Source organism: Enterococcus sp. S53 (genome assembly GCF_016516865.1).
Taxonomy (GTDB): Bacteria; Bacillota; Bacilli; order Lactobacillales; family Enterococcaceae; genus Enterococcus_D; species Enterococcus_D innesii.
Window position 1 is genome coordinate 402,095 of record NZ_JACVUH010000002.1, and the last position, 57,671, is coordinate 459,765.

51 protein-coding genes and 1 tRNA gene (2 of these 52 running past the window's edge) are annotated in these 57,671 nt (G+C 40.8%); 10 read left to right on the plus strand and 42 right to left on the minus strand.

All coding sequences use genetic code 11. The features are described from left to right. From liaF to IAE45_RS04925, 15 genes are all read right to left on the minus strand, one after another. A protein-coding gene (gene liaF, locus IAE45_RS04855; RefSeq protein WP_010749367.1) for a cell wall-active antibiotics response protein LiaF crosses the window boundary here: on the minus strand, positions 1–539 show its 5' portion. 193 nt of this gene lie to the left of the window's left edge; only the first 539 of its 732 coding nucleotides appear in the window; the start codon lies at positions 537–539; its stop codon lies beyond the left edge, outside the window. Between the two features lie 152 nt (positions 540–691). Continuing rightward, a complete protein-coding gene (gene greA / locus IAE45_RS04860) occupies positions 692–1,171 on the minus strand; it encodes a transcription elongation factor GreA (protein ID WP_005229556.1) in 480 nt (159 codons plus the stop codon). A gap of 115 nt (positions 1,172–1,286) precedes the next feature. Beyond that, on the minus strand, positions 1,287–2,630 hold the full coding sequence (gene mltG / locus IAE45_RS04865) for an endolytic transglycosylase MltG (protein ID WP_086292795.1): 1,344 nt from the start codon (positions 2,628–2,630) through the stop codon (positions 1,287–1,289). 101 nt (positions 2,631–2,731) lie between these two features. Then, entirely contained in the window at positions 2,732–5,542 is a 2,811-nt protein-coding gene (locus IAE45_RS04870) for an N-acetylmuramoyl-L-alanine amidase (RefSeq protein ID WP_200125219.1), read from the minus strand. Between the two features lie 88 nt (positions 5,543–5,630). Continuing rightward, on the minus strand, positions 5,631–6,470 hold the full coding sequence (gene rfbD / locus IAE45_RS04875; protein WP_200125221.1) for a dTDP-4-dehydrorhamnose reductase: 840 nt from the start codon (positions 6,468–6,470) through the stop codon (positions 5,631–5,633). A gap of 55 nt (positions 6,471–6,525) precedes the next feature. Then, complete coding sequence (gene rfbB, locus IAE45_RS04880) at positions 6,526–7,554, minus strand: dTDP-glucose 4,6-dehydratase (protein WP_200125223.1); 1,029 nt, start codon at positions 7,552–7,554, stop codon at positions 6,526–6,528. Positions 7,555–7,569: 15 nt separating this feature from the next. Further along, a complete protein-coding gene (rfbC, locus tag IAE45_RS04885; protein WP_200125225.1) occupies positions 7,570–8,151 on the minus strand; it encodes a dTDP-4-dehydrorhamnose 3,5-epimerase in 582 nt (193 codons plus the stop codon). Positions 8,152–8,153: 2 nt separating this feature from the next. Then, the gene (gene rfbA / locus IAE45_RS04890; RefSeq protein ID WP_194195325.1) at positions 8,154–9,023 is read right to left on the minus strand and encodes a glucose-1-phosphate thymidylyltransferase RfbA; all 870 of its coding nucleotides are present in this window, start codon (positions 9,021–9,023) and stop codon (positions 8,154–8,156) included. Position 9,024: 1 nt separating this feature from the next. Further along, positions 9,025–10,497, minus strand: a complete 1,473-nt coding sequence (locus tag IAE45_RS04895; RefSeq protein ID WP_200125227.1) for a glycosyltransferase — start codon at positions 10,495–10,497, stop codon at positions 9,025–9,027. 1 nt (position 10,498) lies between these two features. Next, positions 10,499–11,596: a CDP-glycerol glycerophosphotransferase family protein gene (locus IAE45_RS04900; RefSeq protein WP_194195323.1), complete on the minus strand. Its 1,098-nt coding sequence runs from the start codon at positions 11,594–11,596 to the stop codon at positions 10,499–10,501. A 1-nt stretch (position 11,597) separates the two neighbouring features. After that, complete coding sequence (locus IAE45_RS04905) at positions 11,598–12,626, minus strand: ribitol-5-phosphate dehydrogenase (RefSeq protein ID WP_087627731.1); 1,029 nt, start codon at positions 12,624–12,626, stop codon at positions 11,598–11,600. Beyond that, complete coding sequence (locus IAE45_RS04910) at positions 12,626–13,327, minus strand: IspD/TarI family cytidylyltransferase (protein ID WP_194195322.1); 702 nt, start codon at positions 13,325–13,327, stop codon at positions 12,626–12,628. Before IAE45_RS04910 ends, IAE45_RS04905 begins: the two co-directional genes overlap by 1 nt. A gap of 17 nt (positions 13,328–13,344) precedes the next feature. Next, positions 13,345–15,327, minus strand: coding sequence for a CDP-glycerol glycerophosphotransferase family protein (locus tag IAE45_RS04915; protein WP_200125229.1), 1,983 nt, complete (start codon positions 15,325–15,327; stop codon positions 13,345–13,347). Further along, positions 15,317–16,069 (minus strand): WecB/TagA/CpsF family glycosyltransferase, encoded by a 753-nt coding sequence (locus tag IAE45_RS04920; RefSeq protein WP_200125231.1) that lies wholly within the window; start codon positions 16,067–16,069, stop codon positions 15,317–15,319. The genes IAE45_RS04915 and IAE45_RS04920 overlap by 11 nt, the downstream gene beginning before the upstream one ends. Further along, positions 16,059–17,294 carry a CDP-glycerol glycerophosphotransferase family protein gene (locus tag IAE45_RS04925; RefSeq protein ID WP_233618950.1) on the minus strand — a complete coding sequence of 412 codons (1,236 nt, stop codon included), beginning with the start codon at positions 17,292–17,294 and terminating at the stop codon, positions 16,059–16,061. The genes IAE45_RS04920 and IAE45_RS04925 overlap by 11 nt, the downstream gene beginning before the upstream one ends. 125 nt (positions 17,295–17,419) lie before the next feature. Here IAE45_RS04925 and IAE45_RS04930 point away from each other — a divergent pair, with 125 nt between their 5' ends. Next, positions 17,420–19,165 carry a hypothetical protein gene (locus tag IAE45_RS04930; protein ID WP_200125233.1) on the plus strand — a complete coding sequence of 582 codons (1,746 nt, stop codon included), beginning with the start codon at positions 17,420–17,422 and terminating at the stop codon, positions 19,163–19,165. 243 nt (positions 19,166–19,408) lie between these two features. Here the strand turns inward: IAE45_RS04930 and asnS are convergent, their stop codons facing one another. Genes asnS through IAE45_RS04950 form a run of 4 tightly spaced genes read right to left on the minus strand, consistent with a single transcriptional unit; the run spans position 19,409 to position 25,300 of the window. Further along, entirely contained in the window at positions 19,409–20,707 is a 1,299-nt protein-coding gene (gene asnS / locus IAE45_RS04935) for an asparagine--tRNA ligase (protein ID WP_005236932.1), read from the minus strand. Between the two features lie 43 nt (positions 20,708–20,750). Further along, positions 20,751–21,944 carry a pyridoxal phosphate-dependent aminotransferase gene (locus tag IAE45_RS04940; RefSeq protein ID WP_200125235.1) on the minus strand — a complete coding sequence of 398 codons (1,194 nt, stop codon included), beginning with the start codon at positions 21,942–21,944 and terminating at the stop codon, positions 20,751–20,753. 50 nt (positions 21,945–21,994) lie between these two features. Further along, on the minus strand, positions 21,995–22,495 hold the full coding sequence (locus IAE45_RS04945) for a cell wall elongation regulator TseB-like domain-containing protein (protein WP_081118745.1): 501 nt from the start codon (positions 22,493–22,495) through the stop codon (positions 21,995–21,997). Positions 22,496–22,543: 48 nt separating this feature from the next. After that, positions 22,544–25,300 carry a helicase C-terminal domain-containing protein gene (locus tag IAE45_RS04950; protein ID WP_200125237.1) on the minus strand — a complete coding sequence of 919 codons (2,757 nt, stop codon included), beginning with the start codon at positions 25,298–25,300 and terminating at the stop codon, positions 22,544–22,546. A gap of 212 nt (positions 25,301–25,512) precedes the next feature. On the opposite strand from IAE45_RS04950, the gene IAE45_RS04955 reads away from it, so the two are divergent. Next, complete coding sequence (locus IAE45_RS04955) at positions 25,513–26,283, plus strand: SDR family oxidoreductase (RefSeq protein WP_200125239.1); 771 nt, start codon at positions 25,513–25,515, stop codon at positions 26,281–26,283. A 98-nt stretch (positions 26,284–26,381) separates the two neighbouring features. Here IAE45_RS04955 and IAE45_RS04960 read toward each other — a convergent pair whose 3' ends face one another. The 5 genes from IAE45_RS04960 to IAE45_RS04980 form a co-directional block, all read right to left on the minus strand. After that, positions 26,382–27,014, minus strand: coding sequence for a YfbR-like 5'-deoxynucleotidase (locus IAE45_RS04960; RefSeq protein ID WP_086292805.1), 633 nt, complete (start codon positions 27,012–27,014; stop codon positions 26,382–26,384). Positions 27,015–27,120: 106 nt separating this feature from the next. Further along, positions 27,121–27,321, minus strand: a complete 201-nt coding sequence (locus IAE45_RS04965; RefSeq protein WP_003126918.1) for a cold-shock protein — start codon at positions 27,319–27,321, stop codon at positions 27,121–27,123. Between the two features lie 278 nt (positions 27,322–27,599). Next, positions 27,600–28,724 carry a baeRF6 domain-containing protein gene (locus tag IAE45_RS04970; RefSeq protein ID WP_081118748.1) on the minus strand — a complete coding sequence of 375 codons (1,125 nt, stop codon included), beginning with the start codon at positions 28,722–28,724 and terminating at the stop codon, positions 27,600–27,602. 107 nt (positions 28,725–28,831) lie between these two features. Then, positions 28,832–29,527 (minus strand): ThuA domain-containing protein, encoded by a 696-nt coding sequence (locus IAE45_RS04975; RefSeq protein ID WP_200125241.1) that lies wholly within the window; start codon positions 29,525–29,527, stop codon positions 28,832–28,834. Positions 29,528–29,623: 96 nt separating this feature from the next. Continuing rightward, entirely contained in the window at positions 29,624–30,556 is a 933-nt protein-coding gene (locus IAE45_RS04980) for a DUF7916 family protein (protein WP_200125243.1), read from the minus strand. Positions 30,557–30,625: 69 nt separating this feature from the next. On the opposite strand from IAE45_RS04980, the gene IAE45_RS04985 reads away from it, so the two are divergent. Next, positions 30,626–30,697 (plus strand) — tRNA-Arg (locus IAE45_RS04985). A gap of 76 nt (positions 30,698–30,773) precedes the next feature. Here the strand turns inward: IAE45_RS04985 and IAE45_RS04990 are convergent. The 11 genes from IAE45_RS04990 to sfsA all read right to left on the minus strand — a co-directional run bounded on the left by IAE45_RS04990 (position 30,774) and on the right by sfsA (position 41,107). Beyond that, positions 30,774–31,955 carry a GNAT family N-acetyltransferase gene (locus IAE45_RS04990; protein WP_200125244.1) on the minus strand — a complete coding sequence of 394 codons (1,182 nt, stop codon included), beginning with the start codon at positions 31,953–31,955 and terminating at the stop codon, positions 30,774–30,776. A 60-nt stretch (positions 31,956–32,015) separates the two neighbouring features. Further along, positions 32,016–32,429: a DUF3284 domain-containing protein gene (locus tag IAE45_RS04995; protein WP_086292815.1), complete on the minus strand. Its 414-nt coding sequence runs from the start codon at positions 32,427–32,429 to the stop codon at positions 32,016–32,018. After that, a complete protein-coding gene (locus IAE45_RS05000) occupies positions 32,429–32,614 on the minus strand; it encodes a DUF3188 domain-containing protein (protein ID WP_010749336.1) in 186 nt (61 codons plus the stop codon). Before IAE45_RS05000 ends, IAE45_RS04995 begins: the two co-directional genes overlap by 1 nt. A gap of 42 nt (positions 32,615–32,656) precedes the next feature. Next, positions 32,657–32,878 carry a hypothetical protein gene (locus IAE45_RS05005; RefSeq protein WP_081118753.1) on the minus strand — a complete coding sequence of 74 codons (222 nt, stop codon included), beginning with the start codon at positions 32,876–32,878 and terminating at the stop codon, positions 32,657–32,659. An 87-nt stretch (positions 32,879–32,965) separates the two neighbouring features. After that, on the minus strand, positions 32,966–34,402 hold the full coding sequence (locus tag IAE45_RS05010) for a PTS sugar transporter subunit IIC (protein ID WP_010749334.1): 1,437 nt from the start codon (positions 34,400–34,402) through the stop codon (positions 32,966–32,968). A gap of 81 nt (positions 34,403–34,483) precedes the next feature. Beyond that, positions 34,484–34,801: a PTS lactose/cellobiose transporter subunit IIA gene (locus IAE45_RS05015; RefSeq protein WP_005229473.1), complete on the minus strand. Its 318-nt coding sequence runs from the start codon at positions 34,799–34,801 to the stop codon at positions 34,484–34,486. A gap of 38 nt (positions 34,802–34,839) precedes the next feature. Next, positions 34,840–35,157, minus strand: coding sequence for a PTS sugar transporter subunit IIB (locus IAE45_RS05020; protein WP_005229471.1), 318 nt, complete (start codon positions 35,155–35,157; stop codon positions 34,840–34,842). Between the two features lie 134 nt (positions 35,158–35,291). After that, complete coding sequence (locus IAE45_RS05025; protein WP_077452600.1) at positions 35,292–38,006, minus strand: sigma 54-interacting transcriptional regulator; 2,715 nt, start codon at positions 38,004–38,006, stop codon at positions 35,292–35,294. Positions 38,007–38,072: 66 nt separating this feature from the next. After that, positions 38,073–39,347 carry a DEAD/DEAH box helicase gene (locus IAE45_RS05030; RefSeq protein WP_081118754.1) on the minus strand — a complete coding sequence of 425 codons (1,275 nt, stop codon included), beginning with the start codon at positions 39,345–39,347 and terminating at the stop codon, positions 38,073–38,075. Positions 39,348–39,361: 14 nt separating this feature from the next. Further along, a complete protein-coding gene (locus tag IAE45_RS05035; RefSeq protein ID WP_081118755.1) occupies positions 39,362–40,363 on the minus strand; it encodes a Gfo/Idh/MocA family protein in 1,002 nt (333 codons plus the stop codon). Positions 40,364–40,381: 18 nt separating this feature from the next. Beyond that, positions 40,382–41,107, minus strand: coding sequence for a DNA/RNA nuclease SfsA (gene sfsA / locus IAE45_RS05040; RefSeq protein WP_140965405.1), 726 nt, complete (start codon positions 41,105–41,107; stop codon positions 40,382–40,384). Between the two features lie 182 nt (positions 41,108–41,289). On the opposite strand from sfsA, the gene IAE45_RS05045 reads away from it, so the two are divergent. The 3 genes from IAE45_RS05045 to IAE45_RS05055 all read left to right on the plus strand — a co-directional run bounded on the left by IAE45_RS05045 (position 41,290) and on the right by IAE45_RS05055 (position 43,586). After that, the gene (locus IAE45_RS05045) at positions 41,290–41,634 is read left to right on the plus strand and encodes a DUF4828 domain-containing protein (protein WP_077452604.1); all 345 of its coding nucleotides are present in this window, start codon (positions 41,290–41,292) and stop codon (positions 41,632–41,634) included. Positions 41,635–41,848: 214 nt separating this feature from the next. Continuing rightward, positions 41,849–42,013 (plus strand): hypothetical protein, encoded by a 165-nt coding sequence (locus IAE45_RS05050; protein WP_170920150.1) that lies wholly within the window; start codon positions 41,849–41,851, stop codon positions 42,011–42,013. A 238-nt stretch (positions 42,014–42,251) separates the two neighbouring features. Further along, positions 42,252–43,586: a serine hydrolase gene (locus IAE45_RS05055; protein ID WP_077452605.1), complete on the plus strand. Its 1,335-nt coding sequence runs from the start codon at positions 42,252–42,254 to the stop codon at positions 43,584–43,586. Between the two features lie 57 nt (positions 43,587–43,643). Here IAE45_RS05055 and IAE45_RS05060 read toward each other — a convergent pair whose 3' ends face one another. After that, positions 43,644–44,156, minus strand: a complete 513-nt coding sequence (locus IAE45_RS05060) for a GyrI-like domain-containing protein (RefSeq protein ID WP_008381124.1) — start codon at positions 44,154–44,156, stop codon at positions 43,644–43,646. Between the two features lie 124 nt (positions 44,157–44,280). On the opposite strand from IAE45_RS05060, the gene IAE45_RS05065 reads away from it, so the two are divergent. After that, positions 44,281–45,480, plus strand: a complete 1,200-nt coding sequence (locus IAE45_RS05065; RefSeq protein ID WP_096742451.1) for a YdcF family protein — start codon at positions 44,281–44,283, stop codon at positions 45,478–45,480. 48 nt (positions 45,481–45,528) lie between these two features. On the opposite strand, the gene IAE45_RS05070 is transcribed toward IAE45_RS05065, so the two are convergent. Both IAE45_RS05070 and IAE45_RS05075 read right to left on the minus strand, forming a co-directional pair. Then, a complete protein-coding gene (locus tag IAE45_RS05070) occupies positions 45,529–46,038 on the minus strand; it encodes an HD domain-containing protein (protein ID WP_077452608.1) in 510 nt (169 codons plus the stop codon). 124 nt (positions 46,039–46,162) lie between these two features. Then, positions 46,163–46,924 (minus strand): TrmH family RNA methyltransferase, encoded by a 762-nt coding sequence (locus IAE45_RS05075; RefSeq protein ID WP_200125246.1) that lies wholly within the window; start codon positions 46,922–46,924, stop codon positions 46,163–46,165. Between the two features lie 95 nt (positions 46,925–47,019). Here IAE45_RS05075 and IAE45_RS05080 point away from each other — a divergent pair, with 95 nt between their 5' ends. The 3 genes from IAE45_RS05080 to IAE45_RS05090 all read left to right on the plus strand — a co-directional run bounded on the left by IAE45_RS05080 (position 47,020) and on the right by IAE45_RS05090 (position 49,400). After that, positions 47,020–47,298 carry an acylphosphatase gene (locus IAE45_RS05080; RefSeq protein ID WP_005236969.1) on the plus strand — a complete coding sequence of 93 codons (279 nt, stop codon included), beginning with the start codon at positions 47,020–47,022 and terminating at the stop codon, positions 47,296–47,298. Between the two features lie 124 nt (positions 47,299–47,422). Next, the gene (gene yidC, locus IAE45_RS05085) at positions 47,423–48,352 is read left to right on the plus strand and encodes a membrane protein insertase YidC (RefSeq protein ID WP_200125248.1); all 930 of its coding nucleotides are present in this window, start codon (positions 47,423–47,425) and stop codon (positions 48,350–48,352) included. Positions 48,353–48,458: 106 nt separating this feature from the next. Beyond that, positions 48,459–49,400 (plus strand): AEC family transporter, encoded by a 942-nt coding sequence (locus tag IAE45_RS05090; protein ID WP_200125250.1) that lies wholly within the window; start codon positions 48,459–48,461, stop codon positions 49,398–49,400. 282 nt (positions 49,401–49,682) lie between these two features. On the opposite strand, the gene IAE45_RS05095 is transcribed toward IAE45_RS05090, so the two are convergent. The 4 genes from IAE45_RS05095 to IAE45_RS05110 all read right to left on the minus strand — a co-directional run. Further along, positions 49,683–54,032: a PolC-type DNA polymerase III gene (locus IAE45_RS05095; protein WP_200125252.1), complete on the minus strand. Its 4,350-nt coding sequence runs from the start codon at positions 54,030–54,032 to the stop codon at positions 49,683–49,685. Between the two features lie 108 nt (positions 54,033–54,140). Then, a complete protein-coding gene (locus IAE45_RS05100) occupies positions 54,141–55,850 on the minus strand; it encodes a proline--tRNA ligase (protein WP_081118764.1) in 1,710 nt (569 codons plus the stop codon). Positions 55,851–55,919: 69 nt separating this feature from the next. Further along, complete coding sequence (gene rseP, locus IAE45_RS05105) at positions 55,920–57,188, minus strand: RIP metalloprotease RseP (RefSeq protein WP_081118765.1); 1,269 nt, start codon at positions 57,186–57,188, stop codon at positions 55,920–55,922. Positions 57,189–57,338: 150 nt separating this feature from the next. Continuing rightward, positions 57,339–57,671 carry the final stretch of a phosphatidate cytidylyltransferase gene (locus IAE45_RS05110; RefSeq protein WP_077452615.1) on the minus strand. It continues 474 nt past the right edge of the window, so only the last 333 of its 807 coding nucleotides appear in the window; its start codon lies beyond the right edge, outside the window; the stop codon is at positions 57,339–57,341.

The following is a 57,671-nucleotide window of genomic DNA, read 5'->3' on the forward strand; positions in this document are numbered from 1 at the left end:
ATACGAGTTCTGCCAAAGCCTTTTCGTACGATCACGACGTTTTCTTTCTTAGGCAATAAAGTGTTGCCTAGATCAATGAAAGTGTCTCCCGTCAAAATATCTAAATTGATGTCATCCCATTCATAAACTTGACTGCCGATTCGTTCATTGCCTAACCACTGCTGTTTTTGTTTCAGTGGATGATCAGCTTTTGGTTCTTCGGTTTCAACGATGATCATTTGTTTTTTGCGCCAGAAGGAATTTTTAGTCAAATCGATTCCGGTAATCTCGACTCCTTTTAATCCAATAAATAAAATCGCAAAAATCAGCATCAGCCACAATGCTGGACTATTTAACAAACTGATCAAAATAGCAATGGAACTTGAGACCATCAAGAAATTTTTAAAATTGCTCTTGCGCTCACTTCGGTTCACCAGAACCAAGCACGTCACACCAAGTATTAATAAAAATAATAATGGCGGATTAGATAAAATTTGCCATACCGCAAAAAGCAGTAAGAGCGCTTCAACAATAAAGAAAAAACGCCAAGGACTTTTCATTCAAGCTCCTCCTCCTAGTAATTCTACTCTATCATACCTGAAAAAAAGGGTTTGTCCATCCGTCGCTGGTCCGAAAAAAGACCCTGTATGATCAATTTCCCTAAAGGAGAATGAACAACAGGGTCAACTAGATTGATCGAGTGATCAAGCAATTAGCTTTTCTTTACTTCTGTGATTCTTACTTGCATATCTCCGCCTGGCGTTGAGATCGTCACTTCATCGTTGACTTTTTTCCCGATCAAAGCACGAGCGATTGGTGAATCATTGGAAATTTTACCAGAAAAGGGATCTGCTTCAGCACTACCGACGATCATGTACTCTTCTTCGTCACCATCAGGCAACTCCACAAAAATCACTGTTTTTCCGATGGAAACTTCATCAGAGTCGACACCCTCATTATCAATGATTTCTGCAAATCGAATCATATTTTCTAAAGTAGTGATTCGGCCTTCGACAAACGCTTGTTCATCTTTGGCAGACTCATACTCTGAGTTTTCGGATAAATCGCCAAAACTGCGGGCTACCTTGATACGTTCAATGATTTCACCGCGTTTTACCGTTTTCAATTCTTCTAATTCTTGTTCTAGCTTTTCTTTTCCTTCAAGTGTCATTGGGTAAACTTTTTCTACCATAGTTCTTTTCTCCTTTTAGTAACTTCTAATAAATCGCAAAAGGTAATCTTTTGCGATGAGTCCACAAAAGATTACCATGCTTTTTTTTAAATGTAAACTATAAACCTGTGAAAATTTAATTTGAGGTATTGTTTACGTATTGTTCCACTAATTGCATATGCTGTTCATAGGTTTCTGCAAAGTAAACTTCTTGAGTATGAATATCAGCAACGAAATAATAGTAGTTGTTCGGTGTTGGATCTAAGACCGCTTGGATCGCTGCTTCACTTGGATTGTTGAATGGCCCAGGTCCGTAGCCAGTATGCACATAGAGATTATAAGGAGAGTCAACTTGAGTGTCCTCATAAGTAACTAGCTCTTTATGCTCACCTAACGCGTATAGAATCGAAATATCCGATTGCAGCGGCATATCAATTGCTAAGCGATTGAAGAATACCTGTGCGATATTTTTACGATCTTCTAACTTACTACCTTCTTTTTCAACAAGCGATGCTAAAGTAAGAACTTCTTGGACGGTCATTTCTTTTTGAGCGATTTGATCGAAATATTTCGACATGACCGCATTTGATTTATCCACCATTTGAGTAACGACTTCTTCTAGGGTATTCCCTGTATAGTAGTCATACGTCGCTGGGAACAAGTATCCTTCGAGTCGGTAACGTACACCTTGTGCATCGCCGGCACTTGCTAAAAGATCAGGATAAGTTGCTTTCATTTTTTCAAAGAACTCGTCACTTTCCATCAAAGCTAAGAAATCATCTTTCGAGATATTCGTTGCTTCCGCTAGAGCATCACCGATTTGATCTACATCAAATCCTTCAGGAATGGTGACTTTGGCGTCAGAGGTGACCGATCCTTCGCCATTTTGTAGCATCTTCGCTATTTGATCCAATGTCATACTTGGCGCAAACTGATAATTTCCCGCTTGAAATCCAGTTAAATTATTGAATTTCGTATAATAGTTAAAGATCATACCACTCTTAATGATATTGTCTTCTTCCAATATTTCTCCAATTGCTTTGTTGGACGATCCACTAGGGATCTCAACAGCGACAGTTTCCGTGTCATCAGGATTCAAAGGCTGTAGCCCGGATGATACATAACGATACATTGAAAATCCTAAAACTCCACCGATAACGAGCAAAGCAAGAACTACGATCAAAACGATCCGATTGACAATTCGGTCTTCTTTTTTGCGTTGCTGCTTGCGCAATTGCGTTTCTCCACCTTCAGCTATGGGTAATTCTTCCGCTGCTGCCCTACGACTTGCAGCAGTTTGCTTTGCTTTTTTATTTTTGGTCTTTCCACTTGCAGTTCGCGAACCCACCTCTTCTTGAGGCTGTTGAATAGGACGCTCGTTCAAACCTTGGTCTTCCTGGGTTTGATCTGATTGAGGTTGCTTTAAAGCTCCTAATACTTCGTCTTTAAAGGATTTATCCTCTGGATGTTGTTTACTCAAAACAACTCCTCCTAACTTTCGTAATACTGGCTTGTACCATTATACACGAAAGTTAGGAGGAATGAAATGATTAATAAATTACTCAAACGCTTCTTTTAAAATTATAGTTTTTCACCTGTTGCGTCTTGAATCAATTGTTTCGCTATTGTATCAATATTTCTCCTGATTTTTGCCACATCGTTAGGATTTGAGATAAATCCAAGTTCCGTTAGTCGATAGTCAATTCCTCTATCTTTAAAGACTCTTAAATTCAATAGGTCATTACGCAAGCTCAATCCTCGATTATTTGCATAAGCAGAGTGCCAACCTACATGCTGACGAATAGTCTCAGCCATAGCTATACTCGATAATGAAGGAACAAGATCTTTATGAACAATAACATGTCCACCTGTTGATAAGGTTCCACCAGCATCTAAATGGATTTCGGTAACAGACAAAATTTTTGAACTAACTAAATATGCGCCACCCATGATCTGGGTGTCCTGATACATGTCCTTTGATGTATCATAAAAATTGATTTTACTCGTTTTTAATTTCGCAGCATATTTTCTTAAATACGGTAACAGTTCATTACGTGTGAAATCACGTTCGTTAGTTCCGCTGCCGACTGCCCCTGGATCCCAAACCCCATGCCCCATTACAAAAAGGTACTCACTTTTTTCAACAAAAGGTTTTTCCGTTGAGCCAGGTGCTTTTTGACCTTTAGGAACCAGTTGGATTTCTAATGCTTCAGCACGTTTACCCAAAGAAATAGTTCCAGCTTTCTGGTCATTGACTGCCCAATCAAGCCAACCATATGTTTGTGAGTGAACACGGTAATAAATATCATAGAGTCTCGCTGCTTTTCCTGTCAGTTTTACCTGAAGTGCTTCCAGTCTCTTACCTTGTCCAGTAGTCCCAGATAGCGCCCCATTCGATTGATAAGCTTGCCAGCCAATGCCTTGGACATGTGACCGGTAAGAAATACCACCATCAAATTCACTGTTTTCCAATTTGATCTGTATAGCTTCTAAGCGCAAGCCTCTTCCTGTTGTTCCTCCAGTGACTTTGCTTCCTGTTGTATTTACCCATCCAACTCTTTGAGAGTGAGATGAGAGGTCAATGGTAGTTTTTCCTAACGTATTACTAGAAACAAATGCTTGTCCTGCCTGATTTGGCTCAGATAATCTTCTTGGCTTCACAATGATTTGAATCGCTTCAATTGCTAGATTAAATCCTGTTGTACCTGCTTCAGCACCATTTTTAGTCCAACTTAACCATCCTAGACCTGAAACGTGTACTCTATAATAAATATTTGCATATTTGGCTAAGTCGCCAGTCAGTTCAAGTTTTATAGCTTCCAATGGCGTATCAATCATACCAATTTCTTGTCCGGCATTTACATAAGATGACCAAGATCCATTTTGAGAAAGCCCGCTGTAGCGCACACTTCCAGATATTTTATCATTGATTGTTACCATTGAAAATTTTTGGACAGGTTGTTTTTCACCAACTGTACCTGATGTTGTACCATTGTTTACTGCAGTTTGCCAACTATTTCCCACAAAACTTGTATATGAGCTATTGATTGTTCCAGATTCCATTAGGCTAGGAGTAGATAGATCATCTGGTTCTTCAAAAGTAACTTGAATTGCTTCAATCCGCAAACCCATGCCTGTGGTACCAGCAGTCTCACCATTTTTTGCCCAACCTAGCCAGCCAAGATCTCGGACATGAACTCTATAATAAATATCCTGACTTGTACTATTGATTTGAATAGACTCCATTTGTCGCGTGGAACTAATATCACCAATGACTTCTGAGGTACTACTCCAGTTCCCCCAACCTGTTGATTGAAAGTGACCTCGATAACTGATACTATCAGGATCTTTTAATCCCGTTTTTAAAATTTTGAAACCTGTGATCTTTTTTGATTGTCCTGTTGTACCACTAATTTCTCCATCAGATTTTACACTTTGCCAAGAATCATTCTCCAAATAACTTTGATAAGAAATACTAGGCGTTTCATTGTTCTCTTTGCTCCTAGTCGTCATTTGTTTGGATTCAACAGCTATTTTCAATGTGAAGTGATACGTCTGAACATCTAGGTTTGAGTTAAAATTTTTAACTGCCACTGTAAGGCTTAACGGACTTAATTCCGTAGCAACAAGTTCTTTGGTTGAACCTTCTTGCAAACGCCATTCAGTGTCATTCAACTCATACTCTGGTAGTTCATCAGAAAATATATCTTCTAAATCAACAATATACAGATCGTTTTTTTGGTCAGCACTTATTGAAGTGGTTTGCGTTCCTCCATAAAATTTTGTGAGATTGATATTTTTTGATAAATCAAATGATACAATTTTGTTGTCAGAAATATCTAATTGTTCTAGTTGAACGAATGGGCTTAGATCAATCTCCGCTATAAAATTCTTGCTAACATCAAGAGTAACTAAATTTTTGAAGGTTTCAATGCCGCTTAATGATGAAATTTCTAAATTTGATAAATTTAATTCGGTTATTTTAGATGGATCTTCATCAAAGAAACCATCATGATCACTATCAAAATTTTCTATTAAATAGTTTCGAAAATTTTCGTCAGGAAAAATTGTTTCATCCAATGAAACTTTTTTTTCATCCACTATTGATTCTTCGGTAGATTCTTCAACTATACTACTATCGACAGTTGGATTTGTTTCATTCGTCATCGAAGATGATTCTGAGCTTGTATTAGATTGACTGCCTTCATACGAAGGATTCTCAGTTGTTCTTTCAGTAGTATCTGAAGAAATTCCATTTTCAGAAGAAATACTACCGGTCGTTGCCTCATCTATATTTATGGTTTCAGCTACAGTTGTTAAAGTTGGCACAGCGACATTTAAACTTAATATAAGAACACTAAACAAATATGCTACTTTTTTTTTCAACCCCATTTTTTTCTCCTTTTCCTAAAACCTATTATAACTTTCTAAATTACCTCAGCTGTCATAGAGCCACAACAGATTAATCAGTTTTTACCAACTAGCTAATATTTTGCAACATCATTCTTAATGCCTCTTGCCATGTTGGGATTTCAAATCCCAACTCTTTTGCTTTTGAAAGATCCATTATCGAATATTGTGGGCGTTTTGCCTTTTGTAGAAATTCAGCTGAGGTCACAGGCTTGACGGACACATCTGTGTCCTTCAAGATCTCTTTGGCAAATTCGTACCATGAACAATGATTGTCATTGGATAAATGATAGATTCCTTTAGGGGCATCGTTTGTGATCACATATGTCATAAACTCCGCCAGGGTGCGGGTCCAAGTAGGACGGCCGAACTGATCATTGACCACGGTCAATGTTTCGTGTTCTTTGGCTAAACGCTGCATGGTAAAGACGAAATTATGTCCGTATTGACCAAAGACCCATGAGGTACGGATAATATAGTACTTGCTCATGATCGACTGCACAGCTTCTTCACCTAGTAATTTGGTCCGGCCATATTCATTTTGCGGATTGACTTGGTCGTCCGTCGCATATTCGCCGTCTTTTTTGGTACCATCAAAGACATAGTCGGTACTGATATAAATCAAGGTTGCCCCAACGGCTTCGGCTGCCAATGCAACGTTTTTGGTGCCGTCAACGTTGATTTTTTCGTCTAATTCCTTGCCCTCATCTTCGGCTTTATCCACCGCAGTATAGGCGGCACAATGAAAGATCACCGTTGGTTGTATTGCTTTGATTTTATTCATTGTAGCTTGTGCATCTGTGATATCCATCTCAGCGGAATCTGTCGATAGATAAGCAGCACCTTGTTCATCCAATAGATGACGTAATTCTGTGCCTAATTGGCCGTTTCCTCCTGTAATTAAATACATGTATCTCTTCCTTTCGAAAAAAGCAGGAAATCTCGCTTCCTGCTTTTTTGTTGAATTATTGACCTTGCTTGGCGTAACTTGCTTCAACGCGGGCTTTTTCTGCCTGCCACCATTCGGGGTTATTGCGGTACCATTCGATGGTATCCGCCAACCCATCTTTAAAGTTGGTGAATTGCGGGCTCCACCCCAGCTCTTCTTTTAGTTTTGTTGCATCGATCGCATAACGCAAATCATGGCCTGGTCGATCATTGACATGATCGTAAGCATCCTTGGATTGTCCCATCAATGTTAAAATCATCTCGATTACTGCTTTGTTGTCTTTCTCGCCATCGGCACCGATCAGATACGTTTCTCCGATGCGTCCTTTGGTCAAGATGGCCCAGACAGCAGAAGAATGATCATTGGTATGGATCCAGTCACGGACGTTTTTGCCTTCGCCATATAATTTAGGTCGAATGCCGCTTAATACATTCGTGATTTGACGAGGGATGAATTTCTCGATGTGTTGATACGGTCCATAATTGTTGGAACAATTAGAGAGCGTTGCTTGTAATCCAAAAGAACGTACCCAAGCTTTGACCAAGAGATCGGAGCCTGCTTTGGTGGATGAATATGGACTTGATGGATTGTATGGTGTTTGATCGGTAAACTTCTCCCCCGGCCCCTCACCATGGCCTGGCAGGTCTTCTCTCAGGGGCAGATCCCCATAGACTTCATCTGTCGATACATGATGATATCGGACTTGATGCTTTCGACAAGCTTCAATCAATGTATACGTGCCGATCAGGTTGGTTTGCACAAAAGGAAATGGATCTTTCAATGAATTATCATTATGGGATTCTGCCGCATAATGGACGACCGCATCTGTTTGTTGGACCAGTTCATCAACTAATGCTGCATCGGCGATATCCCCCACCACCAATGAAACACGGTCTTCTGGCAAGCCAGCTAAATTGGCCTTATTCCCTGCATACGTTAATTTGTCCAAAACCGTGATGTGGACATCTGGATGATGCGCCACGACGTAATGAACAAAGTTGGAGCCGATAAATCCAGCACCACCGGTTACAATGATTCGTTTCATAATTAAATACGCTCCTTATATTTCTCCGTAGACGAAGGTATTTTCTGCCTCAAAGGCTTTCAAGGTCGGATGATGCTGATCTTTTTCTGACAGGATTGCCTGTTCTTTGGCGATCGGCCAATCAATTGACAAATCTGGATCATCAAACGCAATCCCGGCATCTGCTTGTGCATTGTAATAATTGTCGCATTTGTACAAGAAATTGACATTGGGTGTCAAAGTCACAAACCCATGGGCGAAGCCTTTTGGCACCAACAATTGTCGGTGATTACTTTCAGATAAAATGTAGCCTTCCCATTGACCATAGGAAGGAGAACCTTTTCGAATGTCGACGATCACATCCAGTACTGCACCGCTTACCACCCGAATCAATTTGGTTTGGGCCGCTTCGCCTTTTTGAAAATGCAGTCCCCGCAAAACGCCAGCTTCTGCTGATAACGAATGATTGTCTTGGACAAAGTCATGGCCAATGCCCGCTTCTTTGAAATCAGCTTGCGAATAGCTTTCGGTAAAAAAACCACGATGATCACCAAAGACAGCCGGTTCAATGATCAAGACATCTGCTAATTTTGTTTTTGTTACTTTTATTTTTCCCATCGTTATGCCTCTTTTGCTAGGTTCAATAAATATTGACCATATTGATTTTTCTTCAGTGGTTGTGCCAAATCGATCAATGCTTCACGATTGATATACCCCATGCGATAAGCAATTTCTTCCAAGCAAGCCACTTTTAAATTTTGTCGTTTTTCAATTGTTTCAATAAACGTTGACGCCTCTAATAATGACTCATGGGTTCCAGTATCTAACCAAGCATACCCGCGTCCCATGACTTCAACGGATAGTTGCCCTAATTCTAGATATTTTTGATTGATATCCGTGATCTCAAGCTCTCCGCGTTCTGAGGGTTTGATTTCTTTCGCGATTTCTACGACTTGTTTATCGTAAAAATACAGCCCAGTAACAGCATAATTTGATTTTGGAGTATCGGGTTTTTCTTCGATCGATACAGCTTGCATCTCATCGTCAAATTCCACGACCCCAAAACGTTCAGGATCAGTGACATGGTAGCCGAACACTGTAGCACCTTGTTCTTTTTGCGCTGCTCGCTGCAACATATTTGACAAACCGCCACCATAATAAATATTGTCACCAAGAATCAAACAAACACTATCATCACCAATGAATTCTTCGCCGATGATGAAGGCTTGCGCTAACCCGTCTGGACTTGGTTGAACGGCATACTCGATGTGGATGCCTAATTCATGACCATCGCCAAATAATTCTTCAAAACGCGGGGTGTCTTGCGGTGTCGAAATAATTAAAATCTCCGTAATTCCCGCCAACATCAACGTCGACATAGGATAATAGATCATCGGTTTGTCATAGATCGGCATTAATTGTTTGGATGTTGCTTTGGTTAAGGGATACAGGCGTGTCCCTGATCCACCTGCTAGAATGATACCTTTCATATTAATTTACCTTTTCTTTCTTAATGGATAAATTGTCAAAGTCTTTCGTTGTATAGGCAGTGAACTGATATTTATTCGTGTCAATACGCATATTGATTTTTTTTAAATTTCGATCTTTACCAAGTCTTCTGCGATGATGTATAGGCTTATGAGATTCAATAAAAAGATCCCATATTAACCCATTTTCCAATTTTTTGATAGGCAAAATAAATACGGCTTCTCCGACTGCATTGATTTCAGCTGCCTTGATTGTAATTTCTTGACCGTCAGTTCTTTCTTTACAAATTAGATACTGATCATTTGCAATGAGGGTGTGGTGTAAACTTGCTCCAATATAGAGTTTCTTTTTAAATGCCGTTACACTGTTTAAATAGATTGACGTTTTGTTTAAGAAGCTGACATTCAATCGCTCTTTGTAGCCATTTGCATACTGCATTTGATAGTATATCTGTCCGTTGTCGATTTCATAATCGGAAGATTGGTTGAGCTTTTTGCTTACTTTTTCGAACTCAATGAGTTCATCCATTTTGTCTTCGCATATTTTTTGAACAAAGATGGCATGTTCTTTTTTTAGCTTAGATATGACAGATTCACCGACATAATGAAGAAAGAAATCTCTTGCTGCCGAAAAGTATTTTTTTCTCAATTGGTACTCATATTTTTCATTTAGAATGGACGCTCTTAGAATACTAAAACTAATCAAGCGGTTGACATAAGCAACCTTAAGATCTAGTTGCTTGGCTTGATCAAACCTGCTCTTTTCGATATAATGCAATACTTTTTTTTGTGCAATAAAATGTAATTCTGGATTCTGAGGTATAGATGCTACACTCAGGTTCTCTCCAGGTCTTCTGACTACATAATAATAATCATAGTCACTAAGAATAGAAATAACTTTAGCATCAAGATAGGCACGCATAACGAATAGTTTATCTTCATCTCCGGGCCTGATTTCCGTTTCAAAACGTATGTCTTGATCAATCAGCATTTTTCTTCTGAACATCTTATGCGGAGCAATCGTATAGATCAGGTTATCTTTAATAATATCTGCATGTGTAATATTTCCTTTTAAAAATTGGCTTTTCGGTACTCCTCTACCATTGATTCCTTTATATTTACCGAAAATTACATCCGAATTATTTTCGGTAGCAAAAGCATACAGCCTTTTTAAAGCATCCTCACCTAAATAATCATCATTATCTAAAAATTGTACGTATTCCCCTTTAGCCATTTCAATTGCATCATTTCGTGGAACCATCGGTCCACCTGAATTTGTTTCTCTTTTTATAATACGCAGGTTGGGTAAATCGGTGCGATATGACTCAAGAATCTCCAAACTGTTGTCTGTTGATAAATCATCAACTGCTAAAATTTCGAAATCAGATTTATCCATTGTCTGATTTTTTAAAGAGTCTAAAGTTGGTTTAATAAAGTTTCCTGCATTATAAACAGGAATAATGACACTAATTTTCATATTACCCCTCTACTTCCTTGGTAAGAAAGTCAAACAATCGTTGAGAATTTTGACCATCATAATAATCAAATATTTTATTTTTCATTTTTAAGATATAATCTGTTGTATTTTTATAATCTCCACTTTTCATATAAAGCATCAAGCTGTCAAGAGAGTCAAAAATTGGTGCTTCAATGTAAGATTTAAAATCAACATAAAACCCAAAATCATCTTTATACGCATTAAAATCAGGTGCGTAAATCAATACCGGCCTCTCAAAATAAAAGAATTCAAGCATAACTGACGAGTAGTCGGTTATTAAAATATCTACTTGCGATAAAATATCATCGATTCTATTGCTATCTTGAAAAATATGGACATTCTCCGATATAGGCCATTCTGGGACTCTCATATATGGATGTAAGGAAACATATAAAATATCATCTTTGAAATCTCGTACAAATTCCTTTATGAACATTTGGACTAACGCAATATTTTCCTCATCCGTACGACGAAAAGTGGGTGCATATAAAACTGTCCTAACGTCTACCTTATCATTATTGATTTTATGATTGATTAGCCGATCAATTTTGGGACTTCCAATTGCTAATATATCTTCAGGTCTCATATCAAAAGCTTCTGCATAAAATGGAATGTCTAACTGACTATTCACAACCGCATAATCATAATTGGTATGAGGTTTTATGATCTGTTTTTTGTTGCTTTCAATAGATAGTCCAAACCTTTTCAAATGACCAATTGCATGCCAAATTTGTACAACGATATTCTTTTTATTCTTCTTTATACAATATATCGGAAAATAATAATCATCTACAATGAAAAATCTAGAAGTTGCCAGTGCATGCATACTGACTATTGAATAATAAAAATAATTGAGCCGGCCGCGCAAACTTCTTTCAAATTTAAAGGCAATCACCTTTATTTGATAATTAGATTGTTCTTCAAATATAGTCTGTAAATTTTTCAATCCGGAAAACAAATCTTGGTTGCGATTTGTAGCTAAAGTAACTTTTTGGGGATTGAATTTACAAAAAATGAGACAATATTGATAAATGATTTGAAAAAAAGATTTTATTACCAGCAATTTTATTTTTTTCACATCAGATATCCCATTTCATCACGGATTTTCCCCAACTGCTGATTAAATCATCTTCAAAGAATTCAACAACATCTGATAAATGGCGAATCGTTTTGCGAATGCCAATTAAATTAACCAAACGTTGTCTTGTCTCTTCGTGTGCGCTTAAAAAGTCAACCGTCTTTTGAAATGCTTCTCTACCGCTACGAGAACTGCCAATCATAGTTAACCCTTTTTCAAGGATCATCCGTGTATTTACTTCGACATAATGTTCAGAAACTCCCATTAAAGCAATCACTCCTTGTGGCTTGATCAAATCAATAATTTGGTTGATTGCATCTTGACTACCCATTCCACCAGTACACTCAATGGCATTTGAAATTTCTAAATTTGCAGGAATATCATCCACTTGATATGTTTCATCCGCAAATGAAAAATAATCCAGCTTTTCTTTATGTTTTCCAAAAACGATCAATTTAGCATCTGGATACATATTTTTCAAAAGAACTGAGGAAATATAGCCAAGATTGCCATCCCCCCAAACGCCAAAAACTTGTTGATTGTCATTCATTTTTTGATCCAAGCGGCTGATTGCGTGCATCGCTACTGAAATCAACTCAATAAAGGCTGCTAATTCAGATTCAATATTATCTGGAAGAGCCACTGCTCGATCACGGCGCAAGTATACATATTCTTGCATATAACCATCATAGCCGCTAGAGCGAAATTTAGTACTTCGCAAATAATTTTCCTCAATGACGGGATCCTCTTCAAATGGTGTGTTAGGTATCATCACAACCCGTTGTTTTTTTTCGAACTCGCCCTTCGGATCAAAAATAACTTCGCCGATTCCTTCATGGATCAATGCCATTGGCAATTTTTGACTCATGACTTTCTTATCTCTACTACCGGTAAAATAGCGTTGATCTGCATGACAGATCGATAGATAGGTTGGGCGGACGACGATACAATCTGATTGCTCGATTTTCTCATCAACGATAACCGTTTCAAATTGACGTGGTGAAACCAATCGATATACTTGGTTTAACATTACTCTCTCTCCTCAATGATTGCTTTAGCAATTTTCAAATCAAATGGTGTAGTCACTTTAATATTGGCAGTTGACCCTTCTACGAGTCCTACTTTTTCTCCTGAGAGCAAGCAAATTTTACATGAATCACTTAAAGTTTTGATATCTTCTTCAGAAAGTTTATTTAGACAATCCAAAAACACATTGATATTGAACGTTTGTGGTGTTTGACCTTGATACATTTCGTCTCGGATTGGTATTTCTGTTACTTCAGAGCCATTGCCCCGGACGATCGTATCGGTAGCAGGGATCACTGTATCAATGGCATTGTACGTTTTAGACAAGCGGATATTGTCCTCAATGATACGGCGAGAAATGAATGGTCGTACAGCATCATGCACAACGATCACATCATCGTCATGTTGTCCAAAAGATTCATGGATAAACGCGATCCCACTTTTCAATGTGTCATTTCTTTCTTTACCGCCAGCAATGATTTTGACCCGGTCATCATGAATATATTTGGCGATGATATCTTTGGCGTGCTGAATCCAGTTTTCTGGACAAGAAACAATAATCGCATCAAAGGCATCATTTAAGACAAATTTCTCTAATGTATGAATAATAATTGGTCGATTGCCTAATTGTAAAAATTGTTTTGGCATACCTACATTACCCATTCGTGTTCCTTTACCGCCCGCTAAAATTTGTGCATATAACATAGTTTGTTCTCCTCACCTTAGTCGATTTCTTCTGTTTTTATTTCTTGTTTCTTTTTGTTTGTGGATTCTCCCCAATTAGGAATAAATTTCCCATCTGCTGTATATCTTGAATCAACTGCTTCTTCTGTCTTATTTTCTTCATAGAAATCATTGATTAGATAATCAACAAAGCGTTCACTTGCTTTGCCATCAAGATCGTCAAAGAAATAATGAACAAAATCATCAATTTTTTTATAATCGATTTTTTCTTCTCTAATTTGCGTGATCAATTCATTGGTATTGGTTGCAAAAGATCCCGGTATAAAGTCCAAGTAGTCATAATAAAAGTTTCTTGAACTCATATAATCCGCTAGGTCGGGACTAAAGAAAATCATTTGCTTATTTAGTAATGCATATTCAAAACATACCGATGAATAGTCGGTGATCAAGATATCTGTCACCAATAACAAATCATTAATTTCACGATACGTTGACACATCATAAAAGAAATCGGTATATTTATAGGGAATATTGGGATCATTTTGAACAAAAGGATGTATTTTCAATAAGAAAACATAATCCTTACCCGAAAATTCTCGATAAATCTTTTTGAAATCAATCATTTCATAGGGATAATAAGCTGATTGCTGTCCATTTCCTCTGAATGTTGGTGCAAATAGAATCACTTTTTTACCTTTTAAAAAAGGTAATTCATTATAAACTTTCTCTACAACGACCGCTTTTTCAACCTCATCAAAGAATAGATCTGTTCTTGGTATACCGATCGGTAAAATATTATCGATAGAGATACCAAATCCCTCAGCATACTTATCCGAGATATTATGAGAACTAACTAATGCCCGGGTATAGTTTTTATGGTTGACACTATCCGGTTTAGGTCCCCCGGGCATCCCAACACGGCTATAGCCGAAAGTTTTAAATGCGCCAACTGCATGCCATACTTGAATCAATTCAGATTTTTCTCTAATCTTCAAAGGATAGATCAGTGGATAAAAGTCATCAACGATGATGTATTTACTTGTTGCAATTGCTTTTGCCAAAAGTCTGATTTCTGAGAAAGACTTCTTTTCTTTAATACTTGATTTTAAGTAAAATCTTATATCCACATCCAAATTTTTTTCCAAAAGTTTGCGATAGATATACTCAAAATTTCCAGAAATATCGATCCTACTATCAGACAAAAAAGAAATCTTCTTCTTGTTTACAGGTTTCAAATGATAATATTTATAGAAAAAGGAGAATAAATACCGTTTGAACACGCGAGATAGCGGGCCGTCTACGATTATTTCTTCTGTAGAATATTCTAACGGGTCAATATCTGAGAGTTTCTTGGACAAGATCGTGATAAAGCTCCCAGCAAAATGATGAACGATCGTCAGACTGAACTTTTTGTTACTGCGGGCTGAAAAGCTGTACATTTTTGTGGAAACTATTATGTCGTTTGTTGCATGTTTAACTTTTCCGACAGTGTCTCTTTTGGTTATCCAGCCACCAGCATCCCGCAGAAATTGTGTAACTTCTATCAACATTTCGTAATTACCGACTTCGATTGGTTTGCCATCACTAAATGTAGAAAAATTGATCGTGCCTCTGTATTTTACCCAACTTTCTCCCTCTTTGGCTTTTTTATTGATCAAGGGTACCGTAAATTCCTGATTGGTCTCTTTGTTGATAATAATCAAATTTTTACGTATCAAATCATCTGAAATAGTCTCATCTGTTTCGAAATAGGCATAGCCATCGATTTTAAAAAATGAATTATTGAATTCGATCTGATCAACGCCTCGTTTAAGAACATACTGATTATTGACACTTTTGCCAGCTGCACTTCCTTTGCTGCTTGCTTTATTGATTACATAGTCGCTTAGAATTTGATCCATTACAATACTACGCAATTCTTTGCTATCAATTTTGGTTTCTTCCGTGTTATTCTTAACAACTACTGTCGAATTTCCTGTAATTTTTCGCTTAACACGCCCTAAAAATGATCTAATCCCCATTTGTCCACCTCATAGTCTTATTTCGATAGTTCCAGTATAAACTTTTCCCCAAAAAAACAGGTAATTGCAACATTCTTCCAATCCTTGCAGGGTTACTCACCGAGCGGTATAACCACTCCAAGTGCCACTTGATAAAAAGGTCAGGCGCGCGCTTCACATGACCACTCAATACATCAAAGCTTCCACCTACATCTTGAAAGATGTGTACGTTGAGATCTTGAAAATGTTTTGCTAAAAATTGCTCTTGTCGTGGAAATCCTAACGCAACAAAAAGAAAATCAGGCGATACTGCATTGATTTGCTTGACGATTTCTTCATCTGTTGATGTTACATACCCGTCAATCATACCAACAATCCGAAGATTAGGATACATTTCTCTCACATGCTTATCTGTATCTTTTAAAACATTCGGCTTGGCGCCGTACAAGAATATCGATTTTTGATGTCTATCAGCATATGCGAGCATTTCCAGCATTAAATCATATCCAGCAACGCGTTCTTTGATCGGACCGCCTGTCAACTTTGAAACCAGCACAATACCAATACCATCCGGAATCCGATGGGTACTTTGTTTAATAAAGGCTACGATTTCAGGATAACCTGCTGCTTCAGTAACAATTTGGGGATTGACACTGATCAGCAACATCTTTTTGTCTTCAGACAAATAATTTGGTACATCCTTTACAATATCTTCCATCGTCAATGCATCTACAGGTATTCCCATCACTATATCAGTTTTCATATTGTTTATCGATCCAATCTATTAATTGTTTGGCAGCATTACCTTGTGGGAATGCATTCCATTTCTTATTAAATTCTGTGCTATCATCATGACTTGTTGTCAATATTTCCCTAGCTAATGCTTCATTTGAGTCAACACTTATTTTGGATGTTTCTTCAACAAAAGATTCTTGCACACCTACTGTTTCAATATACTCATTCAAGTCATAGCAAAAATATATAGTTTTTCCTGCTGAATTCGCTAATGAATATTCAAAGGGTACTGAAGAATAGTCTGTGATCAAACAATCCGCTACAAAGAGCAAGTCGCTTAACGGCCAATGATCTAATTTTGATGCTTGGTTGCCGTTATCGGCAATTTTTTTCTTCAAAAAATGATCATGAGGATGAGGATGTATCATAAAATGCCACCCTTCACCCAGTGCTTGTTGCATGTAATCAATCTCAATTGGATTTTCTTGGTAATGTTCTCGATAAGTAGGTACATACAGAGCGAGTTTCTTTTGCTCTGGATTATCTTCATGATATTTTTTTACTACTTGCTCTTTGATTTTTTGATCAAAGTAACGATCAGTCAATGGATAGCCGAAAGGCAGAACCTCGATCGATGTATGATAACTTTTGGCAAAGATATCTGCCATGTGTTGTGAACTGACAACGTAATGTGTATACCGCGCATAGACTTCTTGATATCTTTTTTTATCGATTTGTGTAGCATGTTTCGCATAGTTCGCTTCTAAACCAAATTTTTTGATAGCCCCATTTGCATGCCAAATCTGAATGATTTTGGTGGATTCTAAAAAATCAATCCCACCTAGAACAGCAAAATAATTATCACAGACAATCACTTTGCTATTTTTCAAAATTGGCACAATTTTTCTTAGTAACACATCAAAGGTATCGAGATGATAGGCTTGGCACCCTTTTTTTTTGTACTCTATTGCCATCCCTTGAGCATTTTTTGTATAGCAAATAACCAATCTTCCTTGGTATCTTTCATAAAGTTTTTCCAGTATATACTCGCTTGTACTAGGAAAACTCAACATAAAAATGACTTGGTCATGTTGATGACGTGCAAATTTGCTGGCCTGTCTGACGCAAAGCAGATAAAATGATTTTGATAATGACTTCACTGAACGAATTTGCATAATTCCCCTCTTTTTCACACTAACGTTTATTTTAACCGATATTCGCACAAAAGAAAATATTTGTAATAAAACCGTCATATTTTCTCTCTGATTCTATAGTTTAGACACAGCATGATATTAGCTATTTTTCATTGTTCCCTTTATAATGATGTGATAATATATTATTTCAACGAAATTTTATAAGCACCAGAAAGGAATTAATTATGAATACTCATAAAAAAACAGGTTTTAGCTTATTAGCTATTGCCATTCTTGCTCTATTTTTTATTTCACCCCAACTTTTCCAACGATCCTTGATTGTTGCCAATGACTGGATTTTTCATATGAATCGCTATTATGATACATCTATGCAAATCCAGACTGGTCATTTCAACTACTTCCAATCCTTATTTGGATTTAATCAATCCGGTCGAGTAATCAACGCGATGTACGGAGCTGATTTTGCTTACTTTGCCGGCTTTGTTTTGGCGGTTGTCAAAAATTGGTATCATTTCGAATTAATTCTTAATTTTTTGTGTTTTTTCATCGCAGGCTCTTCGATGTATATACTTACGCGATCTGCTAAACTGAACAATAAAATTGCTATTTTATGTGCTGTTTTATATATGGGTTCTCCTTTGATTGTCTGGTGGACTACGACCCAAGGGTTTTCTGGAATGGGAGCTGCTTTCTTACCTCTAGCTTTTGTTCCAGCTCTTCGCATGATACAAAATCGTGAATATCCAATTCAGCCTATTGTTTTTGGGAGTATTTTTGCCCTACTTTTGTCTATTCATATGTTTACCACATTGCTAGCATGTATAGCCATTTTACCTTTTTATATTATTGGTCTAATCCGCTCAGATCAAAAAATTCAAATGTTTAAACAGACAATCCTTGCTGTGTTCATTGCTGTTTGTTTGTCTTTGAATACATTTGCTGCCATACTTGATCTGCATTCTGATACTTTAATCATGCCTTTAAATGCCGCTGGACTATATAACGGTGGAACATTTCTCTCCTTAGGTGCGATGGACTATAATAATTTTGGCTTGATATTCTCGCTTATATTTATCTTTCAACTGGTCATAACAGTTGCCTATTGGAAAAATATGTCAACACTGATCAAAATAACCAATGTCACTGGACTCATATTTTTTGTTATTTCTTCAAAATACTTCCCTTGGAATCATCTCACAGAACAGTTACCTGCTCTGCTGAGTATTCAGTTTTTGAGACGCTTTTCAGGTATTACCTGTGTATTGCTGATTCTCGGATTCGGTTATTCAATGAACCACTTGCGTCATTATCTCAACAAAGATGAAACCAAGAAAGCCTTAATGATTGGTTTAGCCGTTTTAGGATTGATCAGTACGACAAGCGGTTGGCAACTAATAGATAAACAAGCCCAAAGATGGAATTCTGATTCTCCTCTTTCCGGTGATACGAATGCAGCACAACCTATTGAGTCTGATCCTAATAAAATAAGAACAGGATTGACCAGTTCCGACTTATCTCAGGCATTCACAATTACACAGAAACCTACACCTGATTATTTGCCTACAAAGACCAATTTAATCAATGGCTATTCAACTTATTCAAATGAAGTATTGCATAACAAGCTTGCGATTACTAAGACCGTCACGAATGATGCAAAACTTAAAATCACTTGGGATAGCAATCAAACTGAGGACAAAAACATCTTGCTGCCAGTAATTGTTTATAACAATAGTACATTAAATTTAAATGGAAAAGAGTTAACTGCTGATGATTACCAACTATCTGATATTGGTGCCTTAAAACTGAGGAACAATCATGACAAAAATACCTTAGTGATTGGATATCAGCCATCAATCTTCTTTACTATTTCACTTTATATCAAAGGATTAGCCTTCATTGTTCTTGTTTTATATAGCATCTGGAAACTCACTCAAAGCAGAATACTGCACAAAACGAAAGATAAAGAGTGATCGAGAGGTTTCTATTCAGACGATTTTTCTCAAAAAAGAGCTTGTGATATAAGTAAAAAGACGACATTAATTTCCAAACATTTGGAATTTGATGTCGTCTTTTGAATTTAAAAAAACTACTATTTCTAAATTAATGATGGATTACAAGCAAAATTTAACGAACAATTAATATTGATTTTGATGCTTTGTTCAACTATTAAACTGCTTAAACATTTTATGTTATACTCGTCGTTTTTTTATTTTTTACGGATAAATCCGATTCAACAACCGTGGAAACGGAATGGATTCTCTTACGTGCTCGATTCCTGATAACCAGGTAACGGTCCGTTCTAATCCAAGACCAAAGCCGGTGTGAGGGACTGAACCGTACTTGCGTAGGTCTAAATACCATGAGTACTCGTTTTCGTCCAAGCCGTGGGCGCGGATTTGTTCTAGCAGGTATTCATGATCGATGGCACGTTCAGAACCGCCTATGATCTCGCCATAGCCTTCTGGTGCAATCATATCGGCACAGATCACGACATCTTCTCTCGTTGGATGTGGCTTCATATAGAAAGGTTTGATGGCTTTTGGATAGTTTAAGATAAAGACGGGCTGATCGAATGAATTGGCAATAAAGGTCTCATGTGGTGAGCCAAAGTCATCGCCCCATTGAATATCATCAAAGCCGTTCTTTTGTAATAATTCCACTGCATCATCGTAAGAGATTCGTGGGAATGGTAATTTGGTGTATTTTTTCAAGACTTCACGGTCACGGCCTAAGACGTCAAGTGCATAGTCACAGTTATCAAGCACATTTTGCACTAAGAATGCCACGTACTGCTCTTGGACTTCCAAACTTTCTTCTTGATGCATAAAGGCCATTTCTGGTTCAATCATCCAAAATTCAATCAAGTGACGACGTGTCTTTGATTTTTCAGCACGGAAGGTTGGTCCAAAAGAAAAGACTTTGCCAAACGCCATAGCAGCAGCCTCCATGTACAATTGACCGGACTGAGATAGATATGCTTTTTGATCGAAATAGTTGGTTTCAAATAAATCGGTCGTTCCTTCTGGTGCTGATCCGGTTAGGATCGGTGGATCGATTTTGATAAAGCCATTCTTGTTGAAGAATTCATATGTTGCCCGAATGATTTCGTTTCGGATTTGCATGATGGCATGTTGTTTTGACGAACGCAACCATAAGTGACGATGGTCCATCAAGAAATCTGTTCCGTGTTCTTTTGGTGTAATTGGGTAATCGTGGCTTTCCCCGACAACTTCTAAACCAGAAATACCAATTTCATAGCCAAATTTTGAGCGGCTGTCTTCTCTGATTTCCCCAGTGACCAGTACGGCAGTTTCCTGATTTAGATTTTTCGCTAATTGGAAAACTTCTTCCCCTACTTCACTTTTTACAACGATTCCTTGGAAATACGCTGTTCCGTCGCGAAGTTGTAAGAAGGCGATCTTGCCACTAGAGCGTTTGTTAGCAACCCATGCTCCGATTTGAACGGTTTCGCCAACGTGTTTTTTTGCATCTAAAATTTGAATAGATTCCACTTGATTCTCTCCTATCTAATTAATAAAGGCACCATAGAGCATTTTAAGCTTTTTGGCGTTTCTTTTCAACAAAATCATGGATTCGTTTGGTAGCTTCCGCTAACGTGTCCCAATCAGTTGCATAGCTGATCCGTAAATAATCCGGTGTGCCAAAACCAGCACCAGTCACTACTGCCACGTGGGCTTCCATTAGTAAAGCTTCTACGAAGGCATCAATGCTTTGATAGCCGCACATTGTCATGGCTTCTTTGACATTTGGGAACAAGTAAAACGCGCCTTGGGGTTTCGTCACTTTAAAACCAGGAATAGCGGCAATTAACGGATATAGTTTATTCAAGCGTTCTTCAAAGGCCTGACGCATCACTTCGATCGATTCTTGATTACCAGTCAGTGCCTCAACTGCTGCGTATTGGCTAGCAGCCGGCGGGTTGCTGGTAGCTTGGGAAGCGATATCGACCATCGCTTTGATGATTTTTGCATCGCCGACAGCAAATCCGATCCGCCACCCAGTCATAGAATAGGTTTTAGAAACGCCGTTGATCACGATGGTTTGTTTGCGGATCTCTTCTGATAAGCTAGCGATTGATGTAAAGGTATTGCCGTTATAAACCAAACGACCATAGATATCATCGGCAATGATCCAAATATTGTTTTCCACTGCCCAGTTGCCGATTGCTGTTAATTCTTCTTTTGAGTATATCGCCCCTGTTGGGTTGGCAGGCGAGTTTAAAATGATGGCTTTCGTTTGTACTGTACGAGCGGCTTCTAATTGAGCAACAGAAACTTTAAAATCTGCTGCTTGCTTAGCTTCAACAAATACAGGTGTACCTTCTGCTAAACGGACTTGTTCCGCATAACTGACCCAGTAAGGCACTGGAATGAGTACTTCATCCTCTTCATCAAGAAGCGCTTGAAACAGTGTATAAAGGGCAAATTTCGCGCCATCTGTCACGATCACTTGGTTTGAATCATAGTCAGCACCATAAAACTCTTTCATATAAGCAAGAATCGCCTGTTTTAGCTCTGGAATCCCAGCAGTTGCTGTGTAAAAACTAGCTTTGCCGCTCTCAATCGCTGCAATCGCTGCTTGGCGAATGTTCTTCGGGGTAATAAAGTCGGGCTCACCGACGGTTAGACTTAATACGTCTACACCTTGGTCTACTAATGCTTTTGCCTTAGCAGATGCCGCTAACGTAGCGGAGGGTTCTAATTTTTCTGCTCTTTTTGAAAGTACCATGTTTATCATCCTTCCTACAATCCAAATTTCTGTCTATCATAAGCGGCTTTCTATAGTTCGGTGACCGCTTTGATTTCTTCTCCATCTTTGAAACCAATCAAATAATAGTTCAAGCGGCCTTGGTCGTCTTTAGTCATGACTTCCCAAGCGGGCTCGCCTTTAAAAATACCCAATGCTGCTTTTTGGATTTGCTGCCCTTGATGGTTGTCGCGAACGAAGGCCTTGGCCTGTGCTTCCGTCAATCCATCCCCTTGATTATAAACGGAAACCTTTTCGCCGCTTTTAGGAATGATCACGACGATCTCATTGTTATTGGTATCTTTTCCAACAATGCTAAAAGATGTCTCCTCACGGGTGAACCAATAAAATTGTTCGACCTCTGCTAAATCAGTGTATCTTTCTGCTATTTCGATCGCTTCGTTTCTTGCTTGTCGCATTGGACGAGAAGAACGGAGATAGAAAATAGAAGCGAAGAGAATAACGACCAGTAAAACCGTGATCGCACTCAGCAAAATAATTACTCGCCGATGTTCTTTGTCTTTTGTTTTCACACTTCGTACTCCAATCTTAAATAAAACTCATTATATCAGATGTTTGACTCATTTTTCAAAATCAACCGCCGCTTTTTCCTCTTGCGCAAAAAAATGTTGAATATCTTCGGCAATTTCGGTTGGGCTGGCTTCAATCAGAGGCAAGTTTTTGGGTAGACCTTTGACCATCCGTTTGCCATACTTTGTTGATAACAAGCGTCGATCAAGGACGACCATCACGCCTGTATCCTCTTCAGAACGGATCAAGCGCCCCAACGCTTGGCGTAGCCGTAGAATCGCTTTAGGTAAGGCATCTTCTTTGAAAGAATCGATGCCTTCTGCTTCCAAGAAGGCATGCCGTGCTTGGACCATTGGTTGCTTAGGATTCTCAAAAGGCAAGCGAGTCACCACAGCGATCTTCAAGGCCTGACCTGGTAGGTCGACCCCTTCCCAAAAACTGCTAGTCCCTAATAAGATGCCATTTTCCGCTAATAAAAATTTCTTTAAGATTTTCTCACGGGTTCCGCCAGTTCCTTGAGCAACGATTTCTCTGCCATAATGCAGGGCTTTTTTATTCAATCGATCATAGACATTTTTCAAAGTTTCATGCGCCGTAAACAACACAAGCGCTGGTTGCGGATTGTCAAACAAAATTGGGACTAACGCTTCGACTAAATAATCCGCGTATTCAGCAGCTGATGCTTGTTGGATCGAGAGACCTTTTTTAACTACATAGAGTCGAGTTTGTTTGCTGTAGTCATAAAAAGCGGGAATCGTTTTGACTGGCACATCGGTCAAGCCGATCTGATGGGCAAAATATTCTTTGTTGCCTGGGATCTTCAATGTTCCCCCAAGATAAATGATGTGCTGATAGCGGTGATACCATGTGCTCTCCACGATCGAATGCCCTTCTAGATCAGCTAATTCAATCACAGCATTTCCTGACTGGGAATGCTTTTTCAACCAATGAACGTAACGAGGATGCCACCAAGTCAACCATGCGGTCACCGTTTGTTCCTGGGTTTCCATTTGACTAAAGAAATCAAACAAACGGGCAATCACGATTCGTTGTCTTGCATACCACCGATCATTGGTCAACTCGAATCGCTGACGCAACTGTTGTTGGATCTCATCGATTTCTTGATAGTAAAGGCTCAATTTCTGATGCAGCTTGTCTTGTGCTAACGTGCCATCGTAGAGGTCGTCATGGTGCACGACTTGTAGCTCTGGCGCATCGATCGATAAGGTGCGAAAATACTGCTCTTGTGTCTCGACCAAGATCGACAACGCGTTTCGGTACAACGAGAACATCCGTTGTAAAAAATCATCCTCGGTAATGATTTGGGCAATTTCTTCAAATAGTCCTTCTTCATTTAGCTGTAAAAACTGCCGCTTGAAGTGAGCAGAGTCAAAGACATGTTGACTAAAGCCTTCTGCTTGCTGCGGCAACTGTTGGGCTTCATCGATCAATAAGTAATCACTCGCTGGCAAAAGCGGCTGCACTCGCCGGTTTTCCTGCATCAAAAAGGCATGGTTGACGATCAAAACATTGCTTTGCGCCATCCGCTGATATAAATGTCGGACAAAATCTTGTTCATAGAAGGGTTGATCTTTGGCTAAAAAGGCAACGCCGCGATGGCGGATGTCGGTAAATAAGGGATGATCAAGTCGAACCAAGTTCAATTCATCGAAATCTCCCGTCTCTGTTTTAGTTAGCCAAACTAAGATCCCCATTTGGTATTGCGCATATTGCTTTTGCTCTACCGGTTGATCAAGGGTCGCTTTAAAACGCTGCAAATCAATGTAATGACGATGGCTTTTGACCAAGACCGCTTGCATAGGTTGCTGCAGTACTTGGTTTACCAAAGGAATGTCTTTGTTGATGATTTGATTTTGCAATAGAATTGAAGAGGTACTAACGATCAATGGATTTTCTGGTGTCACTAAGTAAGCAGCTGGAAACAAGTAACCGATGGTTTTCCCCATGCCTGTTTCTGCTTCAATGATCAGATTTTTCTCTGGCTGGGTGTAATGCGTATACACTGCATTCATCAAGCGTGCTTGTTGTTTCCGATAGACTAAGTGCTGCCCAAAGCGCTGTTCTTTTTCCACTTTAACTTTCGGATACGTTTCTTGAAAATGCGTAGCTTCAAAAAGCGGAACGGTCTTTTTCCGCAAGACGATACCGTCGATCACTTCGAAATCTTCTGCCAACTCTGGGCCTTTTTCTTTTAAGATCCCATGGATATAGTCACTCGTTTGCATACCCATTTGACCGCTTAAAAGCGCAATTTGTTTAAGGGTCGTCCGTGGCAGTTCTCGCATGATCGCTTCGATATACAAAAATAAAGCTGCGGTCACTTCTGCATCACTATCTGCTTGATGCGGGTTATCATGACGAAAGCCAATGCTGTCTGCTAGGTCACCTAAACGAAAGCTGCTTTCTGTTGGTAAAAACACTTGTGCCAATTCCACCGTATCGATTCCGGGAAGTGATAAAGGTGGCAGCCCGCAACGCACAAATTCATTGCTTAAAAAATGATAATCAAAATAAATATTATGCGCCACAAAAATCGTGTTGCTGAGTAAGTTATAGATCGTATCAGCTATGTCTTCGAAATATGGCGCTTTGCTTACTTGTTGGTTTGTGATGTGTGTCAATCGTTGAATTTGCTTAGAAATTCTGCGGTCAGGGTTGATATCTGCGGCAAAACGATTGATGATCTTGCCATCTTGGACTAGGACACAGCCAAATTGAATAATTCGATCAACCGTCGAATCGGTTCCTGTTGTTTCAAGATCCACCACAGCGTATATGGGTTTCATTGTATTCCTCCTTGCACACTGTCTGCATTATACTACAAAATCAATGGCGATTACATCTGTTTTCCCACTAGATACAAGGGTTCTCAGGAGGTAAAACTAGAAAGCTAACCGTTCGCGTGTCCCATCTGAAAGAGTTTGTTGCTGGTCGCTGATCGCTTTTTTCGACAAAAAAAGGGATCTTTTTTATAATTTACTATAAGGAGGCGAAAAAAATGAATGATTTCAAAAACAAACGAGTGATTGTAACGGGGGCTGCTTCAGGAATTGGAAAAGCAGTGGCAGAACAATTTCTAGCCCATGGTGCTCTTGTTGGGTTGATTGATCGCAACGAAGAGGAGCTGCAGGAGTTTCTTGCTGACTATGACGCACAAGCCCATTATCGAGCGGTTGACGTCACCGAAGCGGATAAGCTGCAAGAAGCAATGAGTGGTCTTGTGGAAGAACTAGGTGGACTTGATGTACTCCATGTCAATGCCGGCATCAACGGTACCTGGACACCGATCGAAGAGCTGACGGTGACAGAATGGGATCAGACGATCAACACAAATTTACGCAGTACCTTTATTACCGTCAAAGCGGCCATTCCCTTTATGAAAACAAACGGTGGCAGCATTGTCATTACGAGTTCAGTCAATGGAAACCGCATCTTCAGCAATTTTGGTGCGACAGCTTATAGTACATCTAAGGCAGGACAAGTTGCCTTTACAAAAATGGCTGCGCTGGAACTTTCCGGTTATAATATTCGGGTCAATGCTATCTGTCCTGGGGCGATCGCAACGAATATCGATGCCAACACAGAAATTGAAGAAGAAGTTGCTCGCGTTGAGATCCCCGTCAAATATCCAGAACGTTCTCGACCATTAAAGCAAGAAACAGGCGTGCCAGAACAAGTCGCCAACCTTGTGCTTTTTCTTTCTTCAGAGGCTGCGGGCAATATTTCTGGAACGGAAGTCTATATTGATGGAGCGGAATCTTTACTTTAATCCAACAAAAAAACGAAAAATCAAACCTGATACCCTCACTTGTTTCATTGAAGCCCTTGAGATGGATCATTTCTTGATTTTTCGTTTTTTCGTTTTGGTTATTTTTCCACCAAAGCCGCGATTTCTTCTAGAAAGGCAGTCTTGCCATAAAAATCTGCATTTAGTAACTCTGGAAAAATGGCTTCAAAGAAATAAGTGACACACGGACGATGCTGAAACTCTTTGACGGTTAAAACGGCCTCTCGAAACATTTCTTTGTATACTTTATCTGGGTTGCTCTTTGAGATCTCTTCAAAAGATTCATACAAAAGATCGATCTTATCCGCAATTGCTAATAGCTGCCCTTCAAGGCTGTTGTCTTTGCCATCCGCTAGGCGTCTGCGATACGTTGCTTGAAAGCTTCCTGGAATTTCTTCTTCGATGAAGGCATCGGTCATTTTTTCTTCAACGGTTGATAACATTGCCCGCAATTCTTTGTTCGCATATTTGACCGGCGTTTTGATATCACCGATGAAACGTTCCGTGTAATCATGGTTCAAGGCTTTTTCATAAAGAATTTGCCAGTTGACTTGATTTCCCGCTTGTTCTTCGATATCAGCTAAGGTCTGGGCAATCATCGTTACTCGAAATGAATGAGCAGCTACACTGTGCTCAGTAAACTTAAAAAAACCCGGCGCTCGTTGGATCTTTTCTAAATTAGCCAATCCGAGAATAAATTCATTCAATCCCATAAATGTGCCTCCTTTTTTTAAGAGTATAACAACTCCTTTGTCTGCAAGCAACTATCTCGCGCACAAAAAAAGAGCAGCTAAGCTGCTCTTAAAAGGCATTCACTAATTATGCTTTGTTAACGTTAGTCGCTTGAGGGCCACGTTGTCCGTCTTCGATATCGAAAGTCACTGCTTGACCTTCTTCTAAAGTTTTGAAGCCTTCGCCTTGGATAGCTGAGAAATGAACGAATACATCGTTACCGTTTTCTGCAGTGATGAATCCAAAACCTTTGTCTGAGTTAAACCATTTAACTGTACCTGTTTCCATAATAAAAATCCTCCTTGTGTTTATACACATATTTTGCAATTACTTGTATAAGGTGAAAATGTGGAAGATGTTTAAGATGAAACAAGCTACCATAATTTACCGTAACAAAAACTACACTTTGTATTATAGCACATTATCTTCATTATGACTAATAGAAAATCAAAAAAAATGAAAACGCCTTTATTTTTTTATAATTCACAAAAAGACTGCTGCATTAAAGATCTGCAACAGCCTTCTCTTTTATGGAAACGATTTATTTATGAACGACGCAACTGTGTTTAGTAACGCAAAATCGCCGTCAAACTTTTTTCTCCAGGGGCATCTTTTTGTTCCAAGATAGATACCTCACCGCCGTTTTCTAAAACATCGATTGCCAGCGTATTTAACACTTGGCGACGATCATACTCTGTATCAGGATCTTCTCCAAACCCATCGGCGAGATTTGAGGTAGCCACAAACAAATTGGCGATCCGGCCTTCTTTGGCTGCAGGCACGATATCAACCAATTGGTCAATAAATTTTCGATCCAACAGCTTGCCGTATTCCCCAACTTCTTTTTGTGTCAACTCCGCAATCAGCTTTTGCGTACACGTTTGGATCTCTTTCAAAGATAACGACGCTGGTGAAGAAGAAATACTTGGATCTGCTTTGAAAAAGTTGGTTTTTGCCACTTTTTTAAACAGCGTTTGATTTTCTGGCAACGCAAAAAGATACATTGGTAAATGCTCTTCGTTTGAAAAATCATTCTTGAAAAATGCATCAACTGCTTGGTAGTAGTTGACGTGATCGATCTCGACCTCTTCGTCTTTGGCACTAAAGCCATGATAAGCGACGCCTTCTCCTCCTGAGTTAGGGCCACCTTGGGCACTGTAATTAAAGTTGCCGCCGCCAGTGATTTCTTCCCCCAGCGCTTTTTCGATCGTTGTCGGTGCCTCTTCTGGCAACTCGACTTCACGCACTTGATTGTTTTCAACTTGATAGACTTGCATTGAATCGCGATTCAACGCTAAGAGATAAAATGGGTAATTAAATTGTGCGTTTTTGATGACAGCTAATACATAAGGAGTTTCCCCTACGTAATATTGATCATCCACACGAATACTTAACCGATGGACCAGTACCTCTTCTGGGGTAATAATCACCGCCACACTTGTTGTACTGTTGCGCCAAAATGATTGATCTGCAAGCAGTTCATCAATTTTCGTTTGAAAAAGATCCCAAGAATGTTCTGGGTATTTTTTTTCAAAGCGGCGCTTCGCATCTTTGGCAAAGTTCTTAAATTTGATTTGATCCTTTTCGACATTCTGGTGGCCGACATGCGTATTGAGCATGATCGTGACAAATGGTCCTTTGATTCCGTCAGATATTACCTGCGATAAAAAACTTTTTCCAAATTTTCCCATTCCACATTACCTCCTGCTTAATCAAATACAAATAAAGTGTACCATGCTTATTTTCTTCCATAAAGTAAAACGATTGCACGCGTTTATTTCCTCATTCGTTTTTCTGATTACTCACTATACTGGCTATTTTTCAGTGGATCAGCCAATGTATTTCTGGTGGCCCATAGAAAGCCTCGTTTGGTCCAAGTCTGAATGGTCGGCTCTTTCAGCTCTTTTAGACTGTGTCCAACGGATTGGAAAAAGACTCTGCCCTTGCCCCATTTTTTGATCCACATCATTGGCAGTATGACTTCTTGGTTAGCTGCATTCGGATGATCGTTGGCTACAAATGTTGAGGTAGCTAACACAGTGACAGCTGGATCAACCAGGCAATAGTATTGCTCCGTCGTCAACTGAGGGATCGATTGCGTATTTGCCGTAATATAGTGATCTGTCGTAAGATCGATGCTATAGGTCGTTTCCAAGCCGCCAGGATGTGCCAAAAAACAGCCGCCAGTCAGAAACAACCAGCCTTTACTGGCTTGAAAAGCCGAGGCAAAACCGCCATGAACCCCTGCTAATCCCAATCCTTCTGCTACAGCCTGAGTGACATTTTGCAGCGGCTCATCAGGCAATTCTCCTCGCGTCCAATTCATGATCAACAGATCCAGCCTTTTTAATTCTTCTTTATGATAGAGAGGTTCAAAATCTGAGGCGAGTGTCACTTGATATCCTTCTGACTCCAGCAACGTTTGATAAAACTGACTGGTCTCTTTTGGGGCGTGTCCTTCCCAACCTCCGTAAATGATCAATGCTTGTTTCATTTTATGTTCCCTCCTTTCTTTCTAACTTAGCGAAAAAAATGCAAAAAGCGAAGCAGAACGATTCTTCGTTTTCCTTCGCTAGTAGTTTTTTCTGATTTAACGGTTGATTGAACGCCCGACACGATTGATCGTATGGCGCATGCCTCTAATCGCAACCGATGTTTCGAAAATATTTTCAGTCGGTGCCATGCCGCCATAACCGGCATCACCGATATGCTGCAGATCGACCCCACAAGTTTTGTTGATAATGGCTAATTGTCGCAACGTTTCCGGACGCGCACTCTCTTGACTCGTTCCTATCGCTGACATCGTCAATAAGTCATATTGTTTGGCAATTTGAACAGCTTCAATCAGATCCTTTTCTAGAAAGCCTTGAATCGAGCCAACGGAAGGCAGTAACAAAATATCTGCCCCAGCTTCAGCGTAAGAAATGATGGCTTCTCGATCAACCACAGGTTCATCTGAGCCGGCACTGTGCATTTTTCCAGCGATGATCAACCCAGAGAAATGTTCTTTTGCCAATTTTACTGCTTTAGCGATTTCTCGGTTGGTCACACCTGTTCCAGGATTGCCTGTAAAGCAGAGAAAGTCCACCCCGAGTTCTTGGGCTTTTTTGATGGTGTCAACCGAACTTGTTCGGCCTTGACTGATGCTGATCTTTTCACTCATCATCTCCGTCGTAGCTGGGATCGGCTCAAGATTGATGCCGACAGGTCGTCCAATCAGTTGTTTTAGTTGAGGAATCGGGTTTTCAATCGTTTGTGTAGGATCAAGCAGCTGCTCCAATGTGATACCAGGCATCCCAAAAATAGCTGGACGATAACAATCAAAGCCATTCAACAAAATCAAGTCAGCCCCAAAAGCTGCCGCGACTTCTGCGTTGGTGATATCGCCAGCTTGCGGCATGGTTTGAACCACCGTTTCACAGACGATCACTCGTCCTTCGCTCGCTTTAATGGATTGCTTTAATTCTTGCGCCGACATTTCTTTGATTTCACTATAGTTTGCACTTATCAATCGTTTGACCATGTTTTTCTTCCTTTCTTTTCCTTCTCATCTTGCGAGAAACACGAATAACAGGTAAAATATAGCTATTGTGTTCCCTTAGTTAAATGGATATAACAAGTCCCTCCTAAGGATTAGTTGCTGGTTCGATTCCGGCAGGGAACGTTTTTTGAAGAAAAAGATTCCTTATTTTTAAGGAATCTTTTTTTGTTGGAAAGTAAATGCGTCTGTGTCGATTGGCTTAGAAATAATCTTCCAGAATCGGCTTTCCGTCTGGTAAGTTTTCCTGAATCATCACTGCAGCTTCCTTCTCCGTTTCCATTTGCTGGAAAAAGACCAGAGAATCGAGGGATTGTGCCTGCATGAACAGCTGCACAAAACGCTGAATCGACAAGGTTGCTTTTGGCAGCTTGGTAGCCGTCGTTTTCGTGACCTGATGCTGAGCGTTTTCGATTGTCACTTCATAACAGCCATTATTCCATGGGGCATATTCATCCCCTTGAATTTCTATGGCAAAACCGCCGGCTTTTTTCAATGTGAAAGGATAACTTTTTAGAAACCCTTCCACATCGATGACGCGCGCCATCATGTCCGGGCGCACTTGGTAGTTAGCCAATGGTTTGGCCGCGTTTGCTTGTAGGACTTCCCCATCAAACCCTGGTCGATAGTTAATCTGTGCTACTGAATCTGCATGAGAGACAATAAACCGATTAAATCCTTGATACGCGTCAGCGGTCAAATAGCCCCACTCTTGAATATCGAAACGTCCCCCATCGATAAAGTAAATCAAGTAGCCTTCAGGGACCCCAGCTTCATTGCGATAAATCGCAAATGTATACGGTCGGCGCAAAACAAACTTGATTTCTTCCCACCAGGGTTGGCGAATCAGCCCGCCTTTTTGATGGCGCGGCAATTGATGATAAATCTCGTGAATGATCGGCTGTGCTTCCTCCCAATTCATGCGTTGAATCGTTCCATTCACTTTCTTGCCATCGGGCCATTGATGCGCATCGACTTCATAAACCGTCCGTTCAAAAGTGTACTCATACCCATATCTACGATAAAACGCAAAGGAGAAAGGTGCCAGATAGGAAAGAACGATTTTTTGTTCATAGCAATCTTTAATGATTTGTTTCATGATCCGATCGATCCGACCTTGGCTGCGATACTCTGGATACGAAGCCACAAAACCGATCCCTGCCATTGGATAGGTCGTTCCATGAAAATTCACATCAAAAATCGTTGCCATGATTTGGCTCGCTAATTTTCCATCCCCATCGTAGGAACCATAATTCCAAGAATTTTCCGCAAGCTTGCGATAGCGCTTGATATTTGTTTCATTCAATTCCCACTGAAAGGCATAAGAAACCAAGTCCAGTACTTCTTGCGAACCGAATTCGGTCATTTTTTTGACATCTGTCATTCCTTCATCTCCTCTACTTAAAAACACGCAAGAAACGCAAAAAAGGCGTCAGTCGACCCCTTAATATGCTTCTTCCATCATACTCAACATTTTTTTAAACTGCTTGCGTTTGAAATATCCTAGAATCGTGCCTAAGAGCATGTCATTTAATTGCTGCATGAAGCCATGTGATTTCATGGTTTCCGTATAAATGACTTTGCTACTCTTTCCATCAAGTGGCGTTACTTCATAGCGAGCGACAAATTCATTTTTTGTCGTTTCTGTTTTGAATTGATAAACTTGATTTTCAATGATTTCTTCGATTTCGATCTTCGCACGACTCGTAGTAGAAAATTCCTTTACATATTGAAATCCTGCCAGTTGCTTTCTAGAAAGTGTTTTTCCAGTTGCTTTTCGTATGTCAAAGATAACAGAATCCATAATTTGATCGTAAAAGACATTTGCTGGAATCGATAAATCTTTTTCAATTCTCATTAAGACTTCCTCCTATCTGACTCTTCGGCTTTCTTCTTTCCTTTCATGAACAGAAGACTGCCAGAAATAAGCAAGAAAATACCTGTTGTAAAACTGAATATATCTAACTGCTGATTACTTGGATTCATACTGTATAGGACTACGAGTAGACCGATACTACATATAAATAAGCCGTTTTTTATCATTTTCAATCATCCTATCTATTCGTTGATCCACAGAGAACCTACTCAAACACTAACTGCTTGAAAGTATAAAACAGAACCCCAAGGCTGTGCTTTGATCAATTCTTTTGCTTTTTTTGCCGCCGCTTCTGAATCGGAAGCTGTCGTAGTAAAAATAAGTTTAATTCCTTGTTTTTCTTTGAATGTAAAAGACATTCCATCTTCGTTATATCCTTCAAGTAATTCTTTGATGGCATCTTGCTGCATTGCACTTGCTATTGAAATCATATTCTTTTCCTCCTAAATAATCAATAATAAAAGGAGGAACTGCTTTACTTCAAGCGAAGCCATAGCAGTTCCCCACAATCTACAGGTCTATTCGCCTAGTTTTGGATCAATTTTATTTGCTGAAATAACGAATGGCGCCCATATGAAGAATGTAACGACCATACATACCAACGTTACGATTGGGGCACGCCAGTCAGCTCCTGTTGCCAAGAATGATAGCAACATTGGTGGAACGACCCACGTTACTTGTTGTGAAACAGGTGCTACTAAACCAAAGTACGTTGCTAACCAGCCGATTGAAGTGGCTACTAGCGGAGCAATAATGAACGGAATAAACATGATCGCATTCAATACGATTGGCAGACCGAACATTACCGGCTCATTAATATTAAACACACCAGGTCCGATTGACAATTTTGCAACAGTTAGATAATCCGCACGTTTTGATAGGATCAAAATAGCAATCAGCAATACAATTGTACCGCCTGAACCACCAAACCAAGCAAATGAGTCAAAGGATCCGCGTACCCACATATATGCCTTGCCATCTTCGATTGCGGCAAGAACCGCGTTAGTACCGGTTTGTCCTTCATATCCTTTTTGGAAAATATCGATATTGATCAACTGCGCTTGTCCCCAAATACCTTCTAAAACTGGAGCTAGTACGTTTGGACCATGGATTCCGAAGAACCAGAAAATTTGAACAAAAACAGTTACGATCAGTACTGCACCAAGCCCTTGAGACAAGCCTAGGAATGGTTCTGCAATATATTTTTGGACAAGATCAATAATTAATTGTCCATCAGTCAGTTTACCGACAATAAAGTTAATAATAGCAATGACATATAAGGCAATTGTTGCCGGCAAAATCGCAGCGAACGCTTTCGATACTGCTGGCGGTACTGAATCAGGCATTTTGATAGTGATATCAGCTAACATCAATTTACAGAAAATAATAACTGAAATAGCCCCCATGATCATTACGGTAAAATAAGCGTTTCCGTTTAGATGATCGAGTTTCAACCAACCCCATCCACCTGCTGTAATTGCATCTGCTGTTGCAGACCATCCGGAAGTTGCTGACCCAGCATTGATTTCATCCATCAAAGCTGTTGGAACAGCTGTCGCCACAGAAGTGCTGTATGAAAAAGCAATTCCTTGAATCAGTGTCGCTACTCCAACGATCCCACCTGCGAGATCATTCACTCGATAAGCACGAGCCAGATTATATCCCCAAGAAAAGGCAAATACTAAACCAGCAACAGCCAATGTACCATTCCATACGAAGCCATTGATACTAATAATTTCACGAATAACTGGAATGGTACTGGCATCATAACTCGGCCAAAATTGCGGTGGTAAGTCACGAATGATCGCGTTGATCATTACTGCGATCGAACCAGCCATAGTAGCAGGCATTGTTCCAATAAAGGCATCACGTAATGCAACTAAGTGCTTCTGGGCTCCAATTTTTGCAGCTACAGGGAGAATGTACTTCTCCATCCAACTTGTTAATCCATCCATTCTTAATTCCTCCTATAAGTTCTATTCGTCAAAGAAGATTTTTTGATTCATCGACAATAACTACTTCTATCCGTTCAAAGATTATTCGTTATTTAGACGTCGATAGACATCAATGATTTCTTTCGCTAAATCGGTAAATGCGATTGACGTCATTAGGTGATCTTGTGAATGCACAGTCAACAATGTCACAGTCATATGATTGCCTTGCGCTTCTTGTGTCAACAATCCTGTTTGCGAATGATGCGCTTCCACAAGAGATGCTTCAGCATCTTTGATTTTTTGGTCAGCTAATTCGAAGTCCCCTTCTTTTGCTGCCGCGATTGCTTCCATTGCGTCACTTTTTGCATTACCACCATACATGATCAATCCCATAATGGCTTCCAAATTTTGCTCATCCATCTTTAAAAATCCTCCTTACACTTCGATCCTAAAAAATCTTAGTTCATTAATGTTTCTGCTTGTTGCAATACTTTTTCGCCGTTCATCATGCCATAGTCTGCCATGTTGATCACGTCCAAAGGAATGCCTTTTGGTGCTAATTTTTGTTCAAATTGTGATTTCATGAAACGTACTTGTGGTCCTAACAATAGAACATCGACTGGTTTTGACTCCAAATGTTGGTCGGCTTCTGAAGCTGAAACAGCAAAGATATCTGCTTCCATTCCTTTAGCTTCGGCTGCTTTTTGCATTTTTGTCACCAATAGACTGGTACTCATTCCTGCTGAACAAACTAGCATAATCGTTTTTTTCGCCATCGCGTATCTGCTCCTTTCTGTTGTAAGTTACACTTTACTATAAAGCAAAAAGCGTGCCAAAAAAAAATAAGTTCAGACCTTTATCTATCAATGGTCTGAACCAATTTTTTATTTACACACTCACATTTTTTCTGTTACACACTAAGATTGTGTGCGGATTCATCATAATTTTTGATTTTGTTTTCTAAAAACATTTGGGTTAAATAGGCGATCTCATCTTCAGAAAATTTGATTTGGTAATTTTTTTCAATTTGTAATAAATGGGTTCGTAAAACATCCATTTCGATTCGGTACCGTTTTTGGAAAGTAGTCAGGTTGGCGAAAGTACGGGAAGGTTCCTTCTTCAATAAACTTTCTACCAAAAAGGCTAAATGAATGACTAATCCTGCATCGACGGTTGGTTCTACAATCACATGCAATTGATTTTGAATCTGATGAACGATGCGTTGCAGGCTCTCGATCAGATGATAGACGGACCCAACATGAGTTATCGTATTTTCCAATGAACGCACGATCTTTTCGATCGGCACTTCATCTGAAGCGATTCGTTTTAGCACATTCAAGCGATTGTCATCAAAAACATCATAGGCGGAGAAAAACGGAATGTTTTGATAATCGATTTCGACGGTGCCGGCAATGGCTTTGATCTCATATTCTTCTAGCAAGCCATCAATATGTTTTTTGAAGGTTTCTTTTTCAATAAACTGCATTTGGATGATCTCGACTTTTGACTGATCAACGACGGGATAAATTCGTTGATAAAGTTTGGCAGCGACACCTTCCCCAGTAAAGCAAGTAACGATGACTGCCTTTTTATTTCCTTTTGCTTCACGAACCGTACGGAACTGTTCTTGTACGATGGTTTCAAAAGAACGCTGAATGTTTTGGTAGACGTCTTCTAAACTGCGCCCACTCTCTGCCATCCGCAAGGCTTCTAAAACAATCATCGTACTGACCATCGAAATAGCTTTCGTACGAATCCCCGTCTCTTCGGAAATCAAATTTGCAAAGGAATTGAGGGAGCCCATATCGGTTAAAAGCAATAAGCCATTGCTCATCTTCTCTTTGTTTTCATTGATATAATTCAACAGCTGGTCATACATTTGCCCGACTTCCATATCCAAAGACATATTCATCGCCTTGCCGTGATCGGTTTCCAGAAGCTCTTGGGCTGTCTCCAACATACTGCTGGCAGTTGCCTTGCCATGCATCAAGACAATGATCTCGATTTTTTCAAGGGGCAATGGCGAAGGCTGTTTGACTTGAATCGCTAAAAACATACTGATAAAGCCGATTTCATCAAATGGGATCTCGACATGACGTTCCTCTTCAATGATCGTCGATAAATCCATTGCCACTTGAAATTCGGATTTTAAGTTTTTTCTAACCGTGTTCAAATCCGGATGAACGATCATATGTCCCTCTTTAACACGTTCCAGCGTACTTTGCAAATGCAACGCAAAGGCAAAACGGGCTTTTTCACTATAAGTTCGATCTAACCTCTGTCCTGCCAAGTCATAAAGAACATTTGTCAGTTTCCAAATGTCTTCTGGAATCAATTCTTTATGAACAGGGTTTTGGATCAATTCTTCGACATATTTTTCAAAGTAGGCATCCACATCCTTAGAGATCAAGTTTTCTAAATCGACATTGGCTACGCCCGTTTCAATCAGTGAGCTGACTTTTTCTTCGATCTCGTTGTAAACTTGCATATTCCGTTGCGGATCACGAGACCAGACAACATCTGGGTCGCCAGGTTCAAAACTCAGAAAGTCGCCTTTACCATCCAAAAACCGATCCAAGCGTTCTGACATTTCTTTGATCTTCAACAAGCCTTTTTGAACTTGCAAGGAGCAATCGCCTTTTCGAATCAGCAGGTGTTTTTTTCCATAGGTCCGATAATGTAAGAATGCCTTCGCACAGACGAGTTTCAGGTCGCGCTTGATTTGACCGATGTTGCCTTCTGCATCATAGAGCATAAAGGCCAATATCGCATCTCGCTCGACATCGATCCGCTGATTTAGACGAGTCGCCTCTTGCTTGATAAACAAGGAAATGATTTCATATCGTTCATCTAGGGAACGACTTTCCACATTTGGCAAAGTAATAGCCATGGGAATTCGCCGATTGAAGGTCGTCAAAAAGGTTTCTGATGATTCAGTGGTAGCACCAATGATCTGCACAGCGGCTTCATGAACTTGGTTGCTTTCCCCTAATGGGCGGTAGATCCCTTTATCAATGAAGGTAAAGAGCATTTCTTGGCCTTCTGGCGGCAGTCGATGGATCTCATCCAAAAACAATATACCGCCATCGGCTTTTGCCATCAGTCCTGGACTATCTTCTGCAGCACCTGTGTAGGCGCCTTTTTTGATGCCAAAGATATGTCCAAACAATAATTGCGGATTTTGTGCATAATCCGCACAATTAAAGGACACGAAAGGAGCATCTTTTTCTAACATATTTGATTCAACCGCAAAGTGATACATACATTCAGCAAATAATGATTTACCCGTACCTGTCTCTCCAAAAATGATGGTATGAAGTCCTCTAGGCGGATATAAAATTGCTGCTTTGGCTTGCTGGATACTTACTTTTAAAGAAGCTTGAACCCCAACAAGACTTTCAAAACTCACTTCAGAGGAAACATCCACATGCACCGTTTCTTCTAATGGCTCATAAACGACCGGACGGCCGGAACGTTTGCCGATTTTCTTTTCTTTATAAAGCTCACTGAGATAACGGCTTGCATTGCTGCGATCGATTTGTAAGATTTTAGCGACATCAACTGCGGTCAACCCTTGCTTATGCAGTTCAATCGTTTGAAAAATCTCTTCTTTTCGCGAATTCATTCAATAGCCCCCTCATTTTTTTACACACTAACGATAAACAACGTTAATGGTAACACAAAAAGACGCTCAATGGCGTCTTTTTCCTTTGTCTTTTTGCTTTTTCGTCTTTTTCTTGGTCTTTTTAACAGGAGTGTGTAATTTTTCAGGCGTTTTCTTGGAAATTTTCTGCACACTCGCTGTTTTGGTTTCTTTCTTGCTTTCCTTTTCGATAACAGGTGCTTCTGTGTGTAACTGACCGCCGTGTAAAAAGACTTCTTTAAGCTCTATGGACAATGGATTCGTGATTTTTTTCAAATCCTTCACCGAATGGTCTTGAACAATCGTGATGACGGTTCCTTCTTTGCCCATTCTTCCGACACGTCCAGCTCGGTGTAAATAGGATTCTTTTTCTAACGGGACTTCCGTATTGATAACATAAGGCAGATCCACGACATCTAAGCCACGAGAAGCGACATCAGTCGTCAATAATTCTACTAGTTTTCCTTGACGGAAGCTCTCCAGTGCGCCTTTTCGGGCAAGTTTGTTTTGATCAGATGCTAATGATGCCACCGGTAAGCCATGAAACAGTAGTTTTTCTTCCGCATTCCCCATTGCGCTTAATTCATTGAAGAAAACCAAGGCTTGAAAGTTTGGTAAATGAGCAAAGCGTCTTAAAGCATCCACAATGCGTCGTTGCGGATAATTCAAATAGTAGTGATGGATCACGCCTTTGCTCTGATCTTCTTGGGTAACATCAATGATCAGTGGCTCTTTTGTCACCAATGGTCGAATCTCATCAATTACTTCATTAGCGGTTGCTGAAAAGAAACTACGCTGGATTTGTTTTGGCAATGTTTGATTGATTTTGGCAGCTAGCGTGAAGGCCCCTTCTTTCAATAATTGGTCAACCTCATCTAATACCAACGATTGCAACTGCTGGGTCTTGATTTTTTTTGCTTTGATCAATTCTAACACACGGCCTGGGGTACCGATCAAGACCTCAGGTTTGTCTTTTAATTTTTCCACTTGTCGTTTCGTGCTCGCGCCGCCAATAAGTGGCAGAACGGTCAGTCCAATGGCTTGAGCCCATTCTCGTGCTACTTCTGTGACTTGCATCGCTAATTCTTGTGAAGAAGTCAAAATCAACAGCTGATTGCCTTTCTTTGCTTCGACCTTTGTTAACAGTGGCAAAAGGTATGCCAATGTTTTACCAGAACCGGTCGGTGAGACCCCAATGACAGACTCGCCATCTTTTAAAGGACCAAAGGTTTTTTCTTGGATCAAGGACGGTGCGTGATACCCTGCCGCTTGCCATTTTTCCTGCCAGATGTCTGGCAGTTGTGTCAATTCAAATACTGTCATAAATGTTCCATTCCTTATTTTTTATCTGCATCAAAAACGATGCCTGCTTGTTTACGCATGAGAGCAACGGTTTCATTGACACTGCGGGCAAGTTCTACCCATTCCTCATAGCGTTGTCCTTGTTGGGGATCATTTTTGTTTTCGATGATGTCTGCAAAATCTTGTGCTTCTTCAATCATCGGGTTTTCTAAGGCACTTACTGCTAATGCCTGGGTTTGTTTTGTTTTTCGCTCATAAAATGCGGCTTCTTCGATGGCATTGACGGCATTTAGGTCTAATGTACCGTCCTCAAAATAGATTTCTGAGCGCAACTCTGAATCAGCGATTTTGCCTGTTTGGATCGTGACATCAAAGTCAGCATAGCGCAACACTGCAGTCCCGATACCATCTACACCAGTCGGTAATTTACGGGCAAAATAATGAACATCTTGCGGTTTGCCAAACCAAGCGACCGCGGCATAAATCGGATAGACGCCCAAATCCGCCAAGGCACCACCAGAAAAATGTGGAGAAAAGATATTTGGTTCCTCCCCAGCTAATACAGCGTCATAACGAGACGAATATTTCATATAAGAAAAGTTCGCCCCAAGAATGGCACCCCGTGTCGGTAAGAATTCGGCTACGGTCGAAAAACTTGCTTCATGGATGTTGCGAGCTGCTTCAAAGAATAATACCTGTTGCTGATTTGCCAATTCGATGATCTCCGCCATTTCCTCAGGCGTTGAAAAGGCTGGCTTCTCCACAATGACATTTTTTCCTGCTAAAATACCTTGCTTGGCTTGTTCAAAGTGCAAACTATTCGGAGACGCGATGTAGACCGTGTCCATATGAGCTAAACCAAAAAAAGTGTCCAGATCGGTCGCATACTCGATGTCCCCATACTTTTCTCCAAAGCGTTGTGCCGTTGCTAACTTTCTTGAGTATACGGCAACCAATTGATAGCGTTTGGTTTCGTGGGCTGCTTGTACAAATTGATCGGTGATCCAATTTGTGCCGATAATCCCTAAATGAATCATGTTTTTTCCTTCTTTCTTCTATAGATTAGGGTCGTCAAAAACGACATTCAAATCAAAAGGGATCGGTTCTTTGACCGTGATCATCCCTTGGTTTACTTGGCAATTATAGGCAAACACTTCGACACCCTTGCTTTGCGCTTCGGCGATTTTAGCGGCCAGATCCGGCTGCATCTGTCGATGGATCGTGGCGATTTGCACCGCTTCAAATTGGATCATAAACAAAACCGCCGCATAATAGCCAGCTTCTTTGGCATGGATCAATTCATTGACGTGTTTCAAGCCGCGAATGGTTGGTGCATCTGGAAAAGCACCGACTTGCTTGTTTTCAAGGGTCATTCCCTTGATTTCCAAAAAGCCTTTTTCTTGTTCATCTGTTTCAAAATAAAGATCGAATTTTGATGTCCCATAGACAACTTCCCTTCGCAAAAGCGAGATTCTCCCTTTGATATTCGGCAACTGGATCGTGCCATCCAAGAGGCCTTCATAGCCTAATCGATTCGGTACTTGACTATCAATATTGATCCATTGGTCTTGTTTCTTGACTGAGATCAAGTCGTAATTGGTTTTGCGTTTCGGATTGTCCCAATATTGCAGGGTAACAAGCGCACCTTTGTGCAAGAGCTCTTTTCCTCGTCCGGTATTTTTTACATGGACGATTACTTCTTGATCGTCAACGAGACATCGGGCAATGAACCGGTTGTCTCGCACGAGAAACGTGGCTAAAAGGGTATTCGGATAATTCATTTTCTCACCTGCTCTTTTGAATCATAGCATATTTTGATAAAAACTTCTAAACTTCAAACTAAAGTACCATGCTTTTTTACCTTCTCATGGTATACTTATGGCAATTATTTTCTAGTGCGAAAAAGTGGACACATGTCCACAAGGCGCAACTTGATGAATCGTAAATGATAGGACGTGTATAAATGAAGAAAAGGTCTATTTTGATTGGTTTATCTCTTGCAACGGGCGTGGTCAGCTCTTTGCTGCTGCGAAAAGAAAAGCAAAAAAATGAGAATCGGCAGAATTTCATTGGTAATTGGCGTTTTACTTCCAAGACAAAAGAAGATGTCACATTAGAAATAGCCAATGACTATTCATTGACCATCGAAGGCAAGCCTTTGACTGCTTCCATCGTTGAATTGACTCCGACGCGGTTAGTTTTACTGGACACATTTGGCTATCATTTAGTTCTTGAACAAAAAGGCTCCGTCATTACTTTATATGATGAAGCAGAAGATTGCCACTATTCTTTGACAAAAATCATCTAAGATCGCTGAGAAAGCCAGGTTCATGTTTTCTTCACATTTTCTTCAGTCAATTCTCAGACTTTTTATCAGCATTTCTTGGCAATCCATGCTATCATTAACTTAACAAGTGGTTGAACAAGGTGTTCCGTTGAGTGATGTTTGATCGTTCATAGATTAAGGTGTAGGTTCGATTCCTACCTTCCACATTTATTTTAAATAGAAAGAAGGGATTTTTATGTTAACGACCTTTATTTCACTCTTTTCCATCTTTGCTTTAGCTGCATTGTTAGCTGGGACATTCTTTTTAGCAAAATTGGCCATGCAACAAGAAACGAAGGCGGTGAAAGTTCCCGTCAGAGCCCAAAACCAAAACCCGAGAATCCATTCCAATCGTCGCTAAGGGAAATAGTTTGACCCTATGTCAATTCAAAAAACTTGCCTTCTATATAATATAGGAAGGCAAGTTTTTTTGCTGGTATTTACAGTAAACAACCTTTGTCACGTTGCGTCTCAAGTTGTCTACTGAGGGATCGGTCTTACGCAATTAAATGCTAAGTTTTCTCTTAGAGTATTGCAACAGTGGATACTCTTTGTTAAAATTTTTGCTTAGATACAACTTTAAAGGAGCTACTACATATATGCAGAAAATAACCAAGTTCGGGTATTCCTTCGTTGCTGCTTTGGCAATCCTCTTTGCTGCCGCCGGCTTACCCCTCGTTTCGTATGCTGATGATACAGCTATGAGCGCCGAAGAGATCCAAGATTTTTCAGTCGATGCAAAAGCCGCTTACTCCATCGATTTTGACACAGGCAAAGTGTTGTATGATCAAGATGGTGAGACTGCCATGGGCATCGCCTCCATTACCAAGATCATCAGTCTCTACCTCGTAGCTGAGCAAGTAGAACAAGGAACCATCGCTTGGGATGATCCTGTCCCTATTTCAGATTATGCCGCGAATCTCAGCGTGTCGCCAAACTTATCGAATGTTCCTTTGCATCAAGACGTCACTTATACGGTGAAGGATCTGTATGATGCCAGCTATATCCAATCTGCAAATGCTGCAATCGTCGCACTCGCGGAACTGATTGCTGGGTCTGAAAGTGCCTTTGTTGATCAAATGCAAGAAAAAGTGCAATCATGGGGCATTACCGATGCAAAGATCGTCAATGCTTCTGGCTTGAACAATACTTATTTAGGAGACAATATCTATCCCGGGTCAACTTCCACTGACGAAAACGAACTGTCCGCAAAAGATGTCGCCCTGATTGCTCGTCATTTGCTGCAAGACTTTCCAGACGTTTTAGAAGTAACGAGTCTTTCCACCAAACAATTTGGTGAAGGTTCCTATTCGCCTGTCGAGATGGTCAATTGGAACTGGATGCTTCCAGGTTTTACGAATACGAAAGATGGTGTTGATGGTCTTAAGACTGGTACGACAGATATGGCAGGGGCATGCTTTGTCGGAACCGCCGTCAAGGATGGTCAACGAATTATCACCGTCGTGCTAAACGTCAATGGTCATGCGGAAAATCCAAGCGTACGCTTTATCGAAACAGGTCGGTTGATGGACTACTCCTTCGACGCTTGGGAACAAGTAGAAATTTTACCAGAAAATGCACAGTTAGAAGATACACAGACGGTGGCAGTCAAAGATGGGAAAGAATTGAGTGTTCCCGTTGCCTTAAATCAAGGTTTGACCTTATGGGTACGTAGAGATATGGATGCAACAGCCTTTGAAACAACCATTGACTTTAATGAGCATTATCGTGATTCTGCCTTGCAAGCGCCATTGACTGAGGGTACAGAAGTCGGTACTGTAAGTGCTTCGATTCCAGCTGATACGCTTGGTTATATTGATGATTCTGATCATGACGAAACTGCAGGATTAGTTACAACACAAACGGTGGAAAAAGCCAACATCTTTGTTCGTGCTTGGCGCGGTGTGTCTAACTTTTTCGAGAATCTTTTTTAATCCAAACCAAAGAAAAAATCTGTCCTGAGCAAAGACTGCTTCTCGGACAGATTTTTTTTATTCTACCGTTTCCACCGTTGCTGCTGCCAAAGGCTCAACAGGGAAAAACAATTCAACTTCCCCTTCTTTAAAATGAGGAAGATATCTTTCTTGGATCGCTGCTGACAAGTGGACGTTGTTTTCTGGTAAAACTTCCATCAACATTTTTTCAGTCATCATGGTCAAGTTTTTTTCATCCGTTTTGACAACGAGATAGGTCATTGCGGGCATTTCCCAACGGACCCAACCGACTGGAGGAAAATTTTCTGTATGGACTTGAACGCCTGCCAAATAACGGCCGGTTTCTTGCCAAGGCTCTAACCAATTGGTGCCATCACTCATTAAGCCCCAAAATTCCAGTTCTTCTGCCTTTTGATCGCTCACTAGAAATTCGATCTCTTCAAAATCCTTTGTTGCAAGTTCCCATAGCGCTGGTACCCAAGAAGCTCCTTCTTCCGCTAATCCCTTGCCTTCTTTTCCGATCACATAAAAAGCGGGCCGTTCAACGCGAATCACTTCACCTAATTGCATGTTCCTTCCTCCTTCTTTTCTTCATTTTAGCGAATTGCAAGAAATTCAGCAACTTTGACCTTAGCAACAAGCAATTTTTGTCATTTTTCGGTATACTAGGTGTATCGTTAAAGGAGTGAAAAACATGGATTTTACGCAATTGCTGATTTTTGCTATCAGCTATTTGACGGGTGTGATCGTCGTTCAAAAATGGCGCAAGAAAAAAGATGAGCCAGATATTTTCTTTTTTGAGTGCTGTTGGACGATTTTAGCCCTGCTGATTTATTTAGCCGTCTCAGAATTACGGACAGGCAGTTTCTTTATTCTAATACCAGTCGCCTTCGCCGGCCTTTTTTTATTTTCTTATCGGCGCAACAAGCACCGACTCGTAAATGGCTTGCTCTTTAATTTGTTTGTCTTAGCATTTGGTGGCTACTTAGTCATCAATCTATACCGAACACAAGATATTCTTGTAGGTGGTCTATTGGCTGTTTTACTAGCGATTTTCCTTGCTGTATTATTATTCGGATTGGCCATCCTCGTGGTCTTTCTTTACTGGAATTCCATTATTGTTTTACGAAGAGAATCGCGATCGATCGCCAATCTATTGACCCTGATCTTAGCGGTAGTTTTGACCGTTTTATTATTTTCGGATCCCCTTTTGCACTTTTTCCCGGATTGGATCCGAACCTTATTCGGCGTGGTTCCCCTAAGTCTGATGTATCTATTTGTGGTCTTTTTGAACTTTTTATCGATTTCAGTCATTTATCAGTTCAATCATCCTCGTTACAATCAAGATTTTATCATCGTCTTAGGAGCAGGTCTTTTGAATGGCACCACGGTCTCCCCTTTATTGGCCAAGCGTATCAATAAAGCAATCTCGTTCTACGAAGCGCAATTTAAAGCGAAAAAAACGGCTCCTCGGTTACTGATGTCAGGCGGCCAAGGAAGCGATGAAAAGCTGCCAGAAGCTGTCGCGATGAAAGAATATGCAGTTGCGCAAGGAGTGCCCGAAGGAGAGATTTTAGTAGAAACAAATTCCACGACTACTTATGAAAACATGAAGTTTTCGAAAGAAATCATGGATTCCTTAAAGCCAAATGGCTACAAAGTAATTTTTTCCTCCAACAATTACCATATTTTTCGTGCCGGTCTCTATGCAGATCAAGCACAACTTAAAGCAGATGGTATCGGAGCACCTACCGCCTTTTACTATTTACCCAATGCCTTCTTACGAGAATTCGTAGCGATCCTTTTTATGCACAAAAGACGACACTTAACGGTATTGATCACCTTGCTGATCCTTTATGTAGGTGCAGCGATCCTCCAACTTATTTTTGGCTAAGCAAACAAAAAAAGTTCTTTGAACCGGCTGGTTCGAAGAACTTTTTTCTTATTGCATCGTACGATGTTTCTTCCAGAAACGTTGTTGCCATTTTTCTTTCATACTTTCTGTAAGTGGTTCTGATGCTTCTTTGATCGCACAATATTTGTCAACCATTGTAACAATATAGCTTTCTTTATAACGTGGCGGCGCAATCGTTGCTCCCCACATATGTTTCAAGATGATATCTTTTTCTAGATCACTTAGTTCAGTGATTTTTTCAGCATTTTTTACTGCAATTCGTGGATGCATATACGCATGGGTACCTTCATCAAACTTTGTGGTACGCCAGTCATAGTAGAATAAATCATGAAGGAGTCCTGCACGAGCTGTTGCACGAGCATCGCCGCCCCATTTCTTGGCCAATTTGTAACTATAATAAGAGACGCTGATCGAATGTTCCAAACGTGTGGAGTTCATATGCTGCACAAAGTTGGCTAATTTTTTTACAGCTTCTGTTTCTAACAGGTCAGCCACGTAAGACATATATTCGCTATCTTCTTGCCATTTTTCTGTCATAAATTTTTGTCTGCCACCTTTTTTTGATCTGCTTGATTGTTACAAGACAAAGTATAGCACCTATTCATCGAAGATTCTAGGTGAGGTGCAACAGATTCAAATAGTTTAACAGTTCCTTAAAAATCTAACTGACAGCAAAATACATCAAAATCCCGGCTGCAATGGCGACATTCAATGATTCTGCCTGACCATAGATGGGAATATACACATTTTTGTCAGTCAAAGCCAACAGTTCTGGGTGAACCCCTTGTCCCTCGTTACCTAAAATGAAGGCAGCTGTTTGTTGTTTAGGAAGCTCGGTATAAGGAACGGCTTCTTTATTTAATTCGGTGCCATAAATCGCCACGCCAGCTGAGCGTAGCTGTTGGAGAAATGGCGGGATCGCTCCTTCTAAAATTGGTAAATGATAGTTGCTTCCTTGCATACTGCGCAAGACTTTTGTGCTGTAAAGATCTGCTGTTCCTTCACCGAGAAATACCCCGCTAAATCCAGCGGCATCTGCTGTTCGAATCATGGTGCCAACGTTCCCGGGATCTTGCACATTATCTAAAATCAACCAGTTGCCCGTCAGTGTCTGTAAGTCTTGCTCTTGCTTTTCCATCACGGCAAAAATTCCTTGTGGAGTTGGTAAATCAGAAAGCATCGCTGCGATCTCCTCTGTGATCAAATAGCTTTCTTCCTGATAATCATCGAGCTGCCCGTTGGCTTCGCTTAACCCTCGCGGTGTTACCAACAACGCTTTGATTGGTACTTTGGCCTGCAGCGCTTCTTGCACTAAATGCCAGCCATCGATCAAATAGGAATTGGTCTGTGTACGGTGTTTTTTTTGTGTTAGTTTTTTGATTTCCTTGATAAAGGTATTTTTTTTCGATTGAATTTCTTTCATGTGGTCACCTCGATTTATTATAGCATGAGTCAATCGATCTAACTTGTTCTTTTGCTGAAAAAACGCTATCATTATAAGCAGAGGAGGGATTGTCCATGAAGAAACTACGAATCCATGTTCAAGGGCGTGTCCAAGGTGTCGGCTTTCGTTATACCACGAAAATGCTTGCCGATCAGTTGGGGGTCACAGGATCTGTAAAAAATGAGGCAGATGGTTCTGTTTCGATTGAAGCGATGGGAGATGAAAAAATCATCGATGCCTTTGTTGCCGGAGTGAAAGATTCTCCTTCTCCCGCTGGGAAAGTGAACCAAATCGACATCCAACCAGACGATACCATTAAAGAACGTACTAGCTTTGACGTAGTCTATTATTGATAATTGAATGTTTTCTAAGTCGAAAGATTGATTTTTCAATGAATTTCTCTTTGTACATTGAAATAGTCGGTCTTTTTTAGTATAGTTATTTTTGTCTAAATTTATTGTGAAGAGGAAGAATAGAATGTCTAAAATGAATAAATGGCTGCTTTCATCAGGATTATTTGGCCTGTTATTAGCATTATCAGGCTGTGTCAGTACCAATGCTGATGGTACGCCGAAAGAAACAGGAATGATTTATCGCTTTTTGGTGAAACCATTAGGTGATATGATCACGATGCTCGTTGAAAACTTCAACTGGTCTTACGGCTGGGCGATCATCGCCGTAACGATCGTTGTCCGTGTCATTATCTTACCATTAGGGATCCATCAGTCTCGAAAAACGATGGTTCAAAGTGAAAAAATGCAGTTTCTGAAACCCCAAGTGGATATTGCGCAAGCCAATTTAAAAAAAGCAACCACTCGGGAAGAACAAATGCAAGCGCAAGCGGAGATGCAAAAAATTTACTCTGAAAACAACGTCAGTATGTTTGGCGGTATCGGATGTCTCCCTTTGCTGATTCAGATGCCGATCTTCTCTGCTCTTTATTTCACCGCTCGTTACACACAAGGAATCCAAAACTCTGAATTCTTTGGCGTATCTTTAGGCGACCCAAGCATTCTCTTTGTGACGATTGCTGGTCTTTCCTACTTGGCACAAGGATATATCTCAACCATCGGGATTCCTGAAGAACAGAAAAAAACGATGAAAACCATGTTGATCGTTTCTCCATTGATGATCGTTTTCATGTCCATGAGTGCACCAGCTGGTGTGACACTTTACTGGGTAGTTGGTGGGGTCTTCAGTTGTATCCAAACGTTTATCACAAATGTCATCATGAAACCAAAAATTCGTGCCCAAGTCGAAGCGGAAATGAAAGCAAATCCGCCTAAAACGGTAGTTACGCCTCGTAAAGACGTAACGCCTGAAAAAACAGAAGCTGTCAAAAAGGCGCTAAATACGACAAAGCCTAACGGAAAAGGTCGTAACGCTGGCAAGCAGCAACGGAAGTAATTCTTGACCAAATCGCTCAATGAGTGGTTTGGTTTTTTGTTGTTTTCAAATGGGAATCAGTTGCTTCTTCTACTGCCTTTCGCTATAGTAAATGAGAGGTGAGCGCATGTTTCAAGCATATATCAATATTTTTGTCATTTTCAGTCTCATGTTTATCGGTTATTGGTTGTCTTACAAACAATGGTTTTCTAATCGAACTGCCGATACGTTTTCAAAATTGGTATTGAATGTCTCATTACCAGCCAATATGTTTTTGACGATCATTAAAAACTTTACGAAAGATGAATTTCTTTCATTAGTTTCGGGGATGATCATCCCTTTACTTTCCATGATGATCACTTACTTCGCTGGTTATTTATGGCGCCGTTTCACCCAAGTTGAAGCCAAACACCAAGGCGCATTTTCCGCCATGTTTACCTTTTCCAATACGATCTTCATCGGCTTACCAATCAATTTAGCCATTTTTGGTGAAAAAGCCGTTCCTTATGTATTGTTGTACTATATTGTAAATACGACATTATTTTGGACCATCGGTATTTTTGAGTTAGCAAAAGACAATCCTGATTTTGGTGAAGCCCGGATTTCCTTTCATCCATTGGTCATGCTAAAAAAGATTTTTTCACCAGCCTTGATTGGTTTCATCATCGGTTTGATCTGGATGCTGTTCACCTTACCACTGCCCTCATTTGTTGATGGCCTTGGAAGCTACCTAGCAGATTTAACGACGCCCCTATCAATGTTTATCATCGGGATCATTGTCTACTTTGGGGGACTCAAAAATTTGCGAATGACCAAAGACATTGCCGGTGTCTTGTTTGGTCGGTTCGTTCTTTCGCCCCTAGTCGTGTGGTTGTTAAGCAGAATCATCCCTGTTCCTGAATTGATGCTTTCTGTATTTATTATTCAAGCCTCTATGCCCGTCCAAAACTCTGTCCCGATTCTTGTACGAAACTACCAAGGGGACGAAGAATTTGCAACTTCATGTTTAGGGTATTCCGTCTTACTGTACATGGTGTATTTGCCTGTTTTGCTTTTTTTCTTTTTTTAGCTATTTAACGAACTTTGTCGAAAAATACTCGTTACCAAAGACATTCGCTTCTTTCGGTAACGAGTATTTTTCTCCTCTTTGTAAGCCAATGGTTCGATTGATTTGCTATCCAAGCGGCACCCCCCTTATGATTTCTCACTATAAAGCCACGATCCTTTTGATTTTCGCAAGATTGTGACTGCTTAGGTTGCCCTCACAAAAAAGACAAAAAAGCACATCATGCAGAAACTAGCTATACTAGATGCTACGATGATGTGCTTTTTTAAGTGAACAGCTGTTGACTTATAACATATCGAACAACGACAACTGATTTTCATCTGGTAGATCTTTAAGAACACCATTATCCGTCATGTATTCAATCAAGGTCTTAGAAACTTTCCCGCGATTGGCGAGGTCTTCTTTCGATAAGAAGGGACCGTCTTTTCGTGCTTCCACGATTTGTTTCGCTACGTTTAGTCCCAAACTCGGCACGGCTCGAAACGGTGCGATCAATTTTTTCCCGTCGATCACGAAGTTTTCCGCATCCGATTTATACAGATCGATCATCCCAAATTCATAACCGCGCTCTAACATTTCATTGGCTAACTCCAGAACCGTTAACAGATTCTTTTCTTTCGTTGACGCATCCAATCCTTTGTCAGTGATTTCTTGCATCCGTTCTTTTACGGCGTCTTTTCCTTTTGACATGGCAATCAAATCAAAATCATCCGCCCGGACAGAGAAATAAGCACAGTAATAGAGAATTGGGAAGTACACTTTAAAGTAAGCCACCCGCAACGCCATCAAAACATACGCCGCCGCATGGGCTTTCGGGAACATGTACTTGATCTTCGAACAAGAATCGATATACCATTCAGGGACATTGTTCTCCCGCATCGCTTGCAAGTAAGTGTCCCGCAAGTCGTCAGGGATCTTGTTCCATTGGCCTTTACGAACCGTCTCCATGATTTTAAAGGCCATCCCGTCATCTAAGCCGGCATGGATCAAATACACCATGATGTCATCCCGACAGCCGATTACTTCTGCTAGACTAGCGTCTCCGCGACGAATCAGTTCTTCAGCATTGCCCAACCATACATCGGTACCATGGGAAAGACCAGAGATCTGCAAGAGCTCTGCAAAGGTCGATGGATGGGTTTGATCCAACATCCCTCGCACAAATCGGGTACCAAATTCTGGGATGCCTAATGTACCTGTTTTTGAGTAGATCTGCTCTTCAGTCACACCTAGCACATCCGTACCACCAAAAATACGCATCACTTCCGGATCATCCGTGGGGATTGTTTTAGGATCGATTCCTGATAAATCCTGTAGCATCCGAATCACCGTTGGGTCATCGTGTCCCAGGATATCCAGTTTTAAAATATTGTCATGAATCGAATGGAAATCAAAGTGGGTCGTTTTCCATTCTGAATTTTGATCATCTGCTGGGTATTGAATCGGGGTGAAATCATAGACATCCATATAGTCTGGAATAACGATAATCCCCCCCGGATGCTGACCAGTCGTCCGTTTGACGCCAGTGGCACCTTTTGCCAGACGATCGACTTCTGCTGCACGATAATGAAGATTATGATCGCGCTCAAAGCCTTTTACGAACCCAAAGGCTGTTTTGTCCGCTACGGTACCGATCGTTCCGGCACGATAGACATACTCTTCACCGAAGAGCACTTTCGTATAGTTATGGGCTTCTGGCTGATACTCCCCTGAAAAGTTCAAATCGATATCGGGGACTTTATCGCCATGGAAGCCAAGGAAGGTTTCAAAAGGAATATCATGGCCATCTTTGTTCAGACGGGTGCCGCATTTTGGACATTTTTTCTCTGGCATATCATAACCAGAACCATACGAGCCGTCTTCATAAAACTCAGAATACTGGCAATCGGGACAATAATAATGAGGGGCTAATGGATTGACCTCAGTGATCCCAGTCATAGTTGCGACAAAACTAGAACCGACTGATCCCCGCGACCCTACTAAGTAGCCGTCTTCATTGCTTTTATGAACCAGTTTTTGTGAGATCAAATAGATCACGGAAAACCCATTCCCAATGATCGAATCAAGCTCTTTTTTCAAACGTTTTTCCACAATTTCTGGTAATGGATCACCGTATAGCTCTTTGGCACGGTTGTAACTCAAGTCGGTGATCTCTTGTTCAGATCCGGGAATCTTTGGTGTATACAAATCATCTTTTACCGGAATGACTTTTTCACAGAGATCAGCGATTTTATTCGGGTTCGTCACTACAATTTCTTTCGCTACTTCTGGACCTAAAAACTGAAAAGCGGTCAGCATCTCATCGGTTGTTCGGAAATGTACATCCGGTAAACTATGTCGATTCAAGGGATTGGCGCCCCCCATCGAATTGATCAAGACCTTACGATAAATGGCATCTTCTTCGTTCAGGTAGTGGGCATTCCCAGTAGCAACAACGATTTTCCCTAACTCTTCCCCCATCTTTACCAGATTCCGAATGATGTCTTCTAGATCTTTTTCACTTTTCACGAGTTCCGTTTCGAGAAGATGAGCATAAACTGCTTTGGGCATGACTTCGATGTAGTCATAAAACTTGGCAAGTTCCCGCGCTGCATCGACCCCTTTTTGCATCATTGCGACAAAGACTTCTCCTTTATCACAAGCGGTTCCGACTAACAATCCTTCCCGCAATTTCACCAATTCTGAGCGCGGGATCCGCGGAACTTTATCATGGAAGTACTTCACATTTGACATCGAGATCAGCTTGAATAAATTCTTCAATCCCGCCTGTTTTCGGGCTAAGATCGTGGCATGGAAAGGCCGAGCTGCTTTATAGGAGTTCTCACCCCCCACGTGTCGGTTCAAATCTTCGTGCAGTAGCATGTCATGTTTTTCCATCGCTTCTTTGACAAAGATCCACGCTAAATGACCGGTTGCCTCGGCATCGTAGATCGCTCGGTGATGTTGCTCCAAACTAACGCCAAATTTTTTGGAAAGGACACCTAAACCGAATCGCTTAAACTCTGGATACAAATAACGAGCGAGTTCCAATGTATCAATGACGGGATTTTCTGCTTCCGGGATACCGTATTTTCGATAACTGGTATTTAAGAAGCCCATATCAAATGACGCATTGTGGGCAACTAGAATGGCTCCTTCAGAAAACTCACGGAACAAACGTAAGACTTCTTCTTCCGATTTTGACCCCCGAACCATTTCATCGGTGATTCCCGTCAATTCTACGGTCGTTCGTGATAAAGGATGGCCAGGATCGATGAATTCATCAAAGGAACCTTCCACGTTGCCTTTATGCATCCGCACAGCGGCCAATTCAATGATGGTGTCGTACACTGCAGACAATCCGGTGGTCTCCACGTCAAACACGATATACGTGGCATCAGTCAGTGGGACAGGCTGCGGATTATAGGCAACCGCTACCCCGTCATCCACGATATTGGCTTCCACACCGTAAAGAATTTTTACCCCGGCTTTTTCTCCGGCGTGATGGGCATCAGGAAACCCTTGTGCTCCACCATGATCGGTGATCGCAATCGCCTTATGTCCCCACTTGCCAGCTTGAGCGACAAAGTCTGCCACATTGTTGGTTGCATCCATCGTACTCATATTGGAATGCAGGTGAAGTTCGACCCGTTTTTCGCCTTCAGGTGCATAATCTTTGCGGGCCTCGTGTTTGACTTCCAGCAAATCTTGCGCATTCATAACGAGATCTCGCATAAAGGTATCTTCTTGAACACTACCACGCACTTTGACCCAACTACCTTTAGCAATGGCATCAAAGACTTGTTCATCTTTTTCATTGTTGGAGAATTTTTTCACACTAAACGACGACGTATAGTCGGTGATTTTCAAAATCAAAATCTTCCGTTTTGAACGCAATTCGCGGACTTCTTTATCAAAGACATACCCTTGGATCGTAACTCGGCGTTCTTCCTCGATGATATTGATCATCGGTGTCACAGGTTCATCAGCAGGAATATTACGTCCCAAGGCGATTGGTCCGTCAAATTCGACTGTTTTGACTTCTTTTTTGCGTTGCTCGTGCGCCATTAAGTTCTCAGCGGCTTGCAATTGGAAGGCTGCCGTTTGTTCTTCTTTTCGTGCTTCAAGTTCTTTCAAGGCTGCCTCAGCCTGTTCTTTGTCTAGCTGTGGCAGGATCCGAAATTTTTGAAACCCGAAAGTCCCATAATTTTCCTCAATGATCGGTAAGTACTGTTGCTGCAAAATCGTGATGACCGCATCATTGTTGACGGGTAAAATCACCTTGTTCTCTTGAATCATAGGCATTTGATTTTTGATCACTTGATGAACTAACGGCCGATCGCAATTTTGATTGGCTAACGCTAATGGCCAGTATTCTTGAATGAACTGCTCATCAAAGGAACCGTCTTGAGCTTCAATGACAATGCGAACTTCCGCAATCTCTTTAAATGCCAATTCAATATGTTGTTTAAAGGACTGATACACCATCACCGGCAACAAACGTTCGAATTGGAAATAAAACGTCCAGGCTTTTGATTGTCGATGCACGGTTACTTGTCTGATTTGGGCAGTCTGCATCAATGGATGCTGCCGAAGATTTTGGGCAGCTGCAATTTGGTCTAATAATATCTCAAAGGTCTCTCTTTCTTTTGACAATTGAAGATCCTCCTTTTCTCAGTACTCATTAGTATACCTCTTTTTGTCTTCACTTTCATTAAAAAATCGAGAAAGGATTTCCTTTCTCGATCTACCATTTGTTTCGATTTATTCTTGGTTGGCTAACAAAATCGTTAGGGTCGAAGCGACTTCTTCTTTCCTCACTTCAACGGTTGCGCCAGTATGCTTGATTTTGATCTCCACGATGCCTTCTACGGCTTTTTTACCGATGGTCAAGCGAATCGGACAACCAATCAAATCGGCATCTGCAAATTTGACCCCTGCACGTTCATTGCGGTCATCCACCAATACTTGATAGCCAACTTGGTTCATCATTTCTTCTACTTCTTCACTTAAGGCATTTTGATAGCTATCTTCAATCGACGTTTGGATGATATGCACATCAAATGGGGCAATTTCTTGGGGCCAATCGATCCCAAACTCATTGCCATATTGTTCAACGATCGTTGATAGCAACCGAGAAACCCCCAGACCATAACAGCCCATGATGATTGGTTGTTCATCGCCATTTTCATCGACAACCGTCGCTTCTTGCGCCTCGCTGTACTTGGTTCCTAACTTGAAGATATGCCCAACTTCGATTCCTCGCGTAAAGGTTAAGGTCCCTTTTCCATCTGGGGAAGGATCGCCTTCTTGAACCAAGCGAAAATCGGCAAAGGCTAGTGGTTGAAAATCACGGCCTACATTTGCATTAAGAAAATAGCTCTGTTTTTCTGCCGCTGGTACGATCAGATTCGCCATATCTTGGACATGCTGATCGGCATACAATTGGATCGAATCAGCAAGCTCAATGGGGCTGCGAAGTTGTGCGTCACTGGTCAGATAGGACTCGGCTTCTTCAGCAGTCAAGATCTTCACTTGATCAGCGGCTAAAAAATGCTTGATCTTTGTTTCATTAAGACTGTGATCACCTCGAAGCAATACCATAATGACTTGCTCGTCAACGAGTAGCAAAAATACTTGAACGATTTTTTGCAAATCCGTTTCGTATGTTTTCGCCAGTTCCTCTAACGATAGAGACTCTTCATGAACGACTTTTTGTAACTCTAAATAGGTCTCATGAGATTTTTTAGCGATATACTGACTAGTTGCTAGTTTCCAATTGGCGACATAGTCGCTTTCAGTCGAATAACAGATCAGCTCTTCGCCGATTCCAGACAATGCCAAAAACTCTTTTGAATCTCGGCCACCCATCAAGCCATTATCCCCGACCACTGTCCGATATTCGATCCCACAGCGTTTCAAAATGGCATGGTAAGCCATTTCGTAGCGATTATAGGTTTGATCTAAGCTGGCTTCATCGGCGTGAAAAGAATAGCCATCTTGCATGATAAATTCACGGCTGCGAATCAATCCAAAGCGCGGCCGCTGTTCGTCCCGATATTTCGTTTGGATCTGATACAAGCTCAAGGGTAGCCGCTTATAAGACGTGATCTCGTTTTTGATCAATGTCGTGAACGGCTCTTCGTGAGTGGGCCCTAAAACGATCTCTCGTTCGTTTCGATCTGTCAACCGATACAAAGACTCACCATACAATGAGGCCCGTCCAGACTCCTTCCATGGTTCATACGGAAGCAAAGAAGGCATCGCCATCTCTACGGCATCGATTTGTGCCAGTTCCTCACGAATGACCCGCTTGATCTTTTCTAACACCCTTTGTGCTAGCGGCAAGTAGACATAGATGCCTGCCGCCACTTGTCGAATATACCCGGCCCTAACTAACAGTTGATGACTTAACGTCTCCGCATCGCTGGGGGTTTCCCGCAATGTCGGAATCAAACATTTTGACTGTTTCATTTTTTTCTCCTTTGCTACAAAAAATCATGTTCACCCGATCAACAATTGATTTGCTTGTGCGTCTTATTTTTAAAAGAAGAAACGTTGGATATCATTCCAGGTAACGAGAACCATCAGCAGCATCAAAAACCCAAACCCAATCAGGGTAATGATGCCTTCTTTTTCTTGACTGATTGGCTTGCCTCGCACACCTTCTAAAATATTTAAAACCAGTTTCCCACCATCTAATCCAGGAATCGGCAATAAATTAAAGATCCCCAAGTTGATGGAAATCATCGCCATCATGGCGATCACCGTTGTGACACCTTGCGATGCGGCTTGAGAAGACAGTTGGAAAATCGCTACCGGTCCACCCAATTTATTGATATCTGGTTGGGCGATCAAGTTGCCGACTGCTCTAAAAATCACCAATGAATTGTCAATGGTCGTTTGCAAGCCGCCAAGTAAGATGTCTCCGATGCCAGTTTTTAACGAAGCCGTGATCCCTAAGAAACCAATCGTAGTCTCCCCAGATTCTTGACTCGCAGGAGTTGCCGTCAAATCAAGTGTTTCTGCTCCTCGTTTAACTTCGAGAGCAATCTGAGTATCTGGATACTTTTGGATCTCTGTCGTCAATTCTGACCAGTTGGAAACATCGACGCCTTCAACTGCTAGGATTTCGTCGCCATTTTGCAGTCCGGCTTCAGCTGCCGGGGTTCCTGCTTCGATTCCTGTCACGATGGTTGCATCTTGGTTCGCGACACCACCTTGCGCAAACACCAACCCAGTGAATAAAACCAAGGATAAAATAAAGTTATTCATCGGTCCGGCAAAATTCGTCAGCATTCGTTGCCAAAGCTTTGCGGACTGGAATTGAACGTCTTTTGGTGCGATCCGAACTTCAACGCCATCTTCATGAATAATCGTTGCGTCATGATCCACAGCGTACGTAACTGCTTCTTGTTCATTGCCGTTGATGAAGCCAGTGATCGTCAGCTTCTCCTCCAAGTCAAAGTCGGTCACTTCCATGGGGATCGCTTGCGGCAATTGGATCTTTTTGCTCGTATTGATTTTGATGACTTTACCAGTTGCATCTTGAACCAAGGAGACTGGCATACCAGGCGTTAATTCGGTTTCATCTTCGCCCCAGCCTGCCATTTGGACATACCCGCCTAATGGCAGCATCCGAATCGTGTAGGTCGTCCCATCTTTCGCTTGATGCGCGAACAATTTAGGCCCCATACCGATGGCAAACTCTCTTACTAAAATACCTGCCCGTTTTGCAAAGAAGTAGTGTCCGAATTCGTGAATCACTACCACCACGGAAAAGATAATGATAAATACAAGTATCGTTTTCATGCTCGTTCCTCTCTTTCACAGCATCCCTCTCATTCAGGGCAGCCTTTCCTTATTTTATCACACCGGTTCCCGTTGAGGAACTCACATTCCCGTTGTAACAAGAATTTAAAAAAAGAAGCGCAAGCCAAGCCTGCACTTCTTAAATATTTTCTAAAAGACGCCAAATAAATACATGATTGGAAACACAAACAACATGCTGTCGAAGCGATCTAAGATTCCCCCGTGACCTGGCAGGATATTTCCTGAATCCTTTACGCCATAATGACGTTTGATCGCCGATTCCACTAAATCACCAAATTGCCCAGCGATCGAAAAGAGGACCGTCAATAAAATCATCATGGCACTACCGTGTCCAAAATAATCTTTCCCAGGAAATGCTAATAGATACAAACCAGCTACGACCACCGCAGCAGCAATCCCGCCTAGGGCCCCTTCGATGGTTTTATTAGGAGAAATCTCCGGCCATAATTTTCGTTGACCGTA

Excerpts from the sequence above, each read along its gene's own strand:
- greA (WP_005229556.1), bottom strand. The coding sequence starts at position 1,171 with ATGGTAGAAAAAGTTTACCCAATGACACTTGAAGGAAAAGAAAAGCTA.
- IAE45_RS04870 (WP_200125219.1), bottom strand. The coding sequence starts at position 5,542 with ATGGGGTTGAAAAAAAAAGTAGCATATTTGTTTAGTGTTCTTATATTA.
- rfbD (WP_200125221.1), bottom strand. The coding sequence starts at position 6,470 with ATGTATTTAATTACAGGAGGAAACGGCCAATTAGGCACAGAATTACGT.
- rfbB (WP_200125223.1), bottom strand. The coding sequence starts at position 7,554 with ATGAAACGAATCATTGTAACCGGTGGTGCTGGATTTATCGGCTCCAAC.
- rfbC (WP_200125225.1), bottom strand. The coding sequence starts at position 8,151 with ATGGGAAAAATAAAAGTAACAAAAACAAAATTAGCAGATGTCTTGATC.
- rfbA (WP_194195325.1), bottom strand. The coding sequence starts at position 9,023 with ATGAAAGGTATCATTCTAGCAGGTGGATCAGGGACACGCCTGTATCCC.
- IAE45_RS04895 (WP_200125227.1), bottom strand. The coding sequence starts at position 10,497 with ATGAAAATTAGTGTCATTATTCCTGTTTATAATGCAGGAAACTTTATT.
- IAE45_RS04905 (WP_087627731.1), bottom strand. The coding sequence starts at position 12,626 with ATGTTAAACCAAGTATATCGATTGGTTTCACCACGTCAATTTGAAACG.
- IAE45_RS04910 (WP_194195322.1), bottom strand. The coding sequence starts at position 13,327 with ATGTTATATGCACAAATTTTAGCGGGCGGTAAAGGAACACGAATGGGT.
- IAE45_RS04915 (WP_200125229.1), bottom strand. The coding sequence starts at position 15,327 with ATGGGGATTAGATCATTTTTAGGGCGTGTTAAGCGAAAAATTACAGGA.
- IAE45_RS04920 (WP_200125231.1), bottom strand. The coding sequence starts at position 16,069 with ATGAAAACTGATATAGTGATGGGAATACCTGTAGATGCATTGACGATG.
- IAE45_RS04925 (WP_233618950.1), bottom strand. The coding sequence starts at position 17,294 with ATGACGGTTTTATTACAAATATTTTCTTTTGTGCGAATATCGGTTAAA.
- IAE45_RS04930 (WP_200125233.1), top strand. The coding sequence starts at position 17,420 with ATGAATACTCATAAAAAAACAGGTTTTAGCTTATTAGCTATTGCCATT.
- IAE45_RS04940 (WP_200125235.1), bottom strand. The coding sequence starts at position 21,944 with ATGGTACTTTCAAAAAGAGCAGAAAAATTAGAACCCTCCGCTACGTTA.
- IAE45_RS04950 (WP_200125237.1), bottom strand. The coding sequence starts at position 25,300 with ATGAAACCCATATACGCTGTGGTGGATCTTGAAACAACAGGAACCGAT.
- IAE45_RS04955 (WP_200125239.1), top strand. The coding sequence starts at position 25,513 with ATGAATGATTTCAAAAACAAACGAGTGATTGTAACGGGGGCTGCTTCA.
- IAE45_RS04960 (WP_086292805.1), bottom strand. The coding sequence starts at position 27,014 with ATGGGATTGAATGAATTTATTCTCGGATTGGCTAATTTAGAAAAGATC.
- IAE45_RS04965 (WP_003126918.1), bottom strand. The coding sequence starts at position 27,321 with ATGGAAACAGGTACAGTTAAATGGTTTAACTCAGACAAAGGTTTTGGA.
- IAE45_RS04970 (WP_081118748.1), bottom strand. The coding sequence starts at position 28,724 with ATGGGAAAATTTGGAAAAAGTTTTTTATCGCAGGTAATATCTGACGGA.
- IAE45_RS04975 (WP_200125241.1), bottom strand. The coding sequence starts at position 29,527 with ATGAAACAAGCATTGATCATTTACGGAGGTTGGGAAGGACACGCCCCA.
- IAE45_RS04980 (WP_200125243.1), bottom strand. The coding sequence starts at position 30,556 with ATGGTCAAACGATTGATAAGTGCAAACTATAGTGAAATCAAAGAAATG.
- IAE45_RS04990 (WP_200125244.1), bottom strand. The coding sequence starts at position 31,955 with ATGACAGATGTCAAAAAAATGACCGAATTCGGTTCGCAAGAAGTACTG.
- IAE45_RS04995 (WP_086292815.1), bottom strand. The coding sequence starts at position 32,429 with ATGAGAATTGAAAAAGATTTATCGATTCCAGCAAATGTCTTTTACGAT.
- IAE45_RS05000 (WP_010749336.1), bottom strand. The coding sequence starts at position 32,614 with ATGATAAAAAACGGCTTATTTATATGTAGTATCGGTCTACTCGTAGTC.
- IAE45_RS05005 (WP_081118753.1), bottom strand. The coding sequence starts at position 32,878 with ATGATTTCAATAGCAAGTGCAATGCAGCAAGATGCCATCAAAGAATTA.
- IAE45_RS05010 (WP_010749334.1), bottom strand. The coding sequence starts at position 34,402 with ATGGATGGATTAACAAGTTGGATGGAGAAGTACATTCTCCCTGTAGCT.
- IAE45_RS05015 (WP_005229473.1), bottom strand. The coding sequence starts at position 34,801 with ATGGATGAGCAAAATTTGGAAGCCATTATGGGATTGATCATGTATGGT.
- IAE45_RS05020 (WP_005229471.1), bottom strand. The coding sequence starts at position 35,157 with ATGGCGAAAAAAACGATTATGCTAGTTTGTTCAGCAGGAATGAGTACC.
- IAE45_RS05025 (WP_077452600.1), bottom strand. The coding sequence starts at position 38,006 with ATGAATTCGCGAAAAGAAGAGATTTTTCAAACGATTGAACTGCATAAG.
- IAE45_RS05030 (WP_081118754.1), bottom strand. The coding sequence starts at position 39,347 with ATGACAGTATTTGAATTGACACAACTGCCAGACATCTGGCAGGAAAAA.
- IAE45_RS05035 (WP_081118755.1), bottom strand. The coding sequence starts at position 40,363 with ATGATTCATTTAGGGATTATCGGCACAAATTGGATCACCGATCAATTT.
- sfsA (WP_140965405.1), bottom strand. The coding sequence starts at position 41,107 with ATGAATTATCCGAATACCCTTTTAGCCACGTTTCTCGTGCGAGACAAC.
- IAE45_RS05045 (WP_077452604.1), top strand. The coding sequence starts at position 41,290 with ATGAAGAAAAGGTCTATTTTGATTGGTTTATCTCTTGCAACGGGCGTG.
- IAE45_RS05050 (WP_170920150.1), top strand. The coding sequence starts at position 41,849 with ATGTTAACGACCTTTATTTCACTCTTTTCCATCTTTGCTTTAGCTGCA.
- IAE45_RS05055 (WP_077452605.1), top strand. The coding sequence starts at position 42,252 with ATGCAGAAAATAACCAAGTTCGGGTATTCCTTCGTTGCTGCTTTGGCA.
- IAE45_RS05060 (WP_008381124.1), bottom strand. The coding sequence starts at position 44,156 with ATGCAATTAGGTGAAGTGATTCGCGTTGAACGGCCCGCTTTTTATGTG.
- IAE45_RS05065 (WP_096742451.1), top strand. The coding sequence starts at position 44,281 with ATGGATTTTACGCAATTGCTGATTTTTGCTATCAGCTATTTGACGGGT.
- IAE45_RS05070 (WP_077452608.1), bottom strand. The coding sequence starts at position 46,038 with ATGACAGAAAAATGGCAAGAAGATAGCGAATATATGTCTTACGTGGCT.
- IAE45_RS05075 (WP_200125246.1), bottom strand. The coding sequence starts at position 46,924 with ATGAAAGAAATTCAATCGAAAAAAAATACCTTTATCAAGGAAATCAAA.
- IAE45_RS05080 (WP_005236969.1), top strand. The coding sequence starts at position 47,020 with ATGAAGAAACTACGAATCCATGTTCAAGGGCGTGTCCAAGGTGTCGGC.
- yidC (WP_200125248.1), top strand. The coding sequence starts at position 47,423 with ATGTCTAAAATGAATAAATGGCTGCTTTCATCAGGATTATTTGGCCTG.
- IAE45_RS05090 (WP_200125250.1), top strand. The coding sequence starts at position 48,459 with ATGTTTCAAGCATATATCAATATTTTTGTCATTTTCAGTCTCATGTTT.
- IAE45_RS05100 (WP_081118764.1), bottom strand. The coding sequence starts at position 55,850 with ATGAAACAGTCAAAATGTTTGATTCCGACATTGCGGGAAACCCCCAGC.
- rseP (WP_081118765.1), bottom strand. The coding sequence starts at position 57,188 with ATGAAAACGATACTTGTATTTATCATTATCTTTTCCGTGGTGGTAGTG.